Genomic DNA, 57,671 nt, shown 5'->3' with positions numbered 1-57,671 from the left:
CCCCGACAGAAAGTCGTGGACGTGAGTGTCGCGAGCAGATCACCGCTCGCCTTCTCTCGCACTTCGCGGGTGGAGTACATGAGCGCGCCCTTGCCCTCCCCCTTATCAATGATCTCCGTGATTTTCGTTGTGCCAACGACCGTGCCTTCGGCGGGCAGAGGTTTATGAATCTCGATCCCCTGCTCCCCATGCAGCACCTTCACCCAGTCAACACCGAATTCAGGATCTTTCAGGAAGAAACCGGGATAAGCGAGTACCACGGCCATCGTCGGCAGGGCCAGCAGATCCTCTTCATAGGTGAAGCGGAGCTGGTCCATATCGAGTGGGTCCATGGAAAGTCCGACACCGAGCGCGTATAGGATGGTGTCCTTTGACGTGTAAGTCTGCTCGATATCCTCGAACTTCCAGTTTATGAGCTTGTCATAATCGATTGTCATGCCGTTGCTCCTTAGACCGGATCCCAAGAGAAAACGTCACCGGAGCGTTCCAGCGGCACAAGGGAAGACTTGACGGCGGGACCAAAGCGAGCCGCCACTGTCTCAGGTGTCCATCCATCGGAGGTCTGCAGATTGCGGATTGGGCGCGGCTGGCTCATCAGGCAAATCTCGTTATTGCGGACGACAAAAATCTGGCCGGTAACATCAGAAGCCTGATCGGAGAGAAGATAAACGGCAAGCGGGGCAATTTTCTCTGGTGTCATCTGCTGGATCTTGGCAACACGTTCACGCTCCGCGTCCGTGCCTTGTGGAATGGTACCAATCAGGCGGGACCACGCAAAAGGAGAGATGCAGTTAGACCGGACATTAAATCGAGACATATCAAGCGCGATAGACCGCGACAGACCCACAATACCGAGTTTTGCGGCGGCATAGTTTGCCTGCCCAAAGTTACCGATCAGGCCGGACGTCGAGGTCATGTGCACCATCGACCCGCTCTGCTGTTCCCGGAAATATGGGGCCGCAGCACGGGCAACGTTAAAGCTACCTTTCAGATGAACGGCAATAACCGCATCCCATTCCGCTTCGCTCATCTTATGGAAGATCACGTCGCGCAGGATACCGGCGTTATTGACGACACAATCGATTCCGCCGAATTCCTTGCGGGCATCCTCAATCATCTGGCCGGCGTCATCCGAGCTCGCGACATTACCGAAGTTGGCGATGGCTTCTCCGCCGGCATCGGTGATAGTTTTCACCACTTCCATGGCTGGAATCTGGTCCGCTCCGTCGCCCTGCTCGGTGCCGCCCAAGTCATTGACCACGACTTTTGCACCCTGAGACGCGCACATGATGGCGATGCCCCGGCCGACACCCCGGCCGGCGCCCGTTACAACGACTACTTTACCTGCAAGCATATTTTGATCCGACATTTCTTTTCCTTTTTGTTGTTTATTTTTAGTTGTTGTTGTCGATCCGCGGGATTAATCCCTTCGTTCTTGCGCCCGATTATAAGCATCGCCCCCACGCCGTCGACAAAAAAATGACGCGAACACGGGGGCGAAATACAATTGGCTTGGGCGGTCCTTATTTCTTGCCGTTTTTGGCGAGGGATTGCAAGGCGGAGGAGGCCACGACTTTACGCTCATTGGCGTAAGCCTCATGGTTTTTCTCTATATCCTTGAGGCTATAATAATAGTTCACCAGCAGTCCCGCAGATTGCGCAAGCCCGTTGGGAGAGCTGTCGCCCATCCAGTTGAGCTGCTCAAGCCGTGCGCCATTGCCTAAGTGAAACCGCGTCACCGGATCAAGCGGACGAGTGCCTTTTTTCTCGTTAATCAGGTAATGGGCGCAGAGTTTTTCGAGCGGCTCACGCACCGCTTCCACGGTTTCGGGGTTATTCTGCCAATCCGGCTCGGCAATCATTTTGCGGACAACATTGATATCCTTGAAATGCATACCGGCGGCAGCGCCCTTTAGGGCTGCCAGCCATCGCATAAAGCCGGGAATCGGCGACAGCGTTGCAAAATGCTTTAAATTGGGAAGCTCTGCCGAAAGTTCCGCCACTACTTGCTTGATCAGGAAATTACCAAAGCTAATGCCCTTTAATCCATCCTGACAGTTGCTGATGGAATAAAAAATGGCCGTATCCGCCTTCGTTGGGTCGCCCCGCTCCGTATCCCGCGACAGAAGCGGCGGGATTGCAGAGGCGAGACCTTTCACAAGCGCGACTTCCACAAAGATCAACGGCTCATCGGGCAGAGCCGGATGGAAAAAGGCGAAGCATCGCCGATCCTTGTCAAGGCGACGGCGCAAATCTTCCCAGCCGTCAATTTCGTGTACGGCCTCATATTCAATCAGTTTTTCCAGCACAACGGCGGGTGTACGCCAGTCGATGCGCTCCAGCGTCAAAAAACCACGATTGAACCATGAACTGAGAAGATGCTGCAGATCGCTGTCCACGGCTTTCAGTTCTGGATGTTTCCGCAAATGCCCAACCAGAAACTTGCGCATGGCGACAATTGCCGCCGTGCCGCCCGGCGCAAAATTGAGTCGCCTCATCAGTTCCTGCCGCGGCGCCTCAATCGCCAAACTCAGTGTTTTATAATTCTCTACATTGCTTTCCTTATGATAGGCCGCAACCGCCGCCTCAATCTTTTTCTGATCCGGCGCCATTTCCTCGTTCAGGAATTTAAGAAAATCGAGTTTTTCCTCATCGGAGAGCTTAATCCAGGCCTCAACCGCATCGCGCGCAAGAGCCATGCCCGATGCCTCCCCCTTCTGGGTCAGGAGATCATGACTCAATCCCTTTATCCCCTGCCCGCGCTTCTTGTCTCCACGCAGATCAAGGAGTTCACGGCCGGTATCGGCGATGGAATTAAAAAATTGAGTGACAAAAGTCGGCGCCATATTAGTAGTCTATCCCATTATTTTTTCCGGAAGCCATGCGGCAACTTCCGGGTTGAAACACAGCAAGAATTGTACCGGCGATCAGGCAAAACATAAACCGCAAAGCCCCCTAAATAGTCGACAGGGAAGTGCCCGGTGCAATTCCAATTATAACATACAGGTTTAATCCCACCGGTGGTGTGATCAATCCTATTTCCATATTTAGGATCAGGACAACCGCAAGCCAACAGGGATCAAACCCAATATTGATAATAATAGGGATCAAAAAGGGCGCAGTCATGACAATGTCGGCAACAGGCGGCAAAAAAATTCGACGACGGCAGAATAAAAGCGCCTAAGGCACCATCCGCCGCAATCAATCCGACGGGAGACATATTCCTCATACTTTCAGACATGAATTTCATAATTCTTCTCGCATCTTAAAAGGGTTCTTCCCCCTTATTTTTATGCTCTTCTCCGGGAGAAATTGTAGCTATCTTCCTTCCGCTTAAAATTTTTGTATGTGAAATATGTTTTCTTGTATACAAGAAATGATTCTCTGACATACTGTACCGCGTTACATTCCCGGCCTATCAATAATATGGACAGTCGACATGGCAACTTCACGGGCAAACGAAATTCTCCCTGTGCTCGAACAGGAAATCGTGACAGGCAGTTTAAAGCCCGGAACGCGGCTGGATGAAACCATCCTGGCGGAGAAATTTAACGTTTCCCGCACCCCGATACGGGAGGCGCTGAACCGTCTTTCAGCCTCTGGCCTTGTCGAGATACGTCCGCGCCGCGGGGCAATCGTCGCGGCCATTTCCGTGCAGGACCTGATGAATATGTTCGAGGTAATGGCCGATCTGGAGGCACTTTGCGCCCGTCTCGCTGCGCGGCGAATTAGTCCTGCCGAGAAGACGGCCCTTCTTGATGCCCATGAATCATGTCATGCCTTGTCGGGCACAGAAGATTTTGATGAATACTATGTCCACAACCTGCGTCTTCATGACCTTCTTTACAAGGCCAGCCATAATAACTTCCTTGAAAAACAGGTCCGGGAACTCCGTCACCGCTTATCTGCTCACCGTCGGCTTCAAGTCCGCATTCCCGGTCGCATTCTCGCCTCCTCCAATGAGCATGGCGCGCTTGTCGAGGCGGTGATCAAGGGCGATGCTGCCCTCGCCGAGAAATTGACCCGCGATCACGTCGCCATTCAGGGTGAGCGGTTCACTGATTTTCTTTCCACCCTTCCCTCCCATTACCTTAGGGCGTCTGCCTGATCCAAAGAACGAGTGACAATGACTGATAAAAACCTCTACAGCCTGTTTGACAGCCGGTTTCCGGCGAACTTAAATGAAATCGCTTTTGAAGGACCAGATGTACCCAGCTATACCTTTGGTGACTTGATAAATAAATCCGCGCAAATGGCGAACCTGCTTGTCTCCCTTGGTGTTGTGCCGGGGGATCGTGTCGCCGTTCAAACTGGAAAGTCGGTAGAGGCCATTATTCTTTATCTCGCATGCCTACGGGCGGGATTGGTGTATTTACCGCTCAACACAGCCTATAAAACTGCGGAAATTGAATATTTTCTCGGTGATGCCACGCCGACCGTGGTTGTCTGCGATCCAGCCTCATTTGAGGAAATAAGAACAATAGCGAATAATTGCAGCGTGCAGGAGGTACTTACCCTCGATACAATGGGCACGGGTAGCCTGACCGAACGTGCTGCCGAACTTTCTGTGGATTTCTCTACCGTTGAGCGCGCCGGAGACGATCTTGCCGCCATCCTTTATACATCTGGCACGACGGGCCGCTCAAAAGGCGCGATGCTGACACATGATAATCTGGCGTCCAACGCTAAAACACTGAATTCATACTGGCAGTTCCAGACGGACGACGTCTTGCTTCATGCGTTGCCGATTTTTCATGTGCATGGACTGTTCGTCGCCCTGCATTGCGCCTTTTTAAGCGCGGCAAAGGTCATTTTCCTTAAAAAATTCGATCCCGCCATTGTGATCGACAACCTGCCGAAGGCCACCGTCTTTATGGGTGTGCCGACCTTCTATGTCCGCCTGCTGACCGAGGCGGGATTTACCAAAGAAGTATGCCGCAATATGCGCCTTTTCACCGCTGGCTCTGCGCCGCTCCTTGCGGAGACGTTCAATGCGTTCAAAGAGCGGACGGGCCATGTCATTTTGGAACGTTACGGCATGACGGAAGCGGGCATGATCACCTCCAACCCGTATGACGGGGAACGAAAGGCCGGCACTGTCGGCTTCCCACTCGATAACGAGGTGCGCATTGTCGATGACGCCGGCAATGTTGTGAAGGAAGGCGACATCGGCATTCTTGAAATTCGCGGACCGAATGTCTTCAAGGGATATTGGCAGATGCCGGAAAAAACCGCCGCAGAGTTCCGCGCCGATGGTTTCTTTATCACCGGCGATATGACACGAAAAGGCGAAGATGGATATTACCGCATTGTCGGCCGGTCGAAGGACCTGATCATTTCCGGCGGATACAACGTCTATCCGAAGGAAATAGAGAGCTTTATTGACGAAATGCCCGGTGTGGATGAAAGCGCCGTTGTCGGTCGCCCGCATCCGGATTTCGGGGAGGCAGTTGTCGCCTTTATCGTTCCTGATGGCAGCGTCGCGTCCCTCTCAGATCAGGATGTGATTGCCTATGTGAAGGAAAAACTCGCCAATTTCAAAGTGCCTAAAGAAGTTTATATCGTCGATGACCTGCCTCGTAACACCATGGGTAAGGTGCAGAAAAATCAGCTTCGGGATCGGGCAAAGACGGCTGTCTAAAGACGGAAATTACGCTTCCTGGCGCTTCAGATAGGCGTTAACCTTGGCGCGATTACCACAGGTCGACATGGAGCACCAGCGACGGCGACCATTGCGAGACTGATTGACGAAATAAAGATCGCAATCATCGCTGGCACAACCGCGTGTTTTTTCCACATGGTCCGACGCAAGATAATCGGCGATGTCCCGAACAATCGGAAACATCAGTTTCTCCGGCCCATTTTCATCAATGACGGATTTCAGCGCCATCCCCTCTTCCGTGGGTTCGAGCTTGTGATAGCTCTTGAAGCTTGCGAGCCGCTTGTTTATCTCTTCAAAAAAATCAAGACTGACCGGCCAACCCTGCTCGACTTCCGTCAAAACATTGCGGAACCCGTTGCGCAATTCGACAAGGCCGTCAACGACCTTTTGGCAACGGCCAGGGTTTTGAAAATGGAACATATGAAGGTCTGAAGCTTCGTCTTCATGCAACAAATGGTGGGATTTCATGAAAATCAGCAAATCTTCAAAACTGCTGATCCCTTCCTTCTCGCGACCGATCCGTTTGTAACTATTGGCAAAATCAATGGCGAGGCGTCCACCAAGAGTATAAAAACCCTCTTTATTCACAACCCCAGATTTTACAAGCGCGTCGATCCGTGCCACAAAAATACCCCGTAACGTCTCATTCGTCGTGTAACAAAACCATAATATACCTATATTTCATAGTATACTAGTTTGTTCGCCGTCAATAGTTATTTGCTTCAATGATGAACATAATCTATTAAATTAGAAAAGAATTGCAAGATATTAATTTAATTATATTTTTAATAAGTATATGCAGAAAAATCCGGATAATGACAACGACCACTACCCTATCATTTTCACTTATAAAACAATTCAGTTAAGGCCTAAATCAATACCGGTAAATTTCGGCAGAAATATGATCAACTGAAAATATATGTCAAGACTGTGAAAGTAAGGGTTGCAGACAGCCGCAGTGATCCAGAATCTTGTCGAGTTCCATCCGATCCGCTGTTTCGGCAAGGCGCGACCGTAACACATGGATGGATTTCGCGGCATATTTGACTGATTGCTGGCTGAATTCCTGATCCATCAACGTGAGGGAAAACTCCTCTTCCCCGCTCAACACCGCCTTCTCATTCGCAAGACTCCAGGGCAGATAGATATCGCCGATCTGCTTCCTGATCAGGGGTTCCAATGTCGGGGAGAGGGTTGACCAGTCTTCCCACCCCTGCTCCGCCTTTGGATCGAGCATCCGGGCAATCCAGTCAGTAATCTCAGGATAGCCATTTTTAATTATTTTTGCCGTTGTTGGCTGTTGAAGGCAGCAGTAAATTTGCGCAAACAAACCAAAATCACCAAGTGCGGGGCGGCCACCGAACAAATATTTTCGGGTTTCTAAATGTTTGCCCAGCAGCGATAGCAGCTGATCAAAAGATGTCTCGATTACGTCCTTTGTCTTCTCACTTGACCCCACAAAACGAAGCCGCGGCACCATGCGGGTGCGAATGGAATCGGCAAGCTTGTCCTGTGCCTCCCGATCTCCCTTTGGATTGACGGCGCGTGCAAGGCCTCGGCTCACGGTCTCCTGATCCTCAGGACGCCACCATCGGTAATGAAACATCGGTTTATTGACCCATTCATCACCGTAATCCTCAATCAGGCAGGAAAGATAGTTGAGCACGGCAGACGGCGGCTGCAACGCAGGATCGGAGAATTTCTCTTCGAAAGTTTCAATAATCGGGGTGGAATCCTGCCATACCGTCTCATCGGGCCCGAGGATCAACGGGATGAGCGGCAGCTTGGCGTATTTCTGGAACTCCGCCTGTGTCTCAAGCGTGCGTGGACGCCATTCATGTGGAATATTCTTGTAGCGGAAATATGAGCGGACCTTGACGGAAAAAGGGGAATATTCCGAGCCAAAGATGACATACTGCTGATCCGACATAATTATTTCCTTTTTATGGTCATTCCGCCGCTCAAAATGTCGCGCAGCAGTGATTATCTCTGTTATAACAATTGAAACGATAAAAAGGGAAGTATGTCGACATGAATATACCGGGTTTTTTCTCCGCCACCTATGCCGAGGCTCGCACCAAATTTCTTCAAAGCTGTATGGATCGCGGATTGCAGGTCGAAAATAATTTGAACGACCGGGCAAAAGGCGCGGAAGGTGAAGATCTATATATGGATGTCGCCCGCATCGGTCCCGATGATGCATCCAAGGTCCTGATCATCTCCTCCGCTACTCATGGCGGGGAAGGTTTTTGTGGCTCTGGCGTGCAGGTCGGCATGCTGGATACCGGTATGTTCAAAGATCTTCCAGATGATACTGCCGTCCTTCTCATTCATGCCATCAACCCCTATGGCTTTTCCCATATCCGTCGGGTGAATGAGGACAATATTGATCTCAACCGCAATTTTTTGAAATTTGAGGACGGCCTCCCGGAAAACGCGGAATACGCAGAAGTTCACCCTTATCTCGTCCCCGATGACTGGGACGGACCGGCCCGTGCCGAGGCTGACGCCAACATTCAAGACTATATCGCCAAGAAGGGACTCCCAACCTATCAAGCCGCTGTTACGGGAGGACAACATATTCATGCGGATGGCCTCTTTTTCGGCGGGTTTGAAGCGTCATGGACGAACAAGACACTCCGCGCGGTGGTGAAAAAACATGCCGGTAATGCCAAGCATCTTGCATTACTCGATTTCCATACCGGCCTGGGCCCCTATGGCCACGGAGAGTTGATTTACGTGGGAAACCCCGCAGGACTGCCTCGTGCCATCACCTGGTATGGCGAGGATGTCACCTCTCCTGAGGCGGGCACATCCAGCTCCGCCATAGTCCGGGGAACGATCGATGCCGGGGTCTGCGAAAGTGCCCCGAACGCCAGCCATACTTGTGTTGCCATCGAATATGGCACCATCCCCGTGCTGGAGGTGCTGAATGCGCTCAGGGCGGATAACTGGCTGTATCTCAAAGGTGATCTTGAGTCAGATCTTGGTAAATCGATCAAGAAACAGGTCCGCGATGCGTTTTACTGTGATGCGGACGACTGGAAAAACATGATCTGGGAGCGCGGCACGTCCGTCGTGAAAATGGCCCTCAGCGGATTGGGAAAAGAGGCTTGATGGCGGAACTTGTCGTTACGCGCGATTATGTCCGCTCCGATGAGATCATCGCACTTCTTGATGCGCATTTGACCTTGATGCGCTCCCTCTCCCCGCCGGAGAGTACCCATGCCCTAGACCTTGAGGGCTTGCGTGGGTCCGATATCACCTTTTGGCGGGCGGAAATAGCGGGAAAGCTCGTGGGCTGCGGCGCGCTGAAAGAGTTGGCGGACAACGCCGGGGAAATAAAATCCATGCATACGGCGGCGGTCCATCGCGGCAAAGGCGTGGCGGCTGCCCTCCTCCTTCATGTAATGGCAACGGCGCGGGAACGGGGATATAAAAAGCTCTTTTTGGAGACCGGCTCTCAGCCCGGCTTCAAACCGGCGCGGCAGCTTTACCTAAACCATGGATTTACGGAATGCCCGCCTTTCGCCAATTATATACTGGACCCGAACAGCGTCTTTATGACGATCAATCTTTGATCTTCGCCAAAAAAACGCGTTAGGCTTCCTCAACCTCCAGCCCTTCATGTGACAGCTTATCAAGGCGCGGCATCAAGTCGAGAAGTTCCCGCGTGTAGGCCGCTGTCGGGTTTTCGAACAGATCCTCAGTCGCGGAGACTTCGACCAGCTTGCCCTGCTTCATCACACCGACCCGGTCGCACATCTGGCGAATGACGGGAAGGTCATGGCTGATAAACAGCATGGTGAGGCCGAGTTCTTCCTGCAAATCTTTGAGAAGATTGAGAATTTGAGCCTGAATAGAGACATCAAGTGCAGAGGTCGGCTCATCACAGATCAGGAAACGCGGCCGGGTCGCAAGCGCCCGAGCGATTGAAATACGCTGACGCTGCCCGCCGGAAAATTCATGCGGAAACCTTACAGAGGCCTGGGCCCCAAGCCCGACATGATCGAGAAGGTCATTGACGACCTGCTCGACTTCCTGATTAGAGGACGCAAGCTTATGAAAGCGGATCGGTTCGGCGATGATGTCCATCACCCGCATTCTGCCATTCAGGGACGAGAACGGATCCTGAAAGATCATCTGCATCTGACGGCGATAAAAATCCCGCTCATTCTCTGATTTGATGCTCGTAAGATCGGTACCGGCGAAATTTACGATCCCAGATGCCGGTTTATAAAGGCTGCAAACCATGCGTGCGACTGTCGATTTGCCACTGCCACTCTCGCCGACGAGACCAAAGACTTCTCCCTCATTGATATCGAAGGACACATCATCGACCGCGTTGAAGGTAATCCGGTTACTTTTTAACAGGGCGGGTTTAGTCACGAAGGTCATGACCAGGTTTTTGAGGCTGAGAAGCGGTCCGTCCACCGCATCATAATCCCGATGGCGACCAAGCCAATGTGTCGAAAGATCGATATCCTTCGTCCGCTCGCCCTCTTCTTCGATATAGTTGACCATTGGAAAGCGTTTCAGGCGGATATCCGGACGCGGTACCGCACTGATCAAGCTTTGGGTGTAGGGGTGATCGGGATTACCGAGAATCTTTGCCGTCGTTCCCTCTTCCACCACCTTGCCACGATACATAACAGCGACCCGGTCCGTAATATCCGCAATCACGCCCATATCATGGGTGATGATGATCATGCCGACCTGTTTGTCTTTGCACAGGCGGCGCATAAGCTCAAGGATTTGCGCCTGAATGGAGACATCAAGCGCAGTCGTCGGCTCGTCGGCAATAATCACTTCCGGTTCCGCGCAAAGGGCGAGCGCGATCACAACACGTTGGCGCATACCACCGGAGAATTGATGCGGATAGTTCTTGATCCGCGTTTCCGGCTCAGGAATACCAACCTGACGCAAGAGATCAACAGCACGTTCCTGCGATTTCTTCTCCCCAAGTTTGAGGTGCAGATCAATGGTCTCAACAAGTTGTTGTTCAATCGTCTGCAACGGATCAAGCGAGGTGAGTGGATCCTGGAAAATCATGCCGATACGACGGCCACGAATTTTTCGCTTTGCCTCTGCACTCAGGGTATCAATCTGTTCCGATTTCAGGAGCACATGTCCCGCCGTCATTTCTCCCGGCGGCTCCAGCAGGCCAATTACCGCATTACCAATGGTTGACTTGCCCGCGCCGGATTCCCCGACAACGCCCAGAACCTCACCCGGCTGCACCGACAGGCTGACATCGTCTACGGCCACCACCGTGCCATGACGGCTCGGGAACTCGATACGCAGGTTGTTAATATTGAGTAAGTCCATAATACCGTCCTAGCGCAACTTCGGATTAAGGGCGTCACGCATCCAATCACCCAAAAGATTGACGGCGAGAACCAAAATCACAAGGGTCGCTCCCGGAAAAATTGTGATCCACCAGTCGCCAGAAAAGAGATACTCGTTGCCGATACGGATCAGTGTGCCAAGCGATGGCGTTGTCGGCGGCACACCCACCCCGAGGAAGGAGAGCGTTGCCTCGGTAATGATGGCGATCGCCAAATGGATTGTCGCGATAACCATCACTGGCCCCATGACGTTGGGCAGGATATGGCGGCGCAGGATTGTGAGAGGCCGGATGCCGATAACGCGAGCAGCTTGCACATATTCCTTATTTTTTTCCACCAGTGTCGACCCGCGCACCGTACGGGCATATTGCACCCAGCCGGAAATACCAATGGCAAAAATCAGCACATAGATGGAAATATCAGTATGCAGCTCTGACGGCAAAATACCACGGGCGACGCCATCCACAAGAAGAGCAATCAAGATAGCGGGAAAGGACAGCTGAATATCAGCGATCCGCATAATAAAGGCATCGGTACGTCCGCCCGCATATCCGCTTATCAAACCAAGGGCAATACCGATGACCATTGAAAAAATCACCGAGAAGAACCCAACCATCAAAGAAATACGCGCGCCATACAGGATGGTAGATAATACCCCCCGGCCTTGATCATCGGTACCTAGCAAGAATTTCGTGTCTCCGCCAGACTGCCAGGCAGGCGGAAGGTTGCCGTCCATAATACTGATAGTCGCAAGATCGAATGGATTGTTCGGCGCGATCCAGGGCGCAAAAATAGCCGCCAGAATCATGCCAATTGTTACGACTGCCGAAATGATTGCGACCGGGCTTCGCATAAAGCTGTACCAGATATCGCTGCCAAAAATCCGTTGCAGGCGGGTTTTAGTGGCGGGTTGCACTTGTTCCATCGCCATCCCCTAAGCCGTACTGTCTGCCCGCAGGCGCGGGTCAACCATATAATAAAGAATATCGACTACCATATTGATAACAACAAAGAAAAACGCAATTAGAACGAGGTAGGCCGCCATGATTGGAATGTCCACATCCGAGATTGCCTGAATAAATAACAAACCCATGCCCGGCCATTGAAAGACGCTTTCAGTAATAATCGCAAAGGCGATCAGCGCACCAAGCTGCAATCCCGTAATCGTAATTACCGGGACCAGCGTATTTTTCAGCGCATGCTTAAAATGTACGGATCTGTCAGGCAATCCGCGCGCACGTGCGAATTTGATAAAATCGGTGCGCAAAACTTCCAGCATCTCTGCCCTTACCAGTCGCATGATCAATGTCATCTGAAAAAGCGCCAGCGTAATAGACGGAAGAATGAGTGATTTGATGCCAGAAACCGTCAAAAAGCCCGTCGTCCACCATCCAATAGCGATAACATCGCCGCGCCCAAAGGTTGGCAACCATCTGAGCACAACACCGAACAAGAGAATAAGCAAAATACCGATCAGGAATGTCGGCAAGGAAACCCCGATAAGGGATAAAGTCATGATCCCCTTTGATATCAGCCCCTTTCCCTTTAGTGCGGTGTAAACACCCAAGGGAATTCCGACAACAAGGGTAAGAACGGCCGCCACAAAAGACAGTTCCAATGTTGCCGATAATCGTTCAAGAATTAGGCTACTTACAGGCTGCCGATATTTGTAGGAAATACCGAAATTCCCTTCTGCAGCATTCAGCGCAAAACGGCCGAACTGGACAATAAAGGGATCATTCAATCCCAATTGCTCAGTTAGTGCGGCGCGATCAGCCTGACTGGTATCCTGACCCACCATATTATTGATGGGATCCCCGATAAATCTAAACATGGAAAAAGCGATCAAAGCAACGGTCAACATAACAACGACCGATTGCAAAAGTCGCTTAAAAATAAATGAGATCATATTACTTTACGGTAAAGGCCATAAAAGAAATTGGGGCCCTCTTTATTTAAAAAGAGCGGCCCCAACAATCTGTATTATTCGTTAATCACGACATAACGATAGTCGAGAGCGTTATCAGCACGCTGATTAACCGTTACACGGTCGCTCACACCCCAGGAAAGAGGCTGCTGATGAATAGGCATGTAGCCAACATCGTCCTTAACAATCTTAAAGGCTTCGGCAATCATCGCATTGCGCTTTTCCTGATCTGTTTCACTACCGATGGCCGCCGTCAGTTCGTCCACTTTCGGGTTACAGTAGTTACCAAGGTTGAACAAGCCTTTCTTGGCATCTGCATTCTGGCAAACGATCAATGAGGAAAGAACATTTTCCGCATCCATTGAGCCTGGAGTCCAGCCGAGGAGATAGAAGCTGGTATCGTACCCGCTTGTTGCCAGAACTTTACCGAAATATTTTGATTTCGGCTGCGCCAGAAGATCAACTTTGACGCCGACCTTCGCAAGCATAGATGTCACTGCCTGACAGATCTTTTCGTCATTGACATAACGGTTGTTCGGGCAATCAAGCGTCACTTCAAAGCCATCTGGATATCCGGCTTCGGCGAGCAAAGCCTTTGATTTTTCAGGATCATACGCATAGGGCGTATTCAATGCTTCGGCAAATCCGTTGACTTGTGGTGCCGCCAACAGACCCGTCGGCGTTGCCGCGCCTCGCATGATCTTTTCTTTGATGGCATCTAGATTGATTGCATGAACAAATGCCGCACGAACTTTCTGATCCTTGAACGGGTTCTTTCCCTTAATATTTGAATAGAGAAGTTCATCTCGACCCTGATCAAACCCGATAAAGATAGTCCGCGCTTCCGGACCCGTCAGAGCTTTTACGCCTTCCGCATTGTCCAAACGTTCCCAGTCCTGCACAGGTACCGGATATACCATATCAAGTTCACCGGATATCAGGGCGGCAACACGGGTCGGCGCTTCCTTAATTGGTGTAAAGATAACTTCGCTGACGTTTGTCGGAATATCTTTCCAGTAATCTTCGTTACGTACCAGAACCGATTTAATGTCCGCTTCATGACTCTTGATCTTGAAGGGGCCCGTTCCGTTTGCATGCAGGTTTGCATAATTACCGGCATTATCACCCGCGGCACTCGTCGAAGAGGTTGTTCCGTGCTCTTCTGACCATTCCTTGTCCATGATGAACAGATATGGAAGGTCCTGAACCAAAATCGGGTTCGGTGCCGGTGTTTCTAAAACAATGGTGTGATCATCCACCTTGGTGATGCTCTTTATCATGCTGTTTCGGACCTTCTGGTCCGACCCGTCACGCCCTGCACGCTCCCAGGAGAAAATTACGTCATCTGCTGTGAAATCCTGACCGCCATGGAATTTAACGCCCTTACGCAGCTTGAATTCCCAAGTGGTCGGTGTCAGCAACTTCCATGATTCAGCGAGACCCGGAACGATCTGCATATTCGGATCATAGAGTACAAGCCCTTCATAGACGTTGCCGAGCGTACCCAGCAGGAAGGATTCATTCAGTGAATGCGGGTCGAGAGAACTCAGATCCCCCTGAAACGCAAATTTAAAAGTTTTTGCCTGCACCGGCGATGTCACCGCGAGGGCGACAGCGGCAACTGCAGCAAACAGTCCTGTCCTTAGTTTCATGATAACTCCCTTTTTGCTATCTGATCACTTATTTGCCCATTTTGGGCGCTTTTGCCGTGTTTATTATTGGTTTTATTCACGGATTCTGAAATTGAGATTAGCGAATAGTCCAATCTCTGTCCAATGCAATTGATATGCCTCATTTTGCCAGCCGGTCAATGAGGAGGGAGATAAATTTCTCCGCCTCGGTTACCTGGGCAATGTCGATATACTCGTTCGGTTGATGGGCGACACTGATTGATCCGGGTCCGCAGATAACGGTAGAAAACCCTGCCTGCTGGAATTGTCCGGCTTCAGCCGCATAGGAAACGGCGTTTGATGTGTTCTTGCCAGTAATGGCGCGCACCAACATTTCCGCCTCTCCGCTGTCTTCAGGCCGAAGAGCCGGGACATTCGATTTTAGTTCAGTGACAATGCTGGCTTCCGGCGCAATTTCCCGCATACGAGGGAGCACATCATCATTACAATGCGCAATAAACCGCTCAACGAAGCTCATCGGATCATCTTCGGGAATATGTCGGATGTCCCAGACGAAATTACATTCCCTTGCGAGGATATTACCTGCAGTTCCGCCATTAACGACGCCGCAGGTCAGGGTTGTGTAGGGTGGAAAGAAGGGACTGTCAGCCTGGCTGCGCGCCTTGTTTTCCGCCATCATGTTACCGATATAGGCGATCAACTCCGCCCCGACCATGACAGCACTGACCCCATCTTCAACAAGGCTGGAATGAGCTTCGCGCCCAATCACTTTTGTCGTGAGCGTGAGAATGCCTTTATGGGCCGAGACGATATCCATCATCGTCGGCTCCCCCACGATTACGGCACGTGGCGCCGGCAAATTGGCGGCAATTTCCTCGATCATGGCGGGTGCCCCGATGCAGCCAACCTCCTCATCATAGGAAAGCGCGAAATGGATCGGGACAGAAAGCCCCTTCTCGATCATTTCCGGCACCTTTGACAGCGCAATCGCGGAAAAACTTTTCATATCGGACGTGCCACGCCCGTAAAGCCTGCCATCTTTTTCAACAACCGTGAACGGGTCTGTATCCCAAGGCTGACCCTCGACCGGGACCACATCCGTATGACCGGAAAGAACAACACCGCCTTCTATTACGGGTCCGACTGTCGCGTAGAGATTTGCCTTGCTTTTATCTTCGTTGAAGACCCGGTTGGAAGCTATTTCGTGACCCGCCAGATAGTCGGCGACGAAATCAATAAGGGCAAGGTTGGAATTGCACGAGACCGTGTCAAATGAAATCAGCTTGTCAATCATTTCACGGCCGGAATAAATCTTCCCCAAGGCGACCCCTTCAATTGTTTGATATCAACTTAATGGGCAGCTTAGCCGATGATTTGCAGAAGCGAAAGACGGAAAGACAGGGAAATGACAAAAAAGTGACGATTAAATGAATGTTAATCCAACAATAAAAGAAGAATACCGAAAACGATCAGGAGGATACCTGCCGCTTCTATCTTGTTCGTCTTTTCTTTGAAGAAGAAATAGGACGCTATAAAGGTGAAGACCAGCTCGACCTGACCCAACGCCCGGACATAGGCAGCGTTTTGCAAGGTCATGGCAGTAAACCAGCCAACGGAACCGAGCATCCCGGTCAGCCCGACCCAAATTGCCACCTTCCAGTTCCTGATTACTTCAGTCAATTGTCCCGGTTCCCGGATCGGTAAATAAATGCTCATGACGAAAGTCTGGAAAAACAAGACGCAAACCAATGTAAAGGCGGCCTGCATCATCGCGCCCTCCCCGCCGAGCGAAAGGGCCGCCGCTCGATAGGAAACCGCAGAAATACCGAACAATGCGCCGGAGAGTATCCCAAACCCCGCCGCCTTGCTCGTCCAGCCCGAGAAAAAGTCACGAAAAGTAAAGGAGCTTGAGGACATAGAGATGAGCAAAATACCGACAAAACTGATAGCAATGGCGAAAACAGCCCCTATGCCCACATGCTCTCCGAGGATCACGATCCCGAAAATGGCCGCCTGCACTGTTTCCGTCTTGGAGTAGGTTGTACCCACAGCGAAATTCTTAAGGCTGAAAAGGGCGACCAACAATCCCGTTGCAAGAATTTGGGCAAGCCCGCCAAAGATGATGAATATCGCAAATTCGCCATTCAGAGATGGCACAGAAAGCGCAGAAAACTGATCGATACCGATAATATAAAGAAGTGCGAACGGCGCACCGTAAAGAAATCGCACATACGTTGCCCCGCCTGTGCTGAGGCGACTTTTCAGGGATTTCTGCAAGGCAGTTCGGACATTCTGAAAGAAGGCCGCGAAGATAGTAATCGGGATCCAGGCTTCCATGGAAAGGCTACTCGACGGGAATAAACGGGCCTTCAATTTCGCCTGTCTGTCCTGCCCTGTCAATTGCAGGGGTGCGAATGGCTGCTATGCCTGTATCAAATGACTAATAGCCGCACTCCACATCGCCAAGCTCGACATAGACGGATTTAAGTTGCGTAAAATGATCCAGCGCGACCGCCGCGTTTTCCCGCCCGATGCCGGATTGCTTATACCCACCAAAGGGGACGCCAACGGGCGTTAGGTTATAGTTGTTGATCCAGCAGGTGCCCGCGCGGAGTTTTGCCACAACACGATGAGCGCGCGCAAGGTTCTGCGTGAAGACCCCGGCGGCGAGGCCGAACTCCGTATCATTGGCGCGGGCAATCACTTCTTCTTCATCACGGAAAGACATAATGGACATGACAGGGCCGAAAATCTCCTCCCGGCAGATACGCATATCATCCTGACAAGAGGTGAAAATGGCAGGCGAGATAAAACTCCCCTTCTCGCAACCGGTCACCGAGACTTTCTCGCCGCCGCTCACCAGATGCGCACCTTCCTCTATGCCGAGGCGGACATATTCCATGACTTTTTCGAAATGATCCGCGTTGATCAGTGAGCCGACATGGGTCGCGGGATCCATCGGGTCGCCAATAACCATGGCCTCGGTTCGGCTTTTCAAAATCGAGACAAAGGCATCGTGAATGTCCTCATGTACATAGACCCGCGTCCCGTTGGAGCAGATTTCGCCTTGCGTATAAAAGTTCGCATTCATCGCCGCCGAAACGGCGTTGTTGATCTGACTGTCATCGAATACGATCAGCGGGGACTTGCCGCCAAGTTCCATGGTCACATGCTTGACGGACCCGGCCGCATCGGCGAGCACCTTGCGCCCCGTCGGCACCGAGCCGGTGAAGGAGATTTTATCGATCTCCGGATGGATGGCGATATAGTGCCCCGTCTCCCCGCTCCCGTGGAGGACATTAAACACGCCCTTGGGCAACCCTGCCTCGGTGAGGATTTCGGCCAGCTTCACCGCATTGGTCGGTGTCTGCTCGGACGGCTTGAAAATCATCGAATTTCCGGCGGCGAGTGCCGGTGCCGTTTTCCAGCAGGCGATCTGCAGCGGATAGTTCCAGGCGCCAATTCCGGCACAGATGCCGAGCGGTTCGCGGCGGGTGTAAGCAAAGGCGTCCGACCCCAGATCATGGTGCGACCCCTTGATATCGGCGGCGAGCCCGCCGAAAAACTCAAACGCATCGGCGCCGCTGTCGATGTCCGCCTCCGGCGCTTCCGCAATCGGCTTTCCGGTATCCATCACCTCGATCTCGGCGAGTTCCATCCGCCGTTCCCGCAGGATGTCGGCCGCTTTCTTGAGGACGCGTCCGCGCTCCGTTCCGGACAGAGCGGACCATTCCTGAAATCCCCGCCGTGCCGCCAGCACCGTCTTCTCGACATCACGACGGCCCGCTTGCTCTACTTCAGAGAGCTTCGCGCCCGTTGCCGGGTTATAATTCGTGAAGCTTTTGCCGGAAATTGCCTTTTGCAGCTTTCCGTCGATATAAAGCTGTAATTTTTTCGGTCTGCTCATCATCTTTCCTTAAAAAGGATCGGTGTTTAAATTTTTATCGCTGGCTCGTTTCCCAGTTGACCGCCCGATAAACCGGGGCTTCACTTGGCGGAAGTGCCGGAATACCTTTGATGGCATCCGCAATTTTCTCTGCGATCATAATCGTGGGTGCGTTCAGGTTTCCGCTGGTGATATGCGGCATGATGGAGCTGTCGACCACACGCAAGTTTTCTATACCATTGACTTTCCCTGCGCCATCGACAACCGCCATGTCATCACTACCCATTTTGCATGTACAACTCGGATGATAGGCGGTTTCTACCGTCTCGCGCACAAAGGCGTCGATCTCGGCATCGGTCTTGACCTCTGGCCCCGGTGCCAGTTCTGCCCCGCGATAGGGATCGAAACCGGCTTGTGCGAAGATTTCCCGCGTCAACTTCACCCCGTCGCGCAACTCGCGGCGGTCCTGTTCCGTCTCACAGTAGTTGGGCTGCAGGATCGGCGCATCGTCGATATTCCCACTTTTTAGAGTCATATGCCCCCGGCTGGTCGACCGCATCGGCCCTACATGCGCCTGATAACCATGTCGGTCCGTCGGGTTGCCCCCATCATAGCGCACCGCCATAGGAAGGAAGTGATATTGCAAATTGGGATATTCGACGCCCGGCTCGCTCCGGATAAAGCCGCCTGCCTCAAAATGATTGGTCGCCCCCAGACCTTTTTTGAGCAACATCCATTCCAGCCCGACCTTCATTTTGGCGAGCGGTGACATCACCTTATAAAGCGTGATCGGCTGTGTACATTCCTGCTGCACATAGAGTTCCAGATGATCCTGCAAATTTTGCCCGACACCGGGCAGATCGGCGATCACCGGAATATCGAAATTTTGAAGCGCCGCCGCCGGACCAATGCCAGAGATCATTAACAAATGCGGCGAATTGATCGCGCCGGCGGCCGAGATAACCTCTCGCACCGCCGTCACCTGATGCAGGATACCGCCGCGATGGTATTCAACGCCGGTTGCACGGGTTTTCTCAAACAGGATGCGGCGGGTATTGGCGCCGGTCAGGATTGTCAGGTTTTGCCGGTCCATTGCTGGCTGGAGATAGGCAAGCGCCGTGCTCCATCTCTTGCCCTGATGCACGGTCATGTCCATGCGGCCGACGCCTTCCTGCTGAAAGCCGTTCATATCCTCGGTGAAGGGATAGCCAGCCTGCTGCCCCGCCTCCATCCAGGCGTGATAGAGAGGGTTTTCACAAGGGCCCACGGATACATTGAGCGGACCTTCCCCGCCCCTGTAGGCATCCGCGCCGCGATCATAGGTCTCGGCTTTTTTGAAATACGGCAGGCAATTGGCGTAAGACCAATCCTTTAATCCCGGGTCTTGGGCCCAGCCGTCGTAGTCAAGTGCATTGCCGCGCACATAACACATGCCGTTAATCGCTGAGGAACCGCCCAGCACCTTCCCGCGCGGCCAATATATTTTCCGGCCGTTCAATTGTTCCTGCGGTTCGGTGTAATACTGCCAGGCAAGCGACGCGGAATGCATTGGATAGCTTAAAGCCGAAGGCATATGAATGCGCCAGTCCCACCAGGGCCCGGCCCCGCCCGCTTCCAGCAACAGGACAGAGATTTCCGGGTTTTCGCTCAGGCGATTCGCAAGCACGGCACCAGCGGAGCCTGCCCCGATAATCACATAGTCAAATGCCTGATGTCCCGCCATTGCTCCGGTCCTGGTTTACACAAAAATAAGGGAGCCAAGTATAGATGGCTCCCGCTACCCTCCCTGTTTAAAGGACGACACTGACTAAAACAACCACGCCACTCTTTTTTATGCGGCGGATGATTTGAGTAGAAGGTTTGAGAGCGCTGAGGCGGCCTCTTCCAACTCCGCCGCTGAATGGGACGCAGAAATCTGGAACCGAAGCCGGGCTTGCCCTTCTGGCACAACGGGGAAACCGAAACCGGTAACGAAGATACCCTTATTCAGCATCTCTTCCGCAAGTTGGATCGCGGTCGCCGTTTCACCGACGATTACCGGCACCACGGCACTGTCGCCCTCAAGCGGATTCAACCCAAGCGCCTTTAACCGCGCGCGGAAGCCTGCGGCCTTGCGTTGCAGGGCTTGCACCCGTTTTGGGTCCGCTTCGAGCAGTTCGATCGATTTGCTGCCCGCCGCGGCGACACTCGCGGGCAAGGCATTTGAAAAGAGATGCGGGCGCGATTTCTGGATCAATGTCTCGGTAATGGCAATTGGCCCCGCAACAAAGCCACCTGTACCGGCACCAAGCGCCTTGCCAAGCGTACCGGTGAAAATATCAATCTGGTCCATAACGCCAAAATGTTCCGCCGTGCCATGGCCCGTCTCGCCCATAACACCAAGTCCGTGACTATCATCAAGCACGACAAGCGCGTCATATTTCTCCGCAAGGGCGACAATTTTGTCAAGCGGCGCGATGTCCCCTTCCATGGAGAAAACCCCATCGGTCACAATAAGTCGCGACGGCGCATCAATATGTTTTTGGAGTTTCGCTTCCAGATCCGCCATATCGCTATGTTTATAGACACCTCGCACCACATCCTTCGTGGTCGCGCGAATACCATCGATCAGGCTTGCATGGTTCAACTCGTCTGACAGGATCACATCGCCAGCCCCACAGATTGCGGCAAACAAACCTGTGTTGGCAGCCCAACAGGACGAATAGGTGAGCGCCTCTTCAGTTCCGTGAAACCGCGCGAGATCAGTTTCAAGAGTTTGATGCACATCCTGCGTCCCGCAAATAAAGCGGACAGACGCCGTGCTCGCCCCGTATCTCAACAGGGCATCACGCGCAGCCTCAACGACAACCGGATGATTTGCGAAGCCAAGGTAATCATTTGAAGATAGAAGCGTGACCTCACCGATATCTTTCAGCCGGATGCGGTCACCGATCGGTCCTTCGATGGTTTTCAGCTTCTTGTAGGTTCCATTTCGGTCGGCAGCGGCAAGATCCGCCGTGAGTCGATTAATCAGGTTATTCGTCATATAGGTAATCTTTGCTCTATCTTTTGGAAGTCAAGGACGATCTTGCCGCAAGCTCCCTCATCCATCAGTTCAAAACCACGCTTGAAATCCGTTGCCGGGAGAACATGGGTAATTACTTTCTCCATCAGGTCCGGATTTTTGAGCATGAAGGCCTCCACCTGATACCAGGTTTCATACATGCGCCGCCCGGTAACACCGATCAGGCTGACACCTTTCATAACAACTTTCGCGCCCAGATCGAGTTCGACCAGCCCCGCCGGAATACCGAGAAGCGCAACAATGGCACCGGGCGCAGCAATGTCGAGTGCGGCGTTCAACGCCAAACCACTTCCGCTCACCTCCAGCACCACTTCCGGACCATGTCCCTCCGTAACATCAAGGATTTGAGCGGCGCAATCGAGATCACGCGGATTAACGACGAGATCAAGATCAAGGCTTTTTGCAATCGCTGCACGCGCCTGGTTCGGCTCCTGCAACATCACCGTTCGCGCGCCATGGGCTTTGGCAATGGCTGCTGCGAACAGGCCGATCGGACCGCCGCCGACAATAAGAACATTCCTTGCCGTAACTTTCGCGGTAGCGACCATATGCATAGCGTTTCCGACAGGGTCAAAGACGGCGGCGTGGTTATCCGGGATCGCGTCCGGCACACGCCAGAGATTGCTCGCCGGAATCTCAACCTGCTCGGCGAAGGCTCCGGGGCGGTCAACGCCGATAATGCTCGTCTTCTCACAGATATGGGCATTTCCCGTACGGCAAAAATGGCATTCCCCGCAAGAGATGTGGCATTCAGCGGATACGCGGTCACCGATTGCATATCCCGTGACGCCCTCGCCAACCGCAGAGATACGGCCGACAAATTCGTGGCCAATTGTCATCGGAGTCTTGATCCGCCCAGCCGACCAGGCATCCCAGCTATAGATATGATAGTCGGTGCCACAAATTCCGGCCGCGATCACATCTACCATGACCATACCGCGCGCCGGTTCGTTCAAGGGATCTTTAAACGCGGACCAGATACCGCGGGCGGCTTCGGTTTTGGCTATTGTGAACATGGAACACCTATTTTCTAGCAATTGGAAAAAAATCCGTTATACTGTATTTTGTAAACTATATTGGATTTAATTCCTGTCAACTGGAAATATGTCAGAAACACTAAATAATCCTCCTGCCGTTGGTGCGACCGTAAATCGCCTGCGCAAAGAGAAGCAACTCACCCTCGATCAGCTTGCGGCGGTCTGCGGTGTGTCGAAGTCCATGGTCTCCCAGATCGAGCGGAACGAAACCAACCCGACCCTTGCCACCGTCTGGCGGTTAGCCGAAGCGTTGGGCGTCACCATCGATGATATTGTACGCGGCGATGACCCGACCCATAGCCTGACGGTTATACGCGGCGCGTCAATCCCCGTCCTTAACGACGCGAAGGGGCATTACAGTCTGAAAGTACTTGGCCCCGCCAGCCTTGTGAATGATATGGAATGGTATGACGTCGTTATCAAGCCCGGCGGCAAGATGACGTCAAGCGCCCATACCGCGCGAACAACGGAGCATTTGACGGTGTTTAGCGGGGAACTCACCGTGACAGCAGGAAATGAAGTCGAAAAGGTTAGCCCGGGTGAGACAGCTCGATACGCCGCCGATCAACCTCACGAAATCGCAAATAGCGGCACAGAAGAAGCCCGCGCCCTTCTTGTTGTGTTGATGGGAAAGCAGATATAATCAGAGGATAAGGATCGCCCGGAAATCGTTGACGTTTGTTCTGGTCGGTCCGGTCTTGATAAGATCGCCAAGGGCATCAAACAGGCAATAGCTGTCATGTCGGGCGAGATATTCCTTCGCGTTTAGCCCAGCTTCACTTGCGCGCTTCAAGGTATCGGGTGTGATGATTGCGCCGGCGTTATCTTCCGTACCGTCAATCCCGTCCGTATCACAGGCAAGCGCATAGACGCCGCCAAGGCCGTTCAGATGAAGTGCGAGGGCGAGCAGGAACTCACAGTTGCGACCGCCGCGCCCTGTATCGCCGTCGTTTGCCTTTACCGTTACCGTCGTCTCCCCGCCTGAAATCAGTACACAGGGCTTTGCCGCAGGCTGGTCATACAACTTGACTTGACGGGCGATGGCAGCCATGACAGAGGCAACATCCCGCGCCTCCCCCTCGATACTGTCGCCGAGAATAATCGGCGTGATCCCGTTTGACCCGGCAAGGTCAGCGGCAGCCCGCAGGGACGCCTGCGGTGTGGCAATCATGATCGACTGCGCGTTTGCGAAGGCCGGATGATCCGGTTCCGGCGTTTTGGAGGCCGGGCTGTTGAGATAGGCGTCGATGGAGGGCGGAATATCGATGTTGTATTTTTCAAGAACCGCCCGCGCATCCGCGGAGGTTGTCGCATCCGGCACCGTCGGGCCGGAGGCGATCACTGCCGGATCATCGCCCGGCACATCGGAAATCATCAGGGTGACGACCTTGGCCGGATAGGCCGCAACAGCGAGCCGCCCGCCCTTGATGGCGGAGAGATGCTTGCGCAGGGTATTCATCTCGGTAATATTCGCACCGGAGGCCAGCAGCGCCTTGGTGACGGCTTTCTTTTCCTCCAGCGTGATCCCGTCGCCTGGTTTCGCGAGCAAAGATGAGCCGCCGCCCGAAATCAGGCAGAGCACCAGATCATCTTCAGTGAGTCCCTCCAGCGAACGGAGAATATCATTCGCGGCCTCAGCCCCCTCTTTATCAGGGACCGGATGCCCCGCCTCTACCACTTTGATTTTCTTTAAGGGCAAGCCATGCTCATATCGGGTGATGACGAGACCTTCAAGCGGGCCCTTCCAGTTCTCCTCCACCGCCTGCGCCATGGAGGCCGCGGCCTTGCCCGCGCCGATAACGACCGTGCGGCCCTTCGGCAACGGAGGTAAATGCTGGAAAAGGGTCTCGCGCGGATCTGCGGCAGCAGTCGCCGCTGCGAAAAGGTCCGTTAAAAATAGTCGCGCATCCTGAACCATCTTTTCCCCATCCGTTGAATAGTCTGATTTCTAACGGAAATCAGGGGCAGATGGCCAGCGGTATTTCAGCCGGGCTCCAGAATATCGTCAGGGTGACGCTGTCCCGGACGTTCTGGCAATCCATCGGTAATTTCGTAATAATCACCGGCGAATTCGGTAAAGATATGCATCGCTGTCCTGAGGCCCGTCGGTTCATCGAGGGAGCCCGGCGCAACGCCCATATTGCCACCGGACTTGTATGTCCAGAAAATGCTGGAGCCGCATTTATTGCAAAATCCGCGTTTGGCTTCTTCCGATGACTCATACCAAGTCAATGTGTCGTCATTGATGAAGACAAGATTTTCCGGGAGCGTCACCGTAAAGCCGTTGAAATAACCCGCTGTCTGCCGACATTGCTTGCAATGACAGACGACAACGGGGCGAAGCGGCTGATAAATTTCGAAACGGATGCCGCCACAGAGGCAACCACCCGTCGCGTGACGTTTCTTTTCATCATTATCACTCATGCCGCCGCCTCCCATCTTCAAACGGCGACAACCTCTACCCGGCAATCATTGAAGCAAGCTCCCTCGGAGAGGTCCGCCTTGAATGTCGGAGCAAGAGCCGAAACCGTCTGGTCATTTGTCGTTGTTTTGAACCAAGACCCTTTCGGAGAATAGAGCACGCCGGGACGGACATTGTCACTTATTTTAAGCGGCAGAAAGACTTCGCCAAGGTCATTATATACCTTAACCTGAATACCATCGCTGAACCCGCGCTGTTTGGCATCTATCGGATGCATTTCCAGCTCCGGCACATCATCGTTCGCCTTCACGCCGCCAAAGGTGGAAGTAACCATCTTGTTCGACGATGGCGTGACAAGAGACAGCGGGAAATTAGCCTCAACCGGATGGTAGGTCGGTATTTCTTCGCCAAACGCCTCCTTCAAATACCCCGATTTAAGCTCAACCTTGCCACTGGGTGTGCCCGGCATGGCATTCTGAAACAGGATAGTGTCTTCCCCATTCCTTTCCATGGAGAGTGCGGTACCAACTGGAATTTCACTGGGTTTGTAACCTTTCAGCCGCGGATCATTATTGTCGATGGCATCATCAATCAGTTCTTTGTCCGTCGCCTTGAAAATATCCTCATTAAAACCGAACCGCGCGGCGAGACGACGAAAAATTTCCGTATTGGGAAGCGATTCCCCAACCGGGTCAATCACCGGCTCCGCCCGCTGCAGATAGGGCTGACCATAGGCGCCAAAAATATCGTCATGCTCGAAATGAGTAGCGGCGGGCAGAATGATATCGCAATATTTCATGCTGTCGGTCATGGCGACATCGCACCCAACGGTGAAGATATCCTCCCGCGAGAGACCCTTCTTCGTCACATTCTGGTCCGGCGAGACAACCACCGGATTGTGGTTATAGATAAAGATACCCTTCAACGGGATATCCAGATCATCCTCCACCAGATGCCGCCCAATATCGATGATATTAAGCGTGCGGGTTCCTTCCGGGATCAGGTCCGGCCGTTGCAGCTTGGCCAAGGTTTTCGGAAACAGATTTCCGGAGCCGCCAACAAGGCCACCACCCGCAACACCGAATTTGCCCGCAAGTGCAGGCAGCGCGAAAATTGCCCGAATGCCATTACCCCCGTTGCGGTTTCGCTCAATCCCGTTGCCAACTGAAATCGATGCCGGAGCCGTTTCCTTATAGAGCTGCGCAAAGGCCTTTATGTCTTCAACCGAAACACCACAAAGTTCCGCCGATTGTTCGATTGTGTATTTACGCGCTTCCGCCATGAACTCTTCGGCCCCTTCGACATGCTCGTCGATAAAGGTTTGATCAAAGCCACCGATGCGTTCCAATTCCACCGCGATGGCCCATGCGAGGATCAGGTCCATGCCCGGCCTCACGGGCAGGTACATATCCGCCTGTTCCGCGATCTTGATCCGTTTTGGATCGATCACGACAAGTTTGGCTCCCTCCGCCTTTGCCTTTTTGATGATCGGCGCGAGGTGCAGATTGCAATAGGTGACGTTATTACCCCAGACGACAATCAACTTCGATTTCGCGCATTGCTCAGGCTGCATTGCCGTCGCCGCGCCGAAGGTTCCTTTGAATGCCTCGGATTTCACGCCGCCGCACATGGCGCGCCGGAAAAGGATTGATGCCCCCAAGCGATGGAAAAAACGCAAATCCATCGATCCCATCGCCAGCAGGCCATGCGGCCCGGCGTAGTTATAGGGAATGATCGCCTGCGGTCCGTGTTCTTCAATTATTTTGGAGAAATTTTCATAAATCGTATCGAGGGCTTCTTCCCAGGAAATTCTCTCGAACGCCTCCCCGCCTTTTGGACCGACACGCTTCATCGGGTAGGTCAGTCGGTTCTTGCCATGCACAAATTCCGGGTAATAGCGCGCAACTTTGTTGCAGACGACACCATTTGTGAGCGGATTAGCGGTTGAGCCCCGCACCTTCGCGACCTTACCCTCTTCCACTGTCACGGAAAGACTGCAGGTATCGGGACAATCAAGCGGGCAAACACTGGCAAGTTCAAGAGACATGGCTTTATCCTCATCGCAATAATCGCAAAATTTCAGTTATTCTAACATGACGCAAAATTGGTCTTTTAAAAAGATCCAATTCATCCGAACAAAGGGAGCCAATATACAGCTGCCCTCGCGCGCATATATATAAGAAAGGATGACGCTCCTCACTGAACCGGCTATAGTTTTTAAAACCATTGAGGGGAATTGCGATGACGATTAAACCGACAATCGGCGTAGCGGGCTGCGGGGAAATGGGTCTGCCAATGGCGAAGAACCTGCTGCAATCTGGTTTTAACGTTTATGGCTATGACGTACGTCCAGCAGAGGAGTTTGGCAATTTTGCCGACCGTATGCTGGAAACCGCCCGGGCTCTCGCCGCAAAATGCCCGGTTGTTATCTCTGTCGTCCGTGATTGGCCACAAACGGAAGAACTTTGTTTTGGATCTGATGGCCTTTTCGCCGGTGATTCCTACCCTGAAACCCTGGTCATCAGTTCCACTCTTTCGCCGAAAATGATCACGAACTTGCGCAAAGCCGTCCCCGCCGGAACCCAACTTATCGATGCGCCAATGTCCGGCGCGCCGTTCCGTGCAGAGGAAGGCACCCTCACCTTTATGCTCGGCGGGGAGCCGGATGTGATCTCAACAGCAATGCCCGCCTTTAATGCCATGGGGAACGAAATCAACTATCTTGGGCCACTGGGCCAGGGCATGATGTGCAAGGTACTGAACAATATGCTGGCGGCAAGTTCCGTCGTTGCCGTGCGGGAGATACTCAATGCCGCCGACGCCCTCGGTTTCCCGCGGGACCGCTTGCTGGAGGTGGCGAGCAGTAGTTCCGGCGGAACCTGGTTCGGCGATAACCTGGATAAAATTTCCTGGGCGAAGGAAGGATATTCGATGATCAACACCATCGGCATTCTCGAAAAAGACGTCAACGCTCTGATCGATACCACGGCCGACTTCCCGGAACTCAGGATCAATGAATTCGCGAGAAGCGTAATTGCGGAGCTGCGCAACCTCCCCGAAGAGTGAGGCACAGCAAGCAACATATAAAACGGGAGGGAAAAAAATATTTGATTATATCGTCGTCGGTGGAGGCTCCGGCGGGGCCGTGGTGGCAAGCCGCCTCACTGAAGATCCGAAAATACAGGTCTGCCTGCTGGAGGCCGGCGGACCTGATAAAAGCATTCTGATTCATGCCCCGATCGGTATTGCCGCAATGCTGCCCCGCAAGTTTAATAATTGGGCATATCAAACCGTGCCACAACCGGGCCTTAAGGGACGCAAGGGATATCAACCGCGCGGGAAAACCCTTGGCGGCTCCAGCTCCATCAATGCCATGCTCTATGTGCGCGGACATCCCAACGATTATGATGACTGGGCGGCTATGGGTAATTCAGGCTGGGCGTTTAACGACGTGCTTCCCTATTTCAAAAAGGCGGAGAATAACGAGCGTGGCCCGGATGATTTTCATGGGACGGGTGGCCCGCTGAATGTCGCGGAGTTAAGGTCCAATATGCCGATCGGTGATGTCTTCATGGATGCTGCAATGCAGGTCCAGATGCCGACAACACAGGATTTTAACGGTGAGACACAAGAAGGTCTCGGCGCCTATCAGGTCACCCAGAAAAATGGCGAGCGATGGAGCGCGGCAAAAGGCTATCTAACACCTAACCTTAATCGCCCCAACTTACATATTATTACCCATGCCCGTGCGAGCAAGATTTTGATGGAAGGAAAAAAAGCCGTCGGGATTGCCTATATCAAGGATGGCAAGGCGGTTGAAATCAGGGCGGAAAAGGAGATTATCCTCGCGGGCGGCGCCTTCGCCACGCCTCAGCTCCTGCTCCTTTCCGGAATTGGTCCGGCGGAGGAAATTAAAAAGCACAGGATCGAGGTTGTGCATGAATTGCCGGGCGTTGGACGAAATCTTCAAGATCATATTGACTATGTCGTGTCCCATAAATCCTCCTCCCGTGAAACGCTGGGGATATCATTTAGCACCGTAGTGAACCTGACCCGTGGGATTTTTGAATGGCGAAAAAAACGGACGGGCATTATTTCCTCCCCCTTGGCGGAGCGTGGCGGCTTCCTTAAAACCGACCCCAACTTAGCCCGTCCGGATATTCAGCTTCACTTCGTGATCGGTATTGTCGATGATCACGCACGAAAAATGCATCTCGGCTATGGCTATAGCTGCCATGTCTGCGTGCTCCGGCCCAAAAGCCGGGGGCATGTCGGGCTCAACAACGATGATCCGCTCGAAGCGCCTTTGATCGATCCTAACTTCCTATCTGAACGGGAGGATGTGGAAACATTGATCAAGGGCGTGAAGATGACGCAAAAGATTTTAGACGCGCCCGCGTTCGATCCCTATCGAGGCCGACCGCTCTATCCCGTCGATATGGCCTCTGATGATGCCATTGAGGATGCCGTTCGGAGCCGTGCTGATACAGTCTATCATCCTGTGGGAACTTGCAAGATGGGCACCGATCCCATGGCCGTTGTTGATCCGGAATTGAAGGTTCATGGCGTTGACGGCTTGCGCATTGCCGATGCGTCTATTATGCCAACTGTCATAGGTGGCAATACCAACGCGCCGACAATCATGATCGGTGAGAAAGCCGCTGATATGATCCGGGCAGCGAGATAGGCTGCCTCCATGCTGATATCGTCACAGGAGAAAGCCTTATGTTCATCCAACTCGTTGTCGGGACAACCTTGATTATCTTATGCGTGGTCAATCATGCAATCTGTCTCGAACTACTACTCCGTCGACTGAAAAACATTGGCCCAAAATGGGATCGACGTCTGCCGGTCTATGGCCATATCGTGATTATGATTGTCGTGGTGCTCGGCCTGTTCGCGGCACACACCATCGAAGCCTGGCTCTGGGGTTTTTTCTATTATTTCAGCGGGGAACTCAGTGGCTTGAGCGAGGCGATTTACTTTTCCACCGTGACCTATACGACTCTTGGCTACGGCGATGTTGTACTCAGTCATAAATGGAACCTTACCTCCTCACTTCAGGCGGTGAGCGGCATTATCCTCTTCGGCTGGAGTACGGCCTTCCTAGTCAATGCCCGCCACTTCTTCTGGAAGAAATACGGCATGGACCATTATCAAGGATAAAAACCGCCCCGGCATGGCGGGACGGTTTTTACAGGATCAGTCTTCCTTGATCAAATGCACATCGCGTTGCGGATACGGAATAGAAATACCTTCCTTATCGAACGCCTGCTTGAACGCTTTGGTGAGCGCAAATTTAAGCGGAAAGTAATTGGCGTTATCGCACCAGACTCGCACGGTGAAGTTCACTGAGCTATCCGCGAGTTCCACAATCTCGATCAACGGTGCCGGATCCTTGAGGGACCGTTCATCCGCCTCGATCAGCTTGAGCATGACACTCTGTGCTTTATCGATATCATCCTCATAGGCAATGCCCATAACCAGATCCATCCGCCGTGTGGGGTGGAAGCTGAAGTTGCGGATTGCGCTTCCCCAGACCGAGCCGTTAGGAATGATCACCTGGATATTATCCGGCGTCGCCAATTCCGTCGTGAACAAGCTGACAGCCTTAACCGTGCCGCCATGGCCCGCAACCTCGACATATTGTCCCACCTTCATCGGGCGGAAGATAAGCAGCATGACGCCACCTGCGACATTACTGAGCGTGCCCTGCAACGCGAGGCCAATGGCGAGGCCCGCCGCACCCAGAACCGCGATCAGGCTGGCCGTCTGAACGCCAAACTGCGCGAGAACCAGAAGCAGGGTGATCGCCAGTATGGCAAAGCGTGTCAGGCTGCCAAGGAAGCCACTCACCGTCGGATCAATACCGCGCTTGTTCATGATCTTTGTTAAAATGACCGGCACTCGCCGCGAGACGATATAGCCGATCAGCAAGATGACCAACGCGCCAATCACGTCGAGGCCGTATTGCGTGATAATAAGGACGACTTCGTCCATTATCTCTTGTAAATCCATAACTACCCCTTTTTGCTGCACGGCAGCTTACTTTAGCATTCGTGCTTAATAGTACGGGACTGTAAACGCCAAAGAAAGGCGGAAATCAAGGGTTTTCTCTAATTCAGGACAATTAACCATAAGGCCCATAATTTCTTGACATTTAATGCAAGTCTGCGCATATGTGCAGTGCACAATGCTTTTTTGCATTTGGCATCGTGGTGCTAATGGCCCAAAGCCGTTAAATCCAATCATCAGGTATATGAACAGTATTTCCACAGCGTTTGATCGCTGCTGACAGTCAGATCTTCCTCAAGATGATCGACGCCAAGGTCAAAGGAGAAACGGTTCTCACCTTTTTTGGCCTTGTTATGTTGCCCTGCACCGAGTGGCAACGATGGATAGTTATTTTTTGAGGATTTAAGTTATATGACCGAGTTTACCGAGCTCAACCTTGTTGGGCCGCTATTGCGTGCAATTGACAAACAGGGGTTTACCGAACCAACGCAAATTCAGAAGCGCACCATTCCGGCGCTAATGGACGGGCTCGACCTGATGGGCATTGCCGAAACAGGAGGAGGCAAGACGGCCGCCTTTGTGCTCCCGCTCCTGCAGCGGTTGCAGCATGACCGCCGCAAGCCAAAACCGAACCGTCCGACAGCCGTCATTCTTGCGCCCACACGGGAACTTGCCAACCAGATCGGACTCTGCATCCGTGTCTTTACGCGCGGCATGAAGCTGTTCCACACAGTCGTCTATGGCGGCGCGCCTTACGGTCCGCAGTTGCAACAGCTTTCCCGCGGTGTCGATATCATGGTGGCAACACCTGGCCGGATGATGGACCATATGAAGCGCGGCACTGTCCAGCTTGATAATGTCGAAACGCTTATTCTGGACGAAGCCGACCGCATGCTGGACATGGGCTTTATCGAGGATGTGACCTTTATCGCCGACAAACTGCCGGAAGAGCATCAGACCGTGATGTTTTCCGCCACCATGAGCGCGGCCATCAAGCGGCTTTCTGAAAAACTCCTGACAAATCCGGAGTATGTTGAAATTCAGCGCAAGACGGCCGTTGCCGAAACCATCGATCATTCGGTCCTGATGGTGCGCGGCCATGACAAGAAAGAGCTGCTGATGCATCTCCTTGGTGTTGGCGATAAAGATCGGGTTCTTGTCTTTGTTCGCACCAAGGCGACCTGCGATACCCTCGCCCGGGAAATCGAAGAACAGGTTGAAGGCATCAAGGCATCTGCCATTCATGGTGATATGCAGCAGCGCGCACGCGAACGCACGCTTCGTTCCTTCAAGAACGGTCGTTTTTCAGTTCTGGTGGCAACAGACGTTGCCGCGCGTGGGATTGACGTCAATGGCATTACCCATGTCATCAACTATGACCTGCCGATGGAAGCGGAGAACTATGTTCACCGTGTCGGACGGACGGGTCGCGCCGGCGCGAGCGGCATCGCGATTTCAATCTGTGAGCCGCGTGAACGCAACCTGCTGAGAAACATAGAACAAACCATCAAGCAAAAGGTACGTATCGATGAAGATCATCCCTTCCCCGCACCAACGGCCAAACCCGATCAGAAAAAGCATCGTTCGCGGCGAAATGGACCTCCTTCGGGTGCCAAGCGTGACGCATTACCATCGGGCGATGTTAAGCCATTTCGCAAACGTCCGAAGAAGACCGTCAGCAAGAATAAAGGCAAACCGGGATTTAAGTCTGGCAAACCCGCACACCCGACTGCAGATGCGCCGCATAAACGTTCAAATGCTCGCCAGCAGAAATTTAAGCGCGCTGGCTGATAATCCGTGGCAGTAAAATTGAAAAAGGCCGGTTTTTACCGGCCTTTTTTTATGCGTGGGATGCGCCGTAATAGAGGCCAACGGTATGCCGTGCCTCCGCGAAGAAGAGCCAGCGTTCTGTTACCAAGCCAATCGCCGCAGAAAGAATAGCAAGGGTCAGTAAAACTCCCGTTCCAACAGTCCCGAAGAAAAGACTGATTAATATCAATAAAATGGGAGCAACAAAGCCTGCCAATAAAGTGATCAGACGGAGTTTCGCGGAATGCTTCCGGGCGATTTTAAAGCCCATCTCCTTCATGAGATAGTTTGCCTCCGTATGCGGCGCCTCGAACAGTTTCACGGCACCAAACTCACCCAGCCCCGTTGCACTCTCGGGCGTCGATATACTCTTGCTGCTATCGAGGAAACGCCAATAGGTAATCTTCCACGCAAAAGCGATCCCGAGGACCAGCAAGGTGGCAAGCTGCAGAGACGTTTCTGTAGTCCCCCAGAGTGCCAGCAGGACATTCAACAGCAGCAGCCCGCTCATCAGGGCGAGCAGTAAATAGCCCGCCGGGACATAGTTGTTCGACCAGGCGTGAATAGGTTTCAAGCTGGCATATATCATCGCTGTGCAATAAACCGTCACGATACAGAAAATCACACCGAGAATGCCGACCAGCCCCATAATTCCCTGCATCATGTCCGGGAAAAAGAGTTGATGAAGCGCATATAGCCCCGTCGGAATAAAGGTCAGGATTGCCATCACCCCTTCTCGACTGAGCCAGGAAGAACGCCACTGTGTCAATGCGCGCCATGCCCGCTCCGGATGGCCGAGGTGAAAGGTCGAAGAAAGAAGTCCGCCCGTGATCAACACATAGCTAACCGCATAGCCGATAAAAGCCAGCCAGAAATGAGCGGGAACAACGCCGAGGACATTCCCCGCTATCAGGAGCGCGAGCAGCCCATACCCTGCGCCGGATGCTGTTGTGAAGAAAATTACCGATTTTGCCGGATGCATTTTGGCCTCTATTACGCGGAAAGAAACTTGTCGACCCAACGGGCGATGACACCCGCCGAACTATCGGCAACCGGGGCAAGCTCTGGTGGCGGCCCGTCGTTCCCCAGTTTTTTCGGCCTGGGCGGCAAGTATTTATTGGTGGGCTTGCATTCCTGCTCGGGCATTAAGTCGTAACCGCTACGCTTCGCGACGAGTTTACTCACGTCCGAGTCGGGATCACCGAGATCACCGAAGGAACGCGCGCCTGCCGGACAAGTAGAGACACAGGCAGGCACGCGAGATTCTTCGGGCAAGTTCGGGTTATAAATTTTATCGACACAGAGTGTGCATTTCTTCATCACCCCCGCATCCTCGTCATACTCCCGTGCGCCATAGGGGCAGGCCCAGGAACAGAGCTTGCAGCCAATGCAATGATCCGCATTGACGAGCACGATGCCGTCTTCCTCCCGCTTATAGGACGCGCCGGTCGGACAGACGGTCACGCAGGGCGCATCCTCGCAATGCAGGCAGCTTTTTGGGAAATGGACCGTACGCCCGCCCGTTTCCTCATTCTCCACCTCAAAACTGTGGATACGGTTGAACCAAACGCCTGTTGGATCCGCACCATAAGGATCTATGTCTGTAAGGGGCGCTGAATGCCCACCGGTATTCCATTCCTTGCAATTAACCGCGCAGGCATGACAACCAACGCAAATATCGAGATCGATCACAAGGCCGAGCTTTTTCTTAGGTGGTGTTGTCGGAAGGGATGTCATTCTGTTTCCTCCGCCTTGGCGGGTGCATCGTCAATCTGGTTGCCGTGGCCGGGCTTAATACCGCTGCCCTGTCCGGCGTTTTCCGTCCGGTTTCCAATCCAATCCTTCATCGGCACCGGGTCTAGGTTACTCTCTGCCCCTTTGAGGTCCGCGCCATAACGTAAAAGCTCCGTCGGTTCGGGGAGTCCGGCACTGCCTTGCGCCTCGAACATTGGTTCTGTCTCCCCAAAATCGGCTTCGTCGCATTTCTCAATACTAACCCGCAAGTCGTACCATGCCGCCTGTCCTGTCACCGGATCGGAGTTTGAATAACGATAGCCGTCTTCGCGCGGGGGCAATAATTCGGATATAATATGGTTCAGCAAAAAGCCTTTTGTGGCCTCCGGGGCATCCTCTTTAAGGTTCCATGCCCCTTTGCGCTTCCCGATAGCGTTCCAGGTCCAAACCGTATGCGGATTAACGCCGCGCATCAGCTTCGCCTGTGCCTTCACCTTACCAAAGGGAGAGCTTACCCAGAGCCAGTCGTCATCGGTAATGCCTTTCGCTGCCGCTGTATCGGCATGTATGAACAACGGGTTACGTGCCGTTATCTGACGAAGCCAGGCGTTCTGGCTACCCCAACTATGATACATATGCATAGGCCGTTGGGTCACCGCGTGAAGGGGGAAACCCTCCCCTTTATCTTCATCAGCAAAAGGCGCATACCAAAGCGGCAAAGGATCAAAGAATGTCGATACGCGTTCACGCAAATGATCTGGCGGTTGCCGATCGCCGAAGCCCTGCGCTGCGAGACGGAATTTCTGCATGGTTTCAGAATAAACCTCCATCACCACAGGACTTGGCATGGCGAGCCAACCCATATGGACGGCTTCCTCCAGATAGGATTTATTGGCGAACTTGTAATAGGACTGCTCCGGCGTAAATTTTTTCTCCCAGAAACAACCATTCTCGATATAGGCATCAAGCTGTGCGCTGTTCGCAGCGCCGCGCCCCTGCCCCGATCCATCTTCTCCGCGCCAGCCCGCCAGGGGCCCAACATCGGGTGTGCGCTCATGATTGACGATATAATCAGAGTAACCACCGGGAAATTGCGCGGCCCCATCCTCAGCGACAAAGCCAGGAAGCCCCAACCGAACCCCAAGATCAAGCATCACATCCTGAAACGGTCGGACATCCCGATCGAGCGCAATAATGGGTTGGCGAATTGCATCCGCCGCGCCATGGGCACTGGAAATAGGCCGATCGAGCAGAGAAATGCAGTCCCACCGTTCAAGATAGGTGGTGTCCGGCAGTATCAAATCAGCAAATGCCACGGTTTCCGAATGATAGGCATCGGAATAAATGATTTTTGGAATTTTGTAGCTGCCATCCGGCTTTTTATCTGTGAGATAGCGAATGGTGTCCGGCACGTTCATCGTGCTGTTCCAGCCCATATTCGACATATACATGAACAGGACATCGATTTCCTGCGGGTCCCCGGCCCAGGCATTATGAATGACGCTATGCATCAAACCATGAGCGGATAGCGGAAATTCCCAGCTATAGGCCTTATCAATCCGTTTTGGGTTACCCGCCTCATCAACCAGCAAATCTTCCGGCCCTTTTGGAAAGCCAAGCGGCATACCGTCCAAGGGAGTGTTCGCAGCTGTTTCCTGTCCTGCCGGAAAAGGCCCCGGCGGACAGGGTTTCGGGAAAGGCGGCTTATGACGGAACCCGCCCGGAACATCGATTGTGCCAATTATCATCTGCAATAGATGAATGGCGCGGCAGGTATGAAAGCCGTTTGAATGGGCCGAAATACCGCGCATGGCATGCATCGAAACCGGCCGACCTGTCATTGATTTTTGTGGCCGTCCGGCCCAGTCCGTCCAGGGGATATCGAGAGTAATTTCCTGCTCAAACGCAACGTCTGCTATCTCTGCTGCAATCCGGCGGATGGTGGCGGCTTTTATACCAACACGTTCCGCGACAGCCTCCGGCGCATATGCGTCATCGAGATAGCGTTCCGCCATCAATTGAAACGCCGGGACTGCTTTTTTGCCAGAGGGAAGAGTATAAGATCCAACCAGTACAGGATCGGCCTTCCGGTCGCTGTGCGGCAATAGCTTCCCTTCTGATGTGGCAATCAGGGTAGTCCCCGTCGCGTTTCTTGCAAAAAGCCCGTCTTCCGCGTCACCTTCTGCCTGAATAACCAGCCAGGACGCATTGGTATAGCGTTTCAAATAGTCCCAATCGATTTTTTCCGCACGGAGCAGTTCATGAATAATCGCCATGACAAAGAGACCATCGGTGCCGGGCGTAATTCCGATCCACTCATCAGCAATGGCGGAATAACCGCTGCGAACCGGATTGATGGAGACAAACTTCGCTTCTTCACGCGTTTTGAGCCGACCAAGCCCCATCTTGATCGGGTTGGAGTCATGATCCTCCGCCACGCCGAACATCATGAAATATTTGGTGTGATCCCAGTCCGGCTCCCCAAACTCCCAAAAAGAACCACCAATAGAGTAAAGCCCCGCAGCAGCCATATTCACCGAGCAAAACCCGCCATGGGCGGCAAAATTCCGGGTACCGTACTGCTTCGCCCACCAGCCGGTGAAGCTTTGTGATTGATCACGGCCGGTAAAAAAGGCAAGTTTTGACGGATCATCCGCGCGCACGTCCTTCAACCATTCGGTTGCAAGGTCAAGTGCCTCTTCCCATTCGATTTCCTTGAACTTTCCTTCGCCCCGCTCGCCCACGCGCAGGAGCGGCTTTTGAAGTTTTGCCGGGGAATTTTGCTGCATAATCCCGGCGGACCCTTTAGCGCAGAGGACCCCCTTATTCACCGGATGATCAGGATTCCCCTCAATATAGCGGATCTGATTATCTTTGAGATGCACTTTTATCCCGCAACGGCAGGCGCACATATAGCAGGTTGTGTATTTAACTTCGTCCGAGACAATGGGCGAAGTGTCCGCGCGCTCATCGCGCAGAACGATACCTTCTGTCATTTAAAATAGCTCCCCAGCTACTTGAGAACGGCGCAAGGCCGGAAGTACTCACCTTATCGTTACCCGATTTGGCGGGGGGCTGTCGATAGCGAATATAAAATAACCTATTCTCTTTTGTCGGGTTTACTCGCCGCGAAAGCTCTTTAAATTTTCACGGAGTAGACTACGCCCCTGTTGTACCCGCTTACGCACGTTATCGTTTGAGATACCGAGTTTACGGGCAATGTCATCATACTCCTCCCCCTGAACCAACCTGAGAACGACCGGCGACTTCAATCGATCAGGTAGGGCTTCAATCGCAGCGCGCAGTCGACGGCTAAGTTCGGCATTCAACAGGTTTCCTTCCGGGGTCAGCTGAAAGGTATCAAGGGCGGACATATCGATAACATTGATTTCCTTCACCTTCTCATGAAGATTCCGTACGCGCTTATTGGCCCGATGCTTGTCGATACAGATATTATGCAGAAGACGCGCGAACCAGGCTCGCTCATTACTGATCTGCGCTGCATGGGCAGCATATTTCTCATAAGCGCGAATTGTGGCGTCACTGAACGCATCTTCTGCATCCGCCGGGCTAACGTTCATCCAGACCATACTGAGTTTTATTAAATACTCCTTATGGGAGTGCCATGCCACCCAAAACTCATCGGGAACATCTTTCTTACTTACTGCTGGAGCCGATAAATTCACCGCTGCGTCTTGATCTGAGTTATCCGACTCTGAAATTTCAGTTTTCAGGGTCGCAATGGAAAGATTGACGGGATAAGAGATCGTGGATTGGGAAATGGATAGCGGGCTGACATGGTCGGGTTTAGGTGTACGTTCTTGCCGGAGCGGATTCACAATGACCCCCTAGAAGATTTGAATATGTGGAAAACAAAAATGACTAAAGGATGACTTTTCGATTGCGCCACCCGCTTACAGTCTCTTCATTTAGGGGCAAAAATTCACTTTTAAAGTGTATTTTATTTTATAATATATTTTATACGTGTGTATGAAATCAATAAATATGTAGTATTAATTTCTATAAAATCATACATAAATATTTTTTAATTTATTCATAATTGAATTATATTAATAAATATCTATTTTTAAATTATATAATTTTATTTACTTATGGAAATATAATAATGGCAAGCTCACAAACTGACGATCAAATTAAAAATTCTATAATATCTACTAACGAAATATTGATAGGCAGCTCAACATCAAAGTCAATGGCAACTATGTATTTAAACTTAGCACATGCAGCGGGAATAGCCTCTCAAAATGCGGTGACCAATCAGCAGCATCTCAATATTCTGGGAACTGCCGCTGTCGCCGCGGGGACAAGTGGTCTTCTTCGTACCGGCATGGCGGACCAAGTCGAGAGAATGACGCCAGTAGAGCGTCTCGACTATCTGCAGAAACTCATGTCCCTCACCATCAACCCGGGCGCAGAAGCCCCAACAGCTGGTACCAGTGATAATTCCGCGCAGTCCGCCACATCGAATGATAGCAGCAGCGCAGCAGCGACGCCCGATGCAACTGCGAATTCAGACGATACGACAGTGGAAGAAACAACACCCACTAAAACAGGCGAATAATTTTTCTACAACTTTTAATATACATTCTAATTCATTTTATTTACGCATATTGGATATTTATTATGGCTTCTCCTCCCTCCTCTGGCAGCGATAGCGCTCCGTCAACCTCACCCACAAAAATCGAAGACTCCGCTCAGTTCGCAATGGGTCTGCTTTATCAGTTTGCGGCTCATTCCTCCGGTCTCGCGCTTGAGAATGCAACTGCCAACTCAAACCTGATGAACAGTGTCACAAATTCCGGAGCCGCCGCTCTCGCCGCTCTAAAAAATGCGGAAGCTGTTTCCATATCCGCGCAGAAGGCGACGATTGGCGAATCCTATAACGCGCAAACGGCCGCTATTACTCAGGCACTAAATGCACAAACCCAGGCAGCGGTGACAAGCTTGAACGCAGTAACTAGTGCAGGCGGAACCGCGCTCGCTGCGCAAACAAGCCAGGAAATTGCCGGAATTACCGCCGACGCGGTGGCAGCAACTGCCGCTGCTATGGACCAGATTGTGAAACAAATGGGCGGATGACCCGAAAGCCCCTGACGAGACGGAGGATACGCCTCCGCCTTGCAGGTTCCTTTTATTGAATTTTGCGACCAATTGCTTAGGCAGGTATATCCCGCAACGTCATGAAGCACTAATCCGCGTAATATTTAAAAAGTCGGGCTTTCCTGACCCTCTCCCCGCTCAAACAGGACTTCCCTATATCATTGTGATAACAGCGGAAAAACCTCAGAATACCGGGAAATAGGAGCCATGATTACCAAATAAAACCTGTCGCCCGCGCCACCCGGCTTTCCGATGACGCAATCAAATCTAGATAATTTGACACAATTCACATGAGAGTTTTCTCACATTTGAGAAGAAAATCTCATGCCTGCGTCACATTTTCTCAATTGCCAACGTCTTCCTCCCATGAATGAGGAAACAGTCCACCGATTGACCATGACAGGAATAAAAGAGGATTAATCAATGGCAAACGACACCCCGGTCAACAGCCAAATTACCGATGCCGTGACCCAATCCAATCTAACAGTGGTCGGTGGCGCCCCGGCCCAGTCAATGGGAACCGTCTACCAGATGATGGCGCAATCCGTCGGTGTGTCCATGCAAAACGCGGTGTCGAACCAGCAAAACATGAACACTATCGACAACGCCATCGTCACCCAGGGGATCGCCATGCTGTACAGCATGGATGACTCTCTCGAGGCGAGAGCCTCCGAAGAGATCCTTTCGGGGAATGTAAACGCAGAAATAGTCTCCGCGCTTCAGGCTATCATTGTTGAATTAAAGAAAGCGCAAAGTGAGCAAAAGTCACAAACTTAACAACCCACTAAACAGGATTTTTACCTGACTATTAAAGGAGAATGACCCATGCCAGGGGATACACCAGTCAATGCCCAAATTACCGATTCAGTCACCCAGTCAAACGTAAGCGTATTAGGTGACGCACCATCCATCGCCATGGCAAATGCCTATCAGGTATTTGCCCAGGTCGTCGGCGCAAGCATGCAGAATGCCGTCTCGAACCAGCAGGGCGCCAACACGGTTGACCTTGCCGTAACAACCCAGGGTACGAATGTCCTGTACGCCATGTCGACTTCGGCGGATGCGAAAGCAACCTCTGAGATTCTCGGTGGCAACCCGGTTGCCGAGGCCCTCACCTCACTTCAGGCGGCCTCTCGCGCATTCTGATTTGATTTTTCTCACGAATTGAACATTAAAGGAGTTAAATAATGGCGGATAACACTTGGATGAACAGCCAGATTACTGACGCTGTCACACAAACCAACGTCAAAGTTCTGGGCGATGCGCCCGCGGAATCCATGGGCATGCTCTATCAGATGATGGCCCAGTCAACAGGTATGTCCATGCAGAACATGGTGGCCAATCAACAGCATAAGAATTCCATCGATTCTGCTGTTGTAACGGGAGCAGTGAGCATGCTCTACACCCTCGATGTGGCGGCGGAAGGCAAGGCAACACAGGAAGTCTTAAGCGGAAATCCCGTGGCAGAAACCATGGCGTCACTGAAAGGCGTGCTGGCTAGTTTCAAGGAAAGCAATCCAAACTCTCCAAAGTTTAACACCTAACCCCGCCGGCCCGAGAAGACCTCTCTTCTCATTGGTATATCGAATATTGCGCCGTTTGGCCTTTGCCGGTCAATCGCGCAATATTCGAGCCGCCAGCAGCTATGATAACAGGATAGTCCCATGACAGCGCAAAGAAATACAGTACACGTCAAATCGGTGAACAGCCAGATTACGGATGCCATTACCCAGTCCAACACCATGATTATCGGTCTTGCGCCCGCGCAATCGATGGGCACATTGTACCAGACGACCGCCCAGGCCGTCGGGGTGGCTGTCCAGAACGCCGTCGCGAACCAACAACATATGTACAGTCTCAGCCTCGCCTCAACAGCGCAGAATCTGAATTCGCTTCTGTCGCTATCGTCCGCCACGGCCGGGCGCAGCACCGCTGGCTTGCTCTCACGCTCTGGATACGCACCAACAACACATTATCATACCCCCCATGTGGCGCCCACACATGCGTCCACACATACCCCCACGCATCAGGCATCCCACATCCCGCCGCAAACGCCTATGAAAAAATAGCGCTCGAACAACCAGTCCGGAATTTCAGTAAATAAACAGGAGAGCGGTAATGACGTCAGAATCCTATGTAAACAGCCAAGTCACAGGATCCATCGCCCAGACGAATTTGAGCGTACTTGGCGATGCCCCCGCGGAGGCCATGGCTATTCTATATCAACAGATGGCCCACACGATCGGGCTGGCGCTTCAGAATGTCATTTCCCAGCAGCAGCACAGCTACTCCATCCATAACGCCATTACCATCGCAGCCTCCAAACAATTGCTAAGCAGCGATCCGGCAGCAGCGGCAAAAGCCTCTCAGGACTTGATTGCGGGCAGCGCCATCCCGGAAAACCTTGCCGCCCTTCAGGCCGTGGTCAATGAGCTTGGTAAACAGCAATAATCTGCCCGGGATATGACGCGGCGGCCATGCCGGAAAACGGAGGGTTAAATCTGACCCCAAGAAAGCTGAGGTCCGATGGCAATTTAGAAACATTAATATGAGGACGTTCAGTCTCATGGAACGCAAAAACTATACTCAGCAGGAGATCAGAGCGATCCTTCGAGAACTCATCGACGGCCAGTCGGTGGATGATACCGCAAAGCGATACGGCATTTCCAAGGCCACCATTTATCGTTGGAAAAAACGCGCGGAACAAACGGGCGCAGAGGAAATTAACCGCCTCAAAAAGGTTGATGGAGAGAACCAGAGACTAAAATCACTCCTCGCCGAAGCGGCGCTTGAAATCCAGGCATTGAAGGAACAACTCAAGTCGCGTGGCTGGGCAAAAGCAGAAGATCGCGATTAACGCCATATGACTTCATTCCGGCGTTGATCAATGGACGGATGACTGTATAAAGAGGTATGTCGCGTAACCCGTCCCAAATACTTACCTCCATCTTCGGATACCCTGCCTTTCGTGGGGAACAAGCACAGATTATTGATCATATACTCGCCCGGCGCGATGCGCTTGTCCTGATGCCGACGGGCGGCGGTAAATCGCTTTGTTATCAAATCCCTGCCCTCTGCATGGACGGGACGGCGATTGTCATTTCACCGTTGATCGCACTTATGCAGAACCAGGTTGAAGCTCTGCAACAGCTTGGCGTTGCAGCTGCGGCGCTTAACTCCGCCCACTCCATGGAAGAACAGGCGAGCATTCGAAATGCGTTTCTCAACGGAGAGATCAAACTCCTTTATATCGCACCGGAGAGACTTTTCTCTGGCGGCTTTATCGATTTGTTGCAACGCGGCGATATTTCTCTTTTCGCAATTGATGAGGCGCATTGCGTCTCTCAATGGGGTCATGATTTCCGCCCCGAGTATCTACGCCTCGAGATTCTCGCTGAAAAATTCCCATCCGTACCACGTCTCGCCCTCACCGCGACAGCCGATGCGCCGACGGAAAAAGATATTATCGAGCGTCTTGGACTAACGTATGGAGAGATTTTCCGTGCCGGGTTCGATCGACCGAATATTCGCTATCGCCTGACCGCGAAGACAAATGGCGTCACCCAGCTTCTTAACTTCATTAAGACAGAACATGAATCCGATGCGGGAATTGTCTATTGCATGTCTCGCCGCAAGGTCGAGCAGACGGCGGAGAAAATTGCCGCAACCGGCCGGATCGCGCTTCCTTATCATGCCGGTCTGGATCCGGAACTGCGACGCGAAACACAGGCCCGCTTCCTGAAAGAAGATGCCGTCATTATTGTCGCCACCATCGCCTTTGGCATGGGTATCGACAAGCCGGACGTCCGTTTCGTTGCGCATCTTGATCTCCCGAAAAATATGGAGAGTTATTATCAGGAAACGGGGCGCGCCGGGCGCGACGGTCTACCCGCCAATGCATGGCTCGCCTATGGGCTTCAGGATGTCGCGAAGCTGAAATCACTGATGCAGAACCCGGACAAGACGCTACAGCAGCAAAAACTTGATCGGGGCAAACTGGAATCACTTCTACAATTTTGTGAAAGCGCCCTATGCCGTCGTCGACTCATTCTGGAGTATTTCGGTGAAACACCTCCCGAAACTTGCGGCAACTGCGATAACTGCCTCGAACCACCGGAAATGTTCGATGCAACGGAAGCCACACAGATGGCGCTTTCCTGCATTTATAGAAGTGAGGAAATGTTCGGCGCGGGCCATATCATAGACATTCTGCTCGGCGCGGATACGGACAAGATCAAAAAATTCGGACATGATCGCCTCAGCACCTATGCCGTGGGAAAGGGGTTCTCACGCGCTGACTGGCAATCAATCTTCCGCCAACTTTTGGCACTCGGCCTGCTTAATGTCGACACTGAGGGTTATGGCAGCCTGTCCCTGAATGAGAATTGTCGGTCGGTTCTTAAAGGCGAGACCAAGCTTGATCTTAAAAAAGCCCCGATCCGCTCACGTAAAGAAAAATCCGCCTCCGGTCCGAACCGAAGCTTTGGTAATGAGCAGGAAGAAGCGCTGTTTAATTACCTTAAATCTATCCGCCTCAGCCTCGCAAAGGAACAAAATGTTCCGCCCTATGTCATCTTTCACGACAAAACCCTGATTGAGATGGCGCAACTTAAACCAACCTCGCTCACTGCTTTCGGGGAGTTGCAGGGCGTCGGACGCAGCAAGCAGGAAAAATACGGACCCGCCTTCCTGAAAGCGATCGAGGAAAACTATTCCTGAGATTTCATCTCTCGGCCAACCTCCGTTTGTTACGTCGGCGTCAACAATTAAAATTGCAATCACGTGCCACATGAATATTTACCTATATTAAAGGCAAAATTCATTCTTATTTACAAAGATTACAGGAGGGGACATGCTGCGCCTCGATATCAACAGTAAAATACATGAAGTCGATGTCGAAGAGGATACGCCTCTTTTGTGGGTCTTGCGCGATACTGTCGGGCTTAAGGGCACAAAATTCGGGTGTGGCATTGCCGCCTGTGGCGCCTGTACTGTCCATGTGGATGGGGAGGCCGTGCGATCCTGCAGCTACCCCGTATCCGATGCTGTGGGCACTAAAGTCACGACGATAGAAGGCATTGGCGGCGAAAATTTAAATCCGGTCCAGCAGGCCTGGATACTGGAACAGGTGCCGCAATGCGGATATTGCCAATCGGGCATGATCATGGCGGTCTCCGCCCTCCTCGCGGAGAACCCGGACCCGAGTGACGAAGACATCGCGGACAGCATTACCAATATCTGCCGCTGCGGTACATATCCGAGGATCAAGCGGGCCATAAAACGCGCCGCCGCATTGCAGGAAGGGAATTAACATGGGAAAATTCTCTCTCTCCAGACGCAAGTTTCTGGTCGCCGGGGCGCTTGTCGGCGGCGGCATCGCTGTCGGCTATGGCTTTCTTCGTAAGGGTGAGCCTGACAATGGCGCACTTACGGCCACAACCGAGGAAGGAGAAGTTGCCCTCAATGCTTATGTGAAGGTCAATAAAGACGGCCTTATCACAGTGGCCGTTCCGCGCTCAGAGATGGGTCAGGGCGTCTACACTGCGCTCGCAATGCTCGTCGCCGAGGAAATGGACGCAGATTTCAACGACGTCATAGTAGAGCAGGCACCCGTTGCTGATATCTATGCGAATGTAACTGCGCTGCAGGATGCCCTACCCTTTTCCGACAAGCATCATGAGGGCGAAGACACCGTCGGCGCATGGGGCATGGCGAAGCTCGCCGGCTTTCTCGGTGTTCAAGTCACAGGCGGCAGCACCTCCGTCCGCGATGCCTGGATTCCTATGCGTCAAGCGGGCGCGATGGCAAAGGCCATGCTGGTCCATGCCGCCGCTCGCACCTGGGATGTGTCGCCAGAGGAGATTACCGTTAATAATGGCGTTATCACTCATGCGGGCAGCGGGCAATCCGGTGGCTTTGGCGATTTTGTGGAACTCGCCGCTTCGGAAGCGGTGACGCTTGATCCCGTCCTCAAAAACAGCAGAGATTTCTCCCTGATCGGTACTGCGCAACCACGCCTCGATATCCCATCGAAAGTAGATGGCACCGCGGTATTTGGCGTTGATGTGGAACTCGAGGGCATGGTCCATGCGGCCGTCAAGCTTTCCCCTGTAATCGGCGGCACACTCACCTCCCATGAGGCGGCAGCAGTGAAAGACATGCCGGGCGTTCTGAAGGTGGTACCCTTTGAAAGCGGTGTTGCGGTGATCGCCGATAGTTTCTGGCGCGCAAAAACTGCCGTTGAAGCCCTGCCCGCCGTATTCGAGCCCGGCCCTGCGCAAGAATATTCCTCGGGCGGTATTATGACTCTGCTGGAAGATAATCTAGAAAGTGACGATGCGCGCATCTATGCAGAAGACGGTGACGCTTTTGGCGCAATCAGAAAATCACAGGCTCCGGTTAAGGCCATCTACAAAGCGCCGTTCCTCGCCCATGCCTGTATGGAGCCGATGAACTGCACCGCCAAGGTAACGGAAACCGGCGTTGAAATCTGGATGCCGAATCAGGCACCAACCCTTATTAAATGGTTTGCCGAGAAAATTGCCGATGTACCGGCGGAAAATGTCAAAGTACATACCACCTTGCTTGGCGGCGGGTTCGGACGACGGGCGGATATAGATCTGGTCGTCATGGCGGTGACCATCGCGAAAGAAATGAAAAACCGCCCGGTCAAGCTTCTTTGGACCCGTGAAAATGATATCCAACATGACATGTACCGACCCGCCGCCGTCAGTCAATTTGAGGCAGCACTCGGACCGGATGGCAAAATTTCTGGCTGGGCCAACCGGATTGTCAGCCAGTCGGTATCGGGCAGTTTCACCGCGCGGTTGCTTCCTTGGGCCACAATGGATTCCCCCGATAACACCACGAGTGAAGGCGCGGCAGATATCCCTTATGAGTTCACCAGCCGCCTTGTCGATCACGTGCCGGTAAAACTGCCAATTGAAGTAGGGTTTTGGCGCAGTGTTGGCCATTCCTATAACGGCTTTTTCACTGAATCCTTTATGGATGAAATGGCCCATACCGCAAAGGCAGACCCGGTCGAGTTCCGCCTTGCCCATCTGGCAAACCATCCGGATTTCGCAAATGTATTGAAACAACTCGCGAAGGTCAGCAACTGGACCGTCCCACTTGGGGCGGGTCGGGCGCGCGGCGTGGCGCTGCATGAGTCTTTTTCTTCAATCGTTGGACAGGTTGTCGAAATCACAGTGACCAACGACAAGGAAATAACCGTCGATAGGGTCTATTGCTTAATCGATTGCGGTGCGGTCGTTAATCCCGATACCGTTAAGGCGCAGATGGAAAGCGGCATTATCTTTGGTCTTACCGCCGCGCTTTATGGCGAGATCGAGATTGAGGACGGTGCTGTCATCAACAGCAATTTCCCCGATTATGAAATGGTCCGCCTTGCCAATTGCCCACAGATAGAAGTACATCTTGCGCCAAGCGGACGGATGCTCGGTGGCGTCGGGGAACCCGGTACACCGCCCATCGCCCCGGCCCTCACCAACGCCATCTTCGCCGCAACAGGCGAGCGCATTCGGGAGCTTCCCATCACAAAATCCGGATTTATAGGATAGCGGACTGGATCATCTGGCGGTATTCTATTCCTCGACCAGTTCTATACAGGATGGAATATTGCCATGATCTCATTTGCAGAAATCTGTGCAACAGCAGAAGAAAATGCGGGCGGCGCGGACGCGCTTGCCGCACGGATGCCTGAACTTAAAACTGAAAATGAAATTCGCCGCACCCCCGCCGCCGAATTTTTCTCGAATATGAGCTTTCGTATTTTCTCCACTGGTCTTAATCAGGCAATGGTCCGGGGTAAATGGCCCGCATTCGAAGAAGCTTTCCATGGCTTTGAGCCTGCGAAGGTCGCCTTTATGTCCGAGGATGATATCGCCGCCCTGATGGACAACACGGCAATTATTCGGCATCTCGGCAAGATACGAGCGACCCATCACAACGCACTCGCCTTAGTCGAGGTGGAAAAAGAATTTGGCTCTGCCGGTGCCTATATCGCAGATTGGCCGACAAATGACCTGGTCGGGCTGTATACGGATATCAAGAAACGTTTCAAGCAGCTTGGTGGCAATTCGGGCCCCTATTTCGTCCGCATGATGGGCAAGGATGGCTTTATCCTGACCAACGATGTGGTGGCCGCATTGAACAAGCTCGGCGTCGCCAGCGGCAAGCTCACCGCGAAAAAGGATCAAGCAGCGGTGCAGGCCGCCTTTAATGCCTGGCATAAGGAAAGCGGCGCACCATATGCTGATATCAGCCGGACGCTAGCCATCTGGACCGGATAACCAGGCCTCCTATTGATTAAATTTTATTTGCGATGCATAGATAGGCTTGCCCTTAAATAAAGCAAAAGAAGAATAAAATGTCTGGCCCACTCGACGGTATTCTCGTCATCTCCCTCGAACAGGCGGTTGCCGCCCCCTATCTTTCTTGCCGTCTCGCCGATGCCGGCGCACGAGTCATCAAAGTCGAGCGTCCTGAAGGCGATTTCGCCCGTAACTATGATACGGTCGTGAATGGCGAAAGCGCTTATTTCGTCTGGCTCAACCGGGGCAAGGAATCGGTCCAGATCGACATCAAGAAGGACGAAGGCCTCGCGCTTCTCAAAAACATGATCGACAAGGCGGATGTCTTTATCCAGAACCTCGCGCCCGGTGTTGTCGGGCGCTATGGCCTTGACTGCGAGACACTGCAGGCGCGCAATCCTCGTCTCATTACTGTCGACATCTCCGGTTATGGGGAGGATGGACCCTATTCGAAAATGAAGGCCTATGACATGCTGGTCCAGAGTGAAACCGGCCTGGCCATGGTTACCGGATCACCGGAAGGGCCCGGGCGTGTCGGTGTGTCAGTTTGCGATATCGCGGCCGGGATGCATGGCCTCGTCGGCGTGTTGGAAGCCTTATACGAACGCGACCGAACCGGCCGGGGGCGCGCCGTCAAATCGACCCTGTTTGCCGGGATGGCCGACTGGATGACGGTCCCGCTGCTGCATCAGGAATATGGCGGCAAGGCGCCGGGACGCGGCGGTCTCTCCCACCCGTCCATTGCGCCCTATGAAGCCTATGAAACCAAGGAAGGCGGCCCGGTCGTCATTTCCATCCAGAACCAAACGGAATGGCGAAATCTCTGCGAGCATGGGTTGCAGAACCCCGCGCTTGCCGATGATCCCCGCTTTGCAACCAATGAACAGCGCGTCGCCAACCGGCCCGCACTCAATGCCGAGATCGACAGGATTTTCGGTCAACTCCCCCGGACGGAGGTAATCGATCGACTGCAGAAGGGCCGCATCGCCTTTGGCGCCTTGAACAGTGTTGCTGATCTCTCAGATCATCCGCAGCTTGAACGCACGACTGTCGAAAGCGGATCGGGGCCCGTCAATCTTGTCGCCTCTCCCGTTCATCTGACCGGGCAATCAGGGCAATATAATTCAATTCCCGCCCTTGGGGAGCATAACGAGAAAATCCGTAACGAGTTTACAAATTGACATGCCAAGTGCGCGACTAAAGCTGCTGGAGGAAAAATACGGCGAACGCTTTAAATGGTTCGCGGTTCTAGCTGTTATTTTTGGTCTGCTGGCGAGTATTTTCTCCTCCACCATGATCAATGTCGCGCTCACCAACATCATGGCCGACTATAGCGTGACGCAAGCTTCGGCGCAGTGGATGTCGACCGGATTTCTTTGCGCCAATGCCGTCTGCATGTTGACCTCCGCCTGGTTGTTGCAGAATTTCGGCGCGCGGAAGACCTTTCTGTTCGCCTCGACGCTGTTCTTCACTGGCTGCATGATCGGCCAGTTTGCCCCGGCGTTTAACCTGCTGATCTTCGCACGTATCCTGCAGGGAGCTGGCGCGGGGATTATCCAGCCACTTTCTATGGCGCTCGTCTTTATGCTGTTTCCGGAAAATAGGCGCGGCGCGGCAATCGGAACTTTCAGCATGATCGTGGTGTTGGGGCCCGCCGTCGGCCCAACCATTGGCGGCGTGATCACAGATGTATTCAATTGGCACTACACCTTCACGGCCGCCCTGCCGCTTTCGTTCTTAGCTGCTGTCGCCGGATGGATATTCCTGCCAGACCGGGATGATGCGCAGCAATCGAGCCGCTTTAACCTGATCAGCTTCCTGCTTATCGCTCTGACCGTCAGCACCTTGCTTACCGGAATGTCTAACAGCCAGTTTTATCCTGTGAGTCATCCTAAGGTAATAATTTTTCTTGCCATCGCCCTGATCAGTTTCATCCTGTTTATCGGGCGGGAGAAAAAGAGCAAATCGCCACTTCTGCGCCTCGACATGTTTCGTAATCTCAAATTTACCTCAACCGTCATCGTTGGCGCTATTACCAGTGCGGGCTTGTTCTCGACCATCTATATGCTTCCGCTCTTTTCCCGGACGGTGCAACTCAGCGACGCGACAGAGGCCGGATTACTCCTCCTCCCGGGTGGGCTCGCGCTTGCGTTCGTGTCGCCTATTGCCGGGCGGCTGGTCGATCGCCTGCCCGGGCATCGCCTGCTCTATACTGGTATTATTCTGTTCGTTATCTCAATATACGCCCTCACTTTTGCGGATAAGGCGAGTGGGTTCTGGATGATCGCCGGCTGGGTCGTTATCGGCCGCGCTGCAATAGGCCTGATCCTTCCGGCCAACAGCACGCTGTCCCTTTCCAGCGTCTCATCACAACAGGTGCCGCAAGCCTCCGGCGCTTTGAATTTCTGCCGCATGCTTGGCGGCACCATCGGGGTCAATATCATCGCCGTGCTGATCACCGCCCGCTCCGCCCATTACGGGGCCGAGATCATGGCCGCAAACGGCGGTGTGGCTCTAACTGTTGAGCAAACAGTCGAGATGATGACGCTTACCTTCCATGACTGCTTCATGGTGTCCGGTGTTGTTTTCGCTTTTGCCCTGATCCCCGTCACCTATCTCGCGCGCCACGCGAAGGAATAAAAAAAGCCCCGCAAAAATCGCGGGGCTTTCTTCTTCGTTAGCTTATCGGGCTTAGAGATCCTTAAAACCCTTGCCTTCTTTAACCAGCCTTTCAAGGAGCGGTGCCGGTGTCCATTCGTCACCATGCTCCGCCTTGAACTTGAGCATATCGTTATAGATATTCTCAAGGCCGATATGGTCCGCATAGCGCATAGGGCCGCCTCGGTAAATCGGCCAGCCATACCCATAGACCCAGATCACGTCAATATCGTTGGCGCGGGTCGCAATCCCTTCTTCGAGGATTTTTGCCGCCTCATTGATCATCGGATAAATGCAGCGTTTGAGAATTTCCTCATCCGAGACTTCGCGCCGGTTGATCCCGGCATCACGGGCGGCCTTGACGATAATTTCCTCGACAATCGGATCTGGTTGCGGTGTGCGGCTACCCTTTTCATAATGATAGTAGCCATCGCCCGTCTTCTGGCCAAAGCGGCCGAGCTCACAGATCGCATCAGCAACCGGGCTGGTCACGCCCCTGCCCTGACGGATGCGCCAGCCGACATCATTCCCCGCAAGGTCAGACATCGCGAACGGTCCCATCGGGAAGCCGAAGTCATAGAGAACCCGGTCAACATCTTCCAGTTTCGCGCCTTCAAGGATAAGCTGCGCCGCCTGATCGCCGCGCTTGGCGAGCATCCGATTGCCGACAAAGCCATCGCAAACACCAACCATGGCCGGAACTTTGCCGATTTTCTTGGCAAGTGCCATGCAGGTCGCCATAACGGTGGGGCTGGTTTTTTTGGTCCGGACTTCCTCCAGCAACCGCATCACATTGGCCGGTGAGAAGAAATGCAGGCCAATGACATATTCAGGCCGGCCCGTGGCTTCACCAATCTCATCGACATCAAGCGTAGAGGTATTCGTCGCGAGAATTGCGCCCTGCTTGCAGATTTTATCAAGCTTGCCGAAGACCTCTTTCTTCACATCCATATTTTCGAAAATGGCCTCAATGACGATATCGACGTCTTTGAGGTCCTCAAGATTGGTGGAACCGGTCAGCAGGGACATGTTCTTGTCCATCGCCGCCTGTGACATCCGTCCTTTAGAGACAGTTGCTGCATAGTTCGACTTGATAATGCCAAGTCCCTTGTCGAGCGCCTCCTGAGAGGTTTCGACAATCGTCACCGGAATACCGGCCTGCAGGAAGTTCATCGCGATGCCGCCGCCCATGGTGCCTGCGCCGACAATACCCGCAGTCTTGATATCAATCAGAGGCGTGTCTTTCGGAACATCCGGGATCTTGTTGGCGAGCCGTTCGGAGAAGAAGAAATACTGCTGTGCTTTTGCCTGTTCTCCGGCTAACAATTCCGTGAACAATTCGCGTTCGCGTTTCAGACCCTCCGGGAACGGCAGATTAACCGCGCCCTCGATAGCCTTAATACAGTTTTCCGGCGCTTCGAAGCCACGGAACTTCCGGGCATTCTTTTTGCGGAATTCATCAAAAATGGCCGGATTTTTCTTAGCTTCTTCCAGCTTGTCGTTCTGCTCACTGATTTTCACGAGCGGACGGCCTTCGGCAACAACTTTCTTGGCAAATGCGATGGCGCCTTCGGTTAGGTCACCGTCGATTAATTCATCGATAAGCCCGGCTTCAAAAGCCTGGGTTGCCGGTACATGCACACCGGAGGTAATGAATTCAAGCGCCTTTTGCACACCGACCACACGTGGTAACCGCTGCGTCCCGCCTGCGCCCGGCAGGATACCGAGTTTCACTTCCGGCAGGCCAACCTTGGCTGAGGCAACCGCTACACGGTAATGACAGCCAAGTGCTGTTTCCAGTCCGCCGCCGAGCGCTGTGCCATGAATGGCCGCGACAACAGGCTTAGTCGAGCTTTCCATGGTAGCGATGACGTCATTTAGCCCAGGTTCCTGCGGGGGCTTGCCGAATTCTGTGATATCCGCACCGGCAATAAAGGTTCGCCCGGCGCAAGCCAGCACAATGGCGTTGACAGAGTCATCGGCAACCGCCGCCTCAATTCCACCCTTGATCCCGGCGCGCACGCCCTGGCTCAGGGCATTCACGGGCGGGCTGTCAACGGTAATGACACCAACGGTCCCTTGTGCCTCGTAACTGACAAAATCAGTGATGGCAGTCATTTTCTTTTTCCTTCCTTCTGGGGTTCTTATTGACTGTATCTGTCTCTTTTAGTTTCTTGTTGGATCGTCAGCAACACGAACCAGCAATTTCCCGAAATTCTTGCCTTTCAACAGGCCCATAAAGGCTTCTGGCGCATTTTCGAGGCCTTCAACGATATCTTCGCGATATTTGAGCTCCCCGCTTTTGATCCATCCACTTACATCTTTCAGAAACGCTGGCAAATGATTGAAATGGAAGGAAATAATGAACCCCTGAATGAGAATTCGGTGAGTGAGAACCGCACGCATCAGCGCGGGCAGCATATTTGTACCTTGTGGCAGTTCCGTCATATTATACTGCGAGATCAGTCCACAAAGCGGCATGCGGGCATCATCATTAAACAGCGGCAAAACCGCCTCAAACACTTTACCACCGACATTTTCGAAATAGACATCAATGCCGTCCGGGCAGGCTTTCGCGAGTTGCTCAGGGAAATCCGCATCCTTGTAGTTCAGACAGGCATCAAAGCCGAGCTCATCCACAACAAAGGCACATTTTTCCGCAGATCCGGCAATCCCGATCGAACGGCAACCCTTGATCCGGGCAATCTGGCCGACGACACTACCAACCGCACCAGAGGCCGCGGCAACAACAACCGTCTCCCCTGCTTTTGGCTTACCTATTTCAAGCAGGCCATAATAGGCGGTTAGCCCGGGCATACCCAGTACACCGACGCCGGTTGAGATTGGTGCCTGATCGGGGTTGAGTTTCATCACCCCGGTCCCATCGGAGAGGCAATAGCTCTGCCAGCCGGTGCCGCACATGACATAATCACCGGTCTTGAACTGATCATTATTCGATTCCTCAACCACGCCAACGCCGCCGCCGACCATGGCCTCGCCCAGGTTCGCACTATCTGCATAGCTTTTCTCCGCGCCCATTCGGCCGCGCATATAGGGATCAAGGGACATATAAATGACCTTGACCCGAAACTGGCCCGGTCCCGGTGTTGGCACAGCTGTTTCCACCAATTCGAAATTATCCGCGGTCGGCTCTCCGACGGGCCGTGATTTAAGCAATATCTGCTTGTTCATTGCTGACATTTGAAGTGCCTTTCATCTCATTGTTTTTGTTCATATTAATTATATCTCTTCCGACCGAATCATTAAACAGACAGGCGACGAGATCCGCACGATTGGAAAGTACTGCTCCCTGGTTGATATATTGTTTGTCCGTTATTTCATTCTTATCTACCGAAAGCGGCTGCGCCATGATCAGCGCCCTCCCCACCCGTCGGCTCGGAGACGGGTTGGCCTGATTATAACGACTGAGTTTCTCCTGAACAGCCTCAATCAGCGACGGAGCGATAATCCGCCCGCCATCCGCTGACAGCGCGTCCGCCTGTTCCACGTATTGCTTGTGCCTGACCTCGGTCAGAAGGATCATGATCCCAATTTCCTCCCGGTCGTGGCCGGCAATCACCACATCGCGGGCAAGCGGGTCAAGCGCATCCACGAGCGACAGGCGCAGGGACCCCGTGCTGACCCAGGTCCCGTTGGACAGCTTGAAATCCTCGGCGACGCGGCCATCAAAGATCATGCCCGACGCCGGATTGTCGGGATCAACCCATTTAACCGCATCGCCAATACAATAGTATCCTTCCTCATCGAAATATTGGGCGGTGAGGTCAGGCCGCTTGTAATAGCCTGCATGGACATTTGGCCCCTTGATCCGAATCTCCAGCTTTTCCCCGACAGGGAGGATTTTCACCGTAATACCGGGCGTTGGCAGGCCGATCAGCCCGACCCGTTCGCTATTCCAGTGAACCGCCGTTCCTGTGCCTGTTGTTTCCGTCGCGCCCCAGCCGGTGCCGAAGGGAATGCGCATACCCGTATATTTGATGGCGAGATGCTGCATCCGTTCGAACATTTCCTGCGAGAGGGCGGCACCGCCATACTGGCAGATCTTGAGGTTCTTGAAAAAGGCGTGTCCCAGTTCCTCGTCCTCTTCAAGCTGGTCAGCAAGAAAGCTGTACGCCGCCGGGACTGTGCTGAACCGAGAGGGAGAGACAATTTTAAGATTCTCGATGGTCCGACCGAACAGAGCCGGAACAGGTTTGCCATCGTCGATGTAAAGTGTGCCGCATGTCCTGGCAATAGCGAAGAAATTTACTGTGCCGCCGTAAGTATGATGCCACGGGAGCCAATCAAGAACACGGGTTGGATCATTTACCGGGTCAGAAGGTTCCGATATAAGCTCAAGAGTCTTCTGCGCCGAACAAAGCATTGCCTGCGTATTCGGTACTGCCTTCGGCATACCGGTCGAACCAGACGTAAAGAGGATCATGGCAAGACTATCGCCATTCACAGTATTGTAGGCTTCTTTAACAGCTTGCCTATCTGTGGTGCCCAGCATATCGGAGAATCTCTTCCCGCCATATAGTGCTCCGGTCACTGTCACAAGTTCAATATCGGATAGATCGAGGGCATTCAACGCATCCGCAAAAGCATCTCCATCTTCGGCGAAAATCAATCCTGGTTCTGTCAGTTCAACCGCATACTGCAACCTCGAAAAATCCGTCCCCAACAGGGAATAAGACGGAGAACAGGCAGTGATCGGCACACCAACCTGCAATGCCGCAACTTTCAGGATCGCATGTGAAAAGCTGTTACCGGACAGGATCATAACGGATTTTTTCGGTCCATATCCGTTTGCAAGAAGATAGCTGCTGATCTGATCCGCCTCTTCCTGTAATTGTTTATAGGTCAGTTCTGGCCAGTCACCGCCGGGGCGACATTGCACAAGATACGGACGATCCGGGTAGTCAGTTGCCGCGCGGCGGAAATACGCCCCAATATTCGCCATATACTCGCCTAGCGCGATATTACTCTTGACAATCCAGCTTCCATCGTCATTTTGGGCGACCGAAATATCTGGAGTTGGCCGGTTAAATGGCCGAAATGGGATAGATGAAGTCATATTGGGGACAAACTCCGTTATTTTTTTTGTTCTATTTTAAGCATCGGGCTGTTATTGTAAGAATACTGACAAATTGTTGTAATAATTGCCAGCAATAGACGCGAAAAATATAAAAATAAAAAGGTGGGAGGCGGATGAGTCAATCAACACCCGTCACGGTGGCGTCAGACAGGGCCAGCAAGAGAAAAGAAGAAAAGCGCAACCGATTATTGGCGGCGGCCCGCAAGCTCTTTGTGAGCAAGGGCTATCACGAAACGAGACCACAGGATATTGCCAAAGCGGCAGACGTCGCCCATGGCACCTTCTACAGTCACTATACGGACAAGCGGGAGATCTTCCTCGCCTTCGCGAGCGGTGCACAGGAGGATTTACACTCCTTTGTTCATTCTCGCATTCCAAAGGTCAATAGTTTCGAGGAATATATCCGGTATAGCCTCGTGGCCATTCAGGAATTCGCCGAACAAAACCCTGGTCTGCTTCGCTCGGCGCTTGTGGATACCAAGGTTTTTGATCCAACGGATTCTACGTCCAAGGAAGTGCGCACCAGATTTGCATCCGGATTCATTACACGGCTCCAAGATGCAAAGGTGGCAGGAGAGCTTTATGAAGATATCGACCCGGACCTGATTGGCCATGCCATGATGGGCCTGATACAATTCTCCGCGCCGATGGCTTATCGTAAGGGCCAAAGTCGTCAAGAGTATGTCGATCACTTAAGCCGGTTCCTGACCCGCGCGCTCGTTAAATCACCGAAAACTATCGCGTAATCAACCCCATGGCCCTTTCTTGGGCCGGGATCGATCAGGCGGAGCATCGGTGTAAGGCGTAGAACCGCGTGATGATTTTTTTCTGAACATTCCTTCGTGAGAATATCTGTCTTCGCGACCCGTACGGATTTGCCGCCTGCCAGTCGGGACAAGCGATTTTGCCATTTCCGCCAATTTTGCAACCCGGTTGGTCGTCGACGGATGGGTCGAAAACAAACTGTCTGCCCGCTTGCCATGTAGGGGATTGACGATAAACAGGCTGGCTGAGGCAGGGTTTCTCTCGGCAGTGATATTTTCGATACCACGCGCCGAATTCTCCAGCTTCTGCAGCGCGCTTGCCAACCAATCCGGATTACCGCAAATTTCTGCGCCCGTATGGTCAGCGGAGTATTCACGCGTCCGGCTGATCGCCATCTGGACCAGCATGGCACCCAAGGGGGCAAGAATCATGAGGGCAATCGTACCAATGATACCAATCCGGTTATCCCGGCCGCCGCCAAAGAATAGCGCGAAATTCGCCAGCATACTGATCGCCCCGGCAATCGTCGCCGTGACCGTCATGGTCAGGGTGTCGCGGTTCTTGATATGCGCAAGCTCATGGGCAAGCACGCCCGCCGTTTCCTGCTCATTCAAAATCCTCATGAGACCAGTGGTTACAGCAACGGCCGCATTCTCTGGATTGCGGCCCGTCGCGAAGGCATTGGGCTGTGGATTTTCCATGATAAAGACTTTCGGCATGGGAAGTTCGGCTCGTGCCGCCAGATCCTCTACCATCTGATAAAGACCCGGCGCCTCGCTCCGGCCCACCTGACGCGCGCCATACATCTTTAGCACCATCTTGTCCGAATTCCAGTAGGCAAAGCCGTTCATCGCCACCGCAACGGCAAGCGCTATCAGCATACCCGTCATCCCGCCGAGGAGAAATCCCACGGCCAAAAACAACGCGGTAATGGCGGCGATCAGTAATCCGGTTTTGACGTAATTCATGGTCCTGTATCCAATAGACATACCTTCAAAGGCGCTCATTATATGTATTGGAGATGCGTAAAATATCAAGCAGCTGCGCAAAATATGGCAACCACAATATTACCCCGGAATTGCCGTTTTTCCGCCACAACCAACCATCAAATGAAAATTTACCGGTTAGTTAGTAATTTACTAGAAACCGGCAAGTCTAGGG

The 57,671-nt window shown here is 52.8% G+C and carries 51 protein-coding genes and 1 pseudogene (1 of these 52 cut by a window edge); 24 read left to right on the top strand and 28 right to left on the bottom strand.

All coding sequences use genetic code 11. The features are described from left to right. The 4 genes and pseudogenes from LKE13_RS13535 to LKE13_RS18910 form a co-directional block, all read right to left on the bottom strand. Positions 1-437, bottom strand: partial view of a MaoC/PaaZ C-terminal domain-containing protein gene (locus LKE13_RS13535; RefSeq protein WP_227951907.1) — the 5' portion only. 421 nt of this gene lie to the left of the window's left edge; 437 of the gene's 858 nt are visible here — the first part of the coding sequence; its start codon is at positions 435-437; its stop codon lies off the left edge, out of view. An 11-nt stretch (positions 438-448) separates the two neighbouring features. Next, positions 449-1,369, bottom strand: coding sequence for an SDR family oxidoreductase (locus tag LKE13_RS13530; RefSeq protein ID WP_227951906.1), 921 nt, complete (start codon positions 1,367-1,369; stop codon positions 449-451). Between the two features lie 154 nt (positions 1,370-1,523). Then, positions 1,524-2,846 (bottom strand): malonyl-CoA decarboxylase, encoded by a 1,323-nt coding sequence (locus tag LKE13_RS13525; RefSeq protein WP_227951905.1) that lies wholly within the window; start codon positions 2,844-2,846, stop codon positions 1,524-1,526. A gap of 9 nt (positions 2,847-2,855) precedes the next feature. Continuing rightward, positions 2,856-3,153: pseudogene (locus LKE13_RS18910) on the bottom strand (TRAP transporter large permease subunit); the annotation flags it as partial. Between the two features lie 286 nt (positions 3,154-3,439). Between LKE13_RS18910 and LKE13_RS13515 the strand changes: the two are divergent. After that, on the top strand, positions 3,440-4,108 hold the full coding sequence (locus LKE13_RS13515; protein WP_227951903.1) for a GntR family transcriptional regulator: 669 nt from the start codon (positions 3,440-3,442) through the stop codon (positions 4,106-4,108). Positions 4,109-4,126: 18 nt separating this feature from the next. After that, on the top strand, positions 4,127-5,641 hold the full coding sequence (locus tag LKE13_RS13510) for a malonate--CoA ligase (RefSeq protein ID WP_227951902.1): 1,515 nt from the start codon (positions 4,127-4,129) through the stop codon (positions 5,639-5,641). Between the two features lie 9 nt (positions 5,642-5,650). Here the strand turns inward: LKE13_RS13510 and LKE13_RS13505 are convergent, their stop codons facing one another. Both LKE13_RS13505 and LKE13_RS13500 read right to left on the bottom strand, forming a co-directional pair. After that, positions 5,651-6,286, bottom strand: coding sequence for a CGNR zinc finger domain-containing protein (locus LKE13_RS13505; protein WP_227951901.1), 636 nt, complete (start codon positions 6,284-6,286; stop codon positions 5,651-5,653). A 298-nt stretch (positions 6,287-6,584) separates the two neighbouring features. Then, complete coding sequence (locus LKE13_RS13500; RefSeq protein WP_227951900.1) at positions 6,585-7,592, bottom strand: glutathione S-transferase family protein; 1,008 nt, start codon at positions 7,590-7,592, stop codon at positions 6,585-6,587. A gap of 101 nt (positions 7,593-7,693) precedes the next feature. Between LKE13_RS13500 and LKE13_RS13495 the strand changes: the two genes are divergently transcribed. Continuing rightward, positions 7,694-8,779 carry a M14 family metallopeptidase gene (locus tag LKE13_RS13495; RefSeq protein WP_227951899.1) on the top strand — a complete coding sequence of 362 codons (1,086 nt, stop codon included), beginning with the start codon at positions 7,694-7,696 and terminating at the stop codon, positions 8,777-8,779. Further along, the gene (locus LKE13_RS13490; RefSeq protein WP_227951898.1) at positions 8,779-9,243 is read left to right on the top strand and encodes a GNAT family N-acetyltransferase; all 465 of its coding nucleotides are present in this window, start codon (positions 8,779-8,781) and stop codon (positions 9,241-9,243) included. Before LKE13_RS13495 ends, LKE13_RS13490 begins: the two co-directional genes overlap by 1 nt. 19 nt (positions 9,244-9,262) lie before the next feature. Here LKE13_RS13490 and LKE13_RS18785 read toward each other — a convergent pair whose 3' ends face one another. The 10 genes from LKE13_RS18785 to tdh all read right to left on the bottom strand — a co-directional run bounded on the left by LKE13_RS18785 (position 9,263) and on the right by tdh (position 22,534). Continuing rightward, positions 9,263-10,990, bottom strand: a complete 1,728-nt coding sequence (locus tag LKE13_RS18785) for an ABC transporter ATP-binding protein (RefSeq protein ID WP_321576144.1) — start codon at positions 10,988-10,990, stop codon at positions 9,263-9,265. A gap of 9 nt (positions 10,991-10,999) precedes the next feature. Further along, positions 11,000-11,935, bottom strand: coding sequence for an ABC transporter permease (locus tag LKE13_RS13475; RefSeq protein ID WP_227951897.1), 936 nt, complete (start codon positions 11,933-11,935; stop codon positions 11,000-11,002). 9 nt (positions 11,936-11,944) lie between these two features. After that, a complete protein-coding gene (locus tag LKE13_RS13470) occupies positions 11,945-12,919 on the bottom strand; it encodes an ABC transporter permease (RefSeq protein ID WP_227951896.1) in 975 nt (324 codons plus the stop codon). A gap of 74 nt (positions 12,920-12,993) precedes the next feature. Continuing rightward, entirely contained in the window at positions 12,994-14,589 is a 1,596-nt protein-coding gene (locus LKE13_RS13465; RefSeq protein ID WP_227951895.1) for an ABC transporter substrate-binding protein, read from the bottom strand. 139 nt (positions 14,590-14,728) lie between these two features. Continuing rightward, positions 14,729-15,889 (bottom strand): acetylornithine deacetylase, encoded by a 1,161-nt coding sequence (gene argE / locus LKE13_RS13460; RefSeq protein WP_227951894.1) that lies wholly within the window; start codon positions 15,887-15,889, stop codon positions 14,729-14,731. 113 nt (positions 15,890-16,002) lie between these two features. After that, complete coding sequence (locus LKE13_RS13455) at positions 16,003-16,905, bottom strand: DMT family transporter (protein WP_227951893.1); 903 nt, start codon at positions 16,903-16,905, stop codon at positions 16,003-16,005. Between the two features lie 103 nt (positions 16,906-17,008). Further along, entirely contained in the window at positions 17,009-18,475 is a 1,467-nt protein-coding gene (gene betB, locus LKE13_RS13450; protein WP_227951892.1) for a betaine-aldehyde dehydrogenase, read from the bottom strand. 34 nt (positions 18,476-18,509) lie between these two features. Beyond that, positions 18,510-20,177 carry a choline dehydrogenase gene (betA, locus tag LKE13_RS13445; protein WP_227951891.1) on the bottom strand — a complete coding sequence of 556 codons (1,668 nt, stop codon included), beginning with the start codon at positions 20,175-20,177 and terminating at the stop codon, positions 18,510-18,512. 108 nt (positions 20,178-20,285) lie between these two features. Further along, the gene (locus LKE13_RS13440; RefSeq protein ID WP_227951890.1) at positions 20,286-21,479 is read right to left on the bottom strand and encodes a glycine C-acetyltransferase; all 1,194 of its coding nucleotides are present in this window, start codon (positions 21,477-21,479) and stop codon (positions 20,286-20,288) included. Continuing rightward, a complete protein-coding gene (gene tdh, locus LKE13_RS13435) occupies positions 21,476-22,534 on the bottom strand; it encodes an L-threonine 3-dehydrogenase (RefSeq protein ID WP_227951889.1) in 1,059 nt (352 codons plus the stop codon). Before tdh ends, LKE13_RS13440 begins: the two co-directional genes overlap by 4 nt. Positions 22,535-22,622: 88 nt before the next feature. Here tdh and LKE13_RS13430 point away from each other — a divergent pair, with 88 nt between their 5' ends. Next, positions 22,623-23,198, top strand: a complete 576-nt coding sequence (locus LKE13_RS13430; protein WP_227951888.1) for a helix-turn-helix domain-containing protein — start codon at positions 22,623-22,625, stop codon at positions 23,196-23,198. On the opposite strand, the gene LKE13_RS13425 is transcribed toward LKE13_RS13430, so the two are convergent. The 3 genes from LKE13_RS13425 to LKE13_RS13415 form a co-directional block, all read right to left on the bottom strand. Then, complete coding sequence (locus tag LKE13_RS13425) at positions 23,199-24,473, bottom strand: glycerate kinase (RefSeq protein WP_227951887.1); 1,275 nt, start codon at positions 24,471-24,473, stop codon at positions 23,199-23,201. Positions 24,474-24,538: 65 nt separating this feature from the next. Beyond that, positions 24,539-24,979, bottom strand: a complete 441-nt coding sequence (locus LKE13_RS13420) for a GFA family protein (protein ID WP_227951886.1) — start codon at positions 24,977-24,979, stop codon at positions 24,539-24,541. Positions 24,980-24,996: 17 nt separating this feature from the next. Beyond that, complete coding sequence (locus LKE13_RS13415) at positions 24,997-27,024, bottom strand: molybdopterin-dependent oxidoreductase (RefSeq protein WP_227951885.1); 2,028 nt, start codon at positions 27,022-27,024, stop codon at positions 24,997-24,999. Positions 27,025-27,218: 194 nt separating this feature from the next. Between LKE13_RS13415 and LKE13_RS13410 the strand changes: the two genes are divergently transcribed. Genes LKE13_RS13410 through LKE13_RS13400 form a run of 3 tightly spaced genes read left to right on the top strand, consistent with a single transcriptional unit; the run spans position 27,219 to position 30,143 of the window. Beyond that, positions 27,219-28,043, top strand: coding sequence for an NAD(P)-dependent oxidoreductase (locus LKE13_RS13410; RefSeq protein ID WP_227951884.1), 825 nt, complete (start codon positions 27,219-27,221; stop codon positions 28,041-28,043). After that, positions 28,012-29,664 carry a GMC family oxidoreductase gene (locus LKE13_RS13405; protein WP_227951883.1) on the top strand — a complete coding sequence of 551 codons (1,653 nt, stop codon included), beginning with the start codon at positions 28,012-28,014 and terminating at the stop codon, positions 29,662-29,664. The genes LKE13_RS13410 and LKE13_RS13405 overlap by 32 nt, the downstream gene beginning before the upstream one ends. Before the next feature lie 38 nt (positions 29,665-29,702). Beyond that, entirely contained in the window at positions 29,703-30,143 is a 441-nt protein-coding gene (locus LKE13_RS13400) for a potassium channel family protein (protein ID WP_227951882.1), read from the top strand. 36 nt (positions 30,144-30,179) lie between these two features. On the opposite strand, the gene LKE13_RS13395 is transcribed toward LKE13_RS13400, so the two are convergent. Continuing rightward, on the bottom strand, positions 30,180-30,995 hold the full coding sequence (locus LKE13_RS13395; RefSeq protein WP_227951881.1) for a mechanosensitive ion channel family protein: 816 nt from the start codon (positions 30,993-30,995) through the stop codon (positions 30,180-30,182). A 408-nt stretch (positions 30,996-31,403) separates the two neighbouring features. Between LKE13_RS13395 and LKE13_RS13390 the strand changes: the two genes are divergently transcribed. Further along, the gene (locus LKE13_RS13390; RefSeq protein ID WP_227951880.1) at positions 31,404-32,783 is read left to right on the top strand and encodes a DEAD/DEAH box helicase; all 1,380 of its coding nucleotides are present in this window, start codon (positions 31,404-31,406) and stop codon (positions 32,781-32,783) included. Between the two features lie 49 nt (positions 32,784-32,832). On the opposite strand, the gene LKE13_RS13385 is transcribed toward LKE13_RS13390, so the two are convergent. From LKE13_RS13385 to LKE13_RS13370, 4 genes are all read right to left on the bottom strand, one after another. Beyond that, positions 32,833-33,783 (bottom strand): dimethyl sulfoxide reductase anchor subunit family protein, encoded by a 951-nt coding sequence (locus LKE13_RS13385; RefSeq protein ID WP_227951879.1) that lies wholly within the window; start codon positions 33,781-33,783, stop codon positions 32,833-32,835. Positions 33,784-33,794: 11 nt separating this feature from the next. Further along, positions 33,795-34,538: a 4Fe-4S dicluster domain-containing protein gene (locus LKE13_RS13380; protein WP_321576143.1), complete on the bottom strand. Its 744-nt coding sequence runs from the start codon at positions 34,536-34,538 to the stop codon at positions 33,795-33,797. Continuing rightward, positions 34,535-37,531: a molybdopterin oxidoreductase family protein gene (locus LKE13_RS13375; RefSeq protein WP_227951878.1), complete on the bottom strand. Its 2,997-nt coding sequence runs from the start codon at positions 37,529-37,531 to the stop codon at positions 34,535-34,537. Before LKE13_RS13375 ends, LKE13_RS13380 begins: the two co-directional genes overlap by 4 nt. Positions 37,532-37,654: 123 nt before the next feature. Next, positions 37,655-38,374 carry an RNA polymerase sigma factor gene (locus tag LKE13_RS13370; protein ID WP_227951877.1) on the bottom strand — a complete coding sequence of 240 codons (720 nt, stop codon included), beginning with the start codon at positions 38,372-38,374 and terminating at the stop codon, positions 37,655-37,657. Between the two features lie 287 nt (positions 38,375-38,661). Here LKE13_RS13370 and LKE13_RS13365 point away from each other — a divergent pair, with 287 nt between their 5' ends. The 14 genes from LKE13_RS13365 (at position 38,662) to LKE13_RS13300 (ending at position 50,629) form a co-directional block, all read left to right on the top strand. Continuing rightward, the gene (locus LKE13_RS13365) at positions 38,662-39,117 is read left to right on the top strand and encodes a RebB family R body protein (protein WP_227951876.1); all 456 of its coding nucleotides are present in this window, start codon (positions 38,662-38,664) and stop codon (positions 39,115-39,117) included. Between the two features lie 62 nt (positions 39,118-39,179). Next, complete coding sequence (locus tag LKE13_RS13360; RefSeq protein ID WP_227951875.1) at positions 39,180-39,635, top strand: RebB family R body protein; 456 nt, start codon at positions 39,180-39,182, stop codon at positions 39,633-39,635. A 444-nt stretch (positions 39,636-40,079) separates the two neighbouring features. After that, positions 40,080-40,433: a RebB family R body protein gene (locus LKE13_RS13355; RefSeq protein ID WP_227951874.1), complete on the top strand. Its 354-nt coding sequence runs from the start codon at positions 40,080-40,082 to the stop codon at positions 40,431-40,433. Positions 40,434-40,481: 48 nt separating this feature from the next. Next, positions 40,482-40,802 carry a RebB family R body protein gene (locus LKE13_RS13350; RefSeq protein WP_227951873.1) on the top strand — a complete coding sequence of 107 codons (321 nt, stop codon included), beginning with the start codon at positions 40,482-40,484 and terminating at the stop codon, positions 40,800-40,802. Positions 40,803-40,843: 41 nt separating this feature from the next. Beyond that, positions 40,844-41,200, top strand: a complete 357-nt coding sequence (locus LKE13_RS13345; RefSeq protein ID WP_227951872.1) for a RebB family R body protein — start codon at positions 40,844-40,846, stop codon at positions 41,198-41,200. Positions 41,201-41,320: 120 nt separating this feature from the next. After that, positions 41,321-41,725: a RebB family R body protein gene (locus tag LKE13_RS13340; RefSeq protein WP_227951871.1), complete on the top strand. Its 405-nt coding sequence runs from the start codon at positions 41,321-41,323 to the stop codon at positions 41,723-41,725. Between the two features lie 49 nt (positions 41,726-41,774). After that, positions 41,775-42,107: a RebB family R body protein gene (locus tag LKE13_RS13335; RefSeq protein ID WP_227951870.1), complete on the top strand. Its 333-nt coding sequence runs from the start codon at positions 41,775-41,777 to the stop codon at positions 42,105-42,107. A 115-nt stretch (positions 42,108-42,222) separates the two neighbouring features. Next, entirely contained in the window at positions 42,223-42,513 is a 291-nt protein-coding gene (locus LKE13_RS13330) for a transposase (protein WP_227951869.1), read from the top strand. 56 nt (positions 42,514-42,569) lie between these two features. Beyond that, positions 42,570-44,375 carry a DNA helicase RecQ gene (recQ, locus tag LKE13_RS13325; RefSeq protein ID WP_227951868.1) on the top strand — a complete coding sequence of 602 codons (1,806 nt, stop codon included), beginning with the start codon at positions 42,570-42,572 and terminating at the stop codon, positions 44,373-44,375. 133 nt (positions 44,376-44,508) lie between these two features. Then, positions 44,509-44,967, top strand: a complete 459-nt coding sequence (locus tag LKE13_RS13320; RefSeq protein ID WP_227951867.1) for a (2Fe-2S)-binding protein — start codon at positions 44,509-44,511, stop codon at positions 44,965-44,967. A gap of 1 nt (position 44,968) precedes the next feature. After that, on the top strand, positions 44,969-47,236 hold the full coding sequence (locus LKE13_RS13315) for a xanthine dehydrogenase family protein molybdopterin-binding subunit (RefSeq protein WP_227951866.1): 2,268 nt from the start codon (positions 44,969-44,971) through the stop codon (positions 47,234-47,236). Positions 47,237-47,299: 63 nt separating this feature from the next. After that, on the top strand, positions 47,300-47,968 hold the full coding sequence (locus LKE13_RS13310) for a DNA-3-methyladenine glycosylase I (RefSeq protein WP_227951865.1): 669 nt from the start codon (positions 47,300-47,302) through the stop codon (positions 47,966-47,968). A gap of 77 nt (positions 47,969-48,045) precedes the next feature. Next, complete coding sequence (locus LKE13_RS13305) at positions 48,046-49,170, top strand: CaiB/BaiF CoA transferase family protein (RefSeq protein WP_227951864.1); 1,125 nt, start codon at positions 48,046-48,048, stop codon at positions 49,168-49,170. Position 49,171: 1 nt separating this feature from the next. Then, complete coding sequence (locus LKE13_RS13300) at positions 49,172-50,629, top strand: DHA2 family efflux MFS transporter permease subunit (RefSeq protein WP_227951863.1); 1,458 nt, start codon at positions 49,172-49,174, stop codon at positions 50,627-50,629. Positions 50,630-50,680: 51 nt separating this feature from the next. Here the strand turns inward: LKE13_RS13300 and LKE13_RS13295 are convergent, their stop codons facing one another. From LKE13_RS13295 to LKE13_RS13285, 3 genes are read right to left on the bottom strand one after another with little or no spacing between them, the layout of a single operon-like run. Next, entirely contained in the window at positions 50,681-52,765 is a 2,085-nt protein-coding gene (locus LKE13_RS13295) for a 3-hydroxyacyl-CoA dehydrogenase NAD-binding domain-containing protein (RefSeq protein WP_227951862.1), read from the bottom strand. A gap of 48 nt (positions 52,766-52,813) precedes the next feature. Beyond that, entirely contained in the window at positions 52,814-53,848 is a 1,035-nt protein-coding gene (locus tag LKE13_RS13290) for an NADP-dependent oxidoreductase (protein ID WP_227951861.1), read from the bottom strand. Continuing rightward, on the bottom strand, positions 53,817-55,724 hold the full coding sequence (locus LKE13_RS13285) for an AMP-binding protein (protein WP_227951860.1): 1,908 nt from the start codon (positions 55,722-55,724) through the stop codon (positions 53,817-53,819). Before LKE13_RS13285 ends, LKE13_RS13290 begins: the two co-directional genes overlap by 32 nt. A gap of 134 nt (positions 55,725-55,858) precedes the next feature. On the opposite strand from LKE13_RS13285, the gene LKE13_RS13280 reads away from it, so the two are divergent. Further along, positions 55,859-56,491 carry a TetR/AcrR family transcriptional regulator gene (locus LKE13_RS13280; RefSeq protein WP_227951859.1) on the top strand — a complete coding sequence of 211 codons (633 nt, stop codon included), beginning with the start codon at positions 55,859-55,861 and terminating at the stop codon, positions 56,489-56,491. Here the strand turns inward: LKE13_RS13280 and htpX are convergent, their stop codons facing one another. After that, positions 56,492-57,478 carry a zinc metalloprotease HtpX gene (gene htpX, locus LKE13_RS13275; protein WP_227951858.1) on the bottom strand — a complete coding sequence of 329 codons (987 nt, stop codon included), beginning with the start codon at positions 57,476-57,478 and terminating at the stop codon, positions 56,492-56,494. Positions 57,479-57,671: the final 193 nt, after the last annotated feature.

The sequence above is a fragment of the Sneathiella sp. HT1-7 genome, assembly GCF_020731145.1.
Classification (GTDB): Bacteria; Pseudomonadota; Alphaproteobacteria; order Sneathiellales; family Sneathiellaceae; genus Sneathiella.
The sequence above is the reverse complement of the archived record's forward strand: the minus strand, read 5'-3'. Positions and strand labels throughout refer to the sequence as shown.

Coding starts and splice junctions, on each gene's coding strand:
- LKE13_RS13500 (WP_227951900.1), bottom strand. CDS start 7,592: ATGTCGGATCAGCAGTATGTCATCTTTGGCTCGGAATATTCCCCTTTT.
- LKE13_RS13515 (WP_227951903.1), top strand. CDS start 3,440: ATGGCAACTTCACGGGCAAACGAAATTCTCCCTGTGCTCGAACAGGAA.
- LKE13_RS13355 (WP_227951874.1), top strand. CDS start 40,080: ATGGCAAACGACACCCCGGTCAACAGCCAAATTACCGATGCCGTGACC.
- LKE13_RS13420 (WP_227951886.1), bottom strand. CDS start 24,979: ATGAGTGATAATGATGAAAAGAAACGTCACGCGACGGGTGGTTGCCTC.
- LKE13_RS13335 (WP_227951870.1), top strand. CDS start 41,775: ATGACGTCAGAATCCTATGTAAACAGCCAAGTCACAGGATCCATCGCC.
- LKE13_RS13285 (WP_227951860.1), bottom strand. CDS start 55,724: ATGACTTCATCTATCCCATTTCGGCCATTTAACCGGCCAACTCCAGAT.
- LKE13_RS18785 (WP_321576144.1), bottom strand. CDS start 10,990: ATGGACTTACTCAATATTAACAACCTGCGTATCGAGTTCCCGAGCCGT.
- LKE13_RS13320 (WP_227951867.1), top strand. CDS start 44,509: ATGCTGCGCCTCGATATCAACAGTAAAATACATGAAGTCGATGTCGAA.
- LKE13_RS13495 (WP_227951899.1), top strand. CDS start 7,694: ATGAATATACCGGGTTTTTTCTCCGCCACCTATGCCGAGGCTCGCACC.
- LKE13_RS13295 (WP_227951862.1), bottom strand. CDS start 52,765: ATGACTGCCATCACTGATTTTGTCAGTTACGAGGCACAAGGGACCGTT.
- LKE13_RS13290 (WP_227951861.1), bottom strand. CDS start 53,848: ATGTCAGCAATGAACAAGCAGATATTGCTTAAATCACGGCCCGTCGGA.
- LKE13_RS13375 (WP_227951878.1), bottom strand. CDS start 37,531: ATGACAGAAGGTATCGTTCTGCGCGATGAGCGCGCGGACACTTCGCCC.
- tdh (WP_227951889.1), bottom strand. CDS start 22,534: ATGTTCACAATAGCCAAAACCGAAGCCGCCCGCGGTATCTGGTCCGCG.
- LKE13_RS13530 (WP_227951906.1), bottom strand. CDS start 1,369: ATGTCGGATCAAAATATGCTTGCAGGTAAAGTAGTCGTTGTAACGGGC.
- LKE13_RS13390 (WP_227951880.1), top strand. CDS start 31,404: ATGACCGAGTTTACCGAGCTCAACCTTGTTGGGCCGCTATTGCGTGCA.
- LKE13_RS13490 (WP_227951898.1), top strand. CDS start 8,779: ATGGCGGAACTTGTCGTTACGCGCGATTATGTCCGCTCCGATGAGATC.
- betB (WP_227951892.1), bottom strand. CDS start 18,475: ATGAGCAGACCGAAAAAATTACAGCTTTATATCGACGGAAAGCTGCAA.
- LKE13_RS13430 (WP_227951888.1), top strand. CDS start 22,623: ATGTCAGAAACACTAAATAATCCTCCTGCCGTTGGTGCGACCGTAAAT.
- LKE13_RS13330 (WP_227951869.1), top strand. CDS start 42,223: ATGGAACGCAAAAACTATACTCAGCAGGAGATCAGAGCGATCCTTCGA.
- LKE13_RS13470 (WP_227951896.1), bottom strand. CDS start 12,919: ATGATCTCATTTATTTTTAAGCGACTTTTGCAATCGGTCGTTGTTATG.
- LKE13_RS13400 (WP_227951882.1), top strand. CDS start 29,703: ATGTTCATCCAACTCGTTGTCGGGACAACCTTGATTATCTTATGCGTG.
- LKE13_RS13305 (WP_227951864.1), top strand. CDS start 48,046: ATGTCTGGCCCACTCGACGGTATTCTCGTCATCTCCCTCGAACAGGCG.
- LKE13_RS13525 (WP_227951905.1), bottom strand. CDS start 2,846: ATGGCGCCGACTTTTGTCACTCAATTTTTTAATTCCATCGCCGATACC.
- LKE13_RS13410 (WP_227951884.1), top strand. CDS start 27,219: ATGACGATTAAACCGACAATCGGCGTAGCGGGCTGCGGGGAAATGGGT.
- LKE13_RS13395 (WP_227951881.1), bottom strand. CDS start 30,995: ATGGATTTACAAGAGATAATGGACGAAGTCGTCCTTATTATCACGCAA.
- LKE13_RS13300 (WP_227951863.1), top strand. CDS start 49,172: ATGCCAAGTGCGCGACTAAAGCTGCTGGAGGAAAAATACGGCGAACGC.
- LKE13_RS13365 (WP_227951876.1), top strand. CDS start 38,662: ATGGCAAGCTCACAAACTGACGATCAAATTAAAAATTCTATAATATCT.
- LKE13_RS13425 (WP_227951887.1), bottom strand. CDS start 24,473: ATGGTTCAGGATGCGCGACTATTTTTAACGGACCTTTTCGCAGCGGCG.
- LKE13_RS13310 (WP_227951865.1), top strand. CDS start 47,300: ATGATCTCATTTGCAGAAATCTGTGCAACAGCAGAAGAAAATGCGGGC.
- recQ (WP_227951868.1), top strand. CDS start 42,570: ATGTCGCGTAACCCGTCCCAAATACTTACCTCCATCTTCGGATACCCT.
- LKE13_RS13280 (WP_227951859.1), top strand. CDS start 55,859: ATGAGTCAATCAACACCCGTCACGGTGGCGTCAGACAGGGCCAGCAAG.
- LKE13_RS13345 (WP_227951872.1), top strand. CDS start 40,844: ATGGCGGATAACACTTGGATGAACAGCCAGATTACTGACGCTGTCACA.
- betA (WP_227951891.1), bottom strand. CDS start 20,177: ATGGCGGGACATCAGGCATTTGACTATGTGATTATCGGGGCAGGCTCC.
- LKE13_RS13340 (WP_227951871.1), top strand. CDS start 41,321: ATGACAGCGCAAAGAAATACAGTACACGTCAAATCGGTGAACAGCCAG.
- LKE13_RS13350 (WP_227951873.1), top strand. CDS start 40,482: ATGCCAGGGGATACACCAGTCAATGCCCAAATTACCGATTCAGTCACC.
- LKE13_RS13455 (WP_227951893.1), bottom strand. CDS start 16,905: ATGGAAGCCTGGATCCCGATTACTATCTTCGCGGCCTTCTTTCAGAAT.
- LKE13_RS13465 (WP_227951895.1), bottom strand. CDS start 14,589: ATGAAACTAAGGACAGGACTGTTTGCTGCAGTTGCCGCTGTCGCCCTC.
- LKE13_RS13380 (WP_321576143.1), bottom strand. CDS start 34,538: ATGACATCCCTTCCGACAACACCACCTAAGAAAAAGCTCGGCCTTGTG.
- LKE13_RS13510 (WP_227951902.1), top strand. CDS start 4,127: ATGACTGATAAAAACCTCTACAGCCTGTTTGACAGCCGGTTTCCGGCG.
- LKE13_RS13360 (WP_227951875.1), top strand. CDS start 39,180: ATGGCTTCTCCTCCCTCCTCTGGCAGCGATAGCGCTCCGTCAACCTCA.
- LKE13_RS13475 (WP_227951897.1), bottom strand. CDS start 11,935: ATGGAACAAGTGCAACCCGCCACTAAAACCCGCCTGCAACGGATTTTT.
- LKE13_RS13315 (WP_227951866.1), top strand. CDS start 44,969: ATGGGAAAATTCTCTCTCTCCAGACGCAAGTTTCTGGTCGCCGGGGCG.
- LKE13_RS13440 (WP_227951890.1), bottom strand. CDS start 21,479: ATGACGAATAACCTGATTAATCGACTCACGGCGGATCTTGCCGCTGCC.
- htpX (WP_227951858.1), bottom strand. CDS start 57,478: ATGAATTACGTCAAAACCGGATTACTGATCGCCGCCATTACCGCGTTG.
- LKE13_RS13385 (WP_227951879.1), bottom strand. CDS start 33,783: ATGCATCCGGCAAAATCGGTAATTTTCTTCACAACAGCATCCGGCGCA.
- LKE13_RS13415 (WP_227951885.1), bottom strand. CDS start 27,024: ATGTCTCTTGAACTTGCCAGTGTTTGCCCGCTTGATTGTCCCGATACC.